The 56129-nt window shown below is 71.3% G+C and carries 54 protein-coding genes, 2 pseudogenes and 1 riboswitch (2 of these 57 cut by a window edge); of the genes and pseudogenes, 32 read left to right on the plus strand and 24 right to left on the minus strand.

Features of this window, described 5'->3' with window-relative positions; translation table 11 throughout:
* The 4 genes from ACIA5D_RS17280 to ACIA5D_RS17295 form a co-directional block, all read left to right on the plus strand.
* Positions 1-301, plus strand: partial view of a DEAD/DEAH box helicase gene (locus ACIA5D_RS17280; RefSeq protein ID WP_396030916.1) — the end only. It extends 2627 nt beyond the left edge of the window; the window shows 301 of its 2928 coding nt (coding positions 2628-2928); its start codon lies off the left edge, out of view; its stop codon occupies positions 299-301.
* A complete protein-coding gene (locus tag ACIA5D_RS17285; RefSeq protein ID WP_396030917.1) occupies positions 298-1494 on the plus strand; it encodes a hypothetical protein in 1197 nt (398 codons plus the stop codon). The genes ACIA5D_RS17280 and ACIA5D_RS17285 overlap by 4 nt, the downstream gene beginning before the upstream one ends.
* Before the next feature lie 159 nt (positions 1495-1653).
* Positions 1654-1893: a hypothetical protein gene (locus ACIA5D_RS17290; protein WP_396030918.1), complete on the plus strand. Its 240-nt coding sequence runs from the start codon at positions 1654-1656 to the stop codon at positions 1891-1893.
* Positions 1894-2067: 174 nt separating this feature from the next.
* The gene (locus ACIA5D_RS17295; protein WP_396030919.1) at positions 2068-2391 is read left to right on the plus strand and encodes a hypothetical protein; all 324 of its coding nucleotides are present in this window, start codon (positions 2068-2070) and stop codon (positions 2389-2391) included.
* A 66-nt stretch (positions 2392-2457) separates the two neighbouring features.
* On the opposite strand, the gene ACIA5D_RS17300 is transcribed toward ACIA5D_RS17295, so the two are convergent.
* Positions 2458-4608, minus strand: coding sequence for a glycoside hydrolase family 3 C-terminal domain-containing protein (locus ACIA5D_RS17300; RefSeq protein WP_396030920.1), 2151 nt, complete (start codon positions 4606-4608; stop codon positions 2458-2460).
* 147 nt (positions 4609-4755) lie between these two features.
* Between ACIA5D_RS17300 and ACIA5D_RS17305 the strand changes: the two genes are divergently transcribed.
* Both ACIA5D_RS17305 and ACIA5D_RS17310 read left to right on the plus strand, forming a co-directional pair.
* On the plus strand, positions 4756-5730 hold the full coding sequence (locus ACIA5D_RS17305; RefSeq protein ID WP_396030921.1) for an alpha/beta hydrolase: 975 nt from the start codon (positions 4756-4758) through the stop codon (positions 5728-5730).
* 15 nt (positions 5731-5745) lie between these two features.
* Positions 5746-6726, plus strand: coding sequence for a helix-turn-helix domain-containing protein (locus ACIA5D_RS17310; protein ID WP_396030922.1), 981 nt, complete (start codon positions 5746-5748; stop codon positions 6724-6726).
* A 31-nt stretch (positions 6727-6757) separates the two neighbouring features.
* On the opposite strand, the gene ACIA5D_RS17315 is transcribed toward ACIA5D_RS17310, so the two are convergent.
* The 10 genes from ACIA5D_RS17315 to ACIA5D_RS17360 form a co-directional block, all read right to left on the minus strand.
* On the minus strand, positions 6758-7180 hold the full coding sequence (locus tag ACIA5D_RS17315; protein ID WP_396030923.1) for a hypothetical protein: 423 nt from the start codon (positions 7178-7180) through the stop codon (positions 6758-6760).
* A 633-nt stretch (positions 7181-7813) separates the two neighbouring features.
* Positions 7814-8842, minus strand: a complete 1029-nt coding sequence (locus ACIA5D_RS17320; protein WP_396030924.1) for a patatin-like phospholipase family protein — start codon at positions 8840-8842, stop codon at positions 7814-7816.
* A 108-nt stretch (positions 8843-8950) separates the two neighbouring features.
* Positions 8951-9700: a methyltransferase gene (locus tag ACIA5D_RS17325; RefSeq protein WP_396030926.1), complete on the minus strand. Its 750-nt coding sequence runs from the start codon at positions 9698-9700 to the stop codon at positions 8951-8953.
* Between the two features lie 2 nt (positions 9701-9702).
* A complete protein-coding gene (locus ACIA5D_RS17330; protein WP_396030927.1) occupies positions 9703-10137 on the minus strand; it encodes a PPOX class F420-dependent oxidoreductase in 435 nt (144 codons plus the stop codon).
* 2 nt (positions 10138-10139) lie between these two features.
* Entirely contained in the window at positions 10140-10484 is a 345-nt protein-coding gene (locus tag ACIA5D_RS17335) for a hypothetical protein (RefSeq protein ID WP_396030929.1), read from the minus strand.
* On the minus strand, positions 10481-10756 hold the full coding sequence (locus ACIA5D_RS17340; RefSeq protein WP_396030930.1) for a hypothetical protein: 276 nt from the start codon (positions 10754-10756) through the stop codon (positions 10481-10483). Before ACIA5D_RS17340 ends, ACIA5D_RS17335 begins: the two co-directional genes overlap by 4 nt.
* 38 nt (positions 10757-10794) lie before the next feature.
* A complete protein-coding gene (locus ACIA5D_RS17345) occupies positions 10795-11382 on the minus strand; it encodes a LysE family translocator (protein ID WP_396030931.1) in 588 nt (195 codons plus the stop codon).
* Positions 11383-11404: 22 nt separating this feature from the next.
* Complete coding sequence (locus tag ACIA5D_RS17350; protein WP_396030932.1) at positions 11405-11857, minus strand: DUF5955 family protein; 453 nt, start codon at positions 11855-11857, stop codon at positions 11405-11407.
* On the minus strand, positions 11854-12138 hold the full coding sequence (locus ACIA5D_RS17355; protein WP_396030933.1) for a hypothetical protein: 285 nt from the start codon (positions 12136-12138) through the stop codon (positions 11854-11856). Before ACIA5D_RS17355 ends, ACIA5D_RS17350 begins: the two co-directional genes overlap by 4 nt.
* Positions 12072-13070, minus strand: a complete 999-nt coding sequence (locus ACIA5D_RS17360; protein ID WP_396030934.1) for a hypothetical protein — start codon at positions 13068-13070, stop codon at positions 12072-12074. The genes ACIA5D_RS17355 and ACIA5D_RS17360 overlap by 67 nt, the downstream gene beginning before the upstream one ends.
* Before the next feature lie 122 nt (positions 13071-13192).
* Here ACIA5D_RS17360 and ACIA5D_RS17365 point away from each other — a divergent pair, with 122 nt between their 5' ends.
* Positions 13193-13546 carry a PQQ-binding-like beta-propeller repeat protein gene (locus tag ACIA5D_RS17365; protein WP_396030935.1) on the plus strand — a complete coding sequence of 118 codons (354 nt, stop codon included), beginning with the start codon at positions 13193-13195 and terminating at the stop codon, positions 13544-13546.
* Complete coding sequence (locus tag ACIA5D_RS17370; protein WP_396031009.1) at positions 13543-14169, plus strand: PQQ-binding-like beta-propeller repeat protein; 627 nt, start codon at positions 13543-13545, stop codon at positions 14167-14169. The genes ACIA5D_RS17365 and ACIA5D_RS17370 overlap by 4 nt, the downstream gene beginning before the upstream one ends.
* 63 nt (positions 14170-14232) lie before the next feature.
* Here the strand turns inward: ACIA5D_RS17370 and ACIA5D_RS17375 are convergent, their stop codons facing one another.
* On the minus strand, positions 14233-15036 hold the full coding sequence (locus tag ACIA5D_RS17375) for an SDR family oxidoreductase (RefSeq protein WP_396030936.1): 804 nt from the start codon (positions 15034-15036) through the stop codon (positions 14233-14235).
* A gap of 186 nt (positions 15037-15222) precedes the next feature.
* Between ACIA5D_RS17375 and ACIA5D_RS17380 the strand changes: the two genes are divergently transcribed.
* Entirely contained in the window at positions 15223-15660 is a 438-nt protein-coding gene (locus tag ACIA5D_RS17380; protein WP_396030937.1) for a CBS domain-containing protein, read from the plus strand.
* On the opposite strand, the gene ACIA5D_RS17385 is transcribed toward ACIA5D_RS17380, so the two are convergent.
* The gene (locus ACIA5D_RS17385) at positions 15657-16427 is read right to left on the minus strand and encodes a DUF1684 domain-containing protein (protein WP_396030938.1); all 771 of its coding nucleotides are present in this window, start codon (positions 16425-16427) and stop codon (positions 15657-15659) included. The two genes, ACIA5D_RS17380 and ACIA5D_RS17385, sit on opposite strands and share 4 nt — an antisense overlap.
* A 31-nt stretch (positions 16428-16458) precedes the next feature.
* Positions 16459-16574: riboswitch (SAM riboswitch) on the plus strand.
* Between the two features lie 35 nt (positions 16575-16609).
* Between ACIA5D_RS17385 and ACIA5D_RS17390 the strand changes: the two genes are divergently transcribed.
* Positions 16610-17800: an aminotransferase class V-fold PLP-dependent enzyme gene (locus ACIA5D_RS17390; RefSeq protein WP_396030939.1), complete on the plus strand. Its 1191-nt coding sequence runs from the start codon at positions 16610-16612 to the stop codon at positions 17798-17800.
* 21 nt (positions 17801-17821) lie between these two features.
* Here the strand turns inward: ACIA5D_RS17390 and ACIA5D_RS17395 are convergent, their stop codons facing one another.
* Positions 17822-18877 carry a glutamate-cysteine ligase family protein gene (locus ACIA5D_RS17395; protein WP_396030940.1) on the minus strand — a complete coding sequence of 352 codons (1056 nt, stop codon included), beginning with the start codon at positions 18875-18877 and terminating at the stop codon, positions 17822-17824.
* A gap of 41 nt (positions 18878-18918) precedes the next feature.
* Here ACIA5D_RS17395 and ACIA5D_RS17400 point away from each other — a divergent pair.
* The 3 genes and pseudogenes from ACIA5D_RS17400 to ACIA5D_RS17410 form a co-directional block, all read left to right on the plus strand.
* Positions 18919-19427 (plus strand): annotated as a pseudogene (locus ACIA5D_RS17400) (serine dehydratase beta chain); the annotation flags it as partial.
* A 180-nt stretch (positions 19428-19607) separates the two neighbouring features.
* Complete coding sequence (locus ACIA5D_RS17405; protein WP_396031010.1) at positions 19608-24761, plus strand: diguanylate cyclase; 5154 nt, start codon at positions 19608-19610, stop codon at positions 24759-24761.
* Positions 24762-24766: 5 nt separating this feature from the next.
* Positions 24767-25186 (plus strand): VOC family protein, encoded by a 420-nt coding sequence (locus tag ACIA5D_RS17410; RefSeq protein WP_396030941.1) that lies wholly within the window; start codon positions 24767-24769, stop codon positions 25184-25186.
* Positions 25187-25207: 21 nt separating this feature from the next.
* On the opposite strand, the gene ACIA5D_RS17415 is transcribed toward ACIA5D_RS17410, so the two are convergent.
* Both ACIA5D_RS17415 and ACIA5D_RS17420 read right to left on the minus strand, forming a co-directional pair.
* Positions 25208-25975 carry an ACT domain-containing protein gene (locus tag ACIA5D_RS17415; protein ID WP_396030942.1) on the minus strand — a complete coding sequence of 256 codons (768 nt, stop codon included), beginning with the start codon at positions 25973-25975 and terminating at the stop codon, positions 25208-25210.
* 136 nt (positions 25976-26111) lie between these two features.
* The gene (locus tag ACIA5D_RS17420) at positions 26112-26723 is read right to left on the minus strand and encodes a TetR/AcrR family transcriptional regulator (RefSeq protein ID WP_396030943.1); all 612 of its coding nucleotides are present in this window, start codon (positions 26721-26723) and stop codon (positions 26112-26114) included.
* 103 nt (positions 26724-26826) lie between these two features.
* Between ACIA5D_RS17420 and ACIA5D_RS17425 the strand changes: the two genes are divergently transcribed.
* Positions 26827-27906 (plus strand): epoxide hydrolase family protein, encoded by a 1080-nt coding sequence (locus tag ACIA5D_RS17425; RefSeq protein ID WP_396030944.1) that lies wholly within the window; start codon positions 26827-26829, stop codon positions 27904-27906.
* A gap of 383 nt (positions 27907-28289) precedes the next feature.
* On the opposite strand, the gene ACIA5D_RS17430 is transcribed toward ACIA5D_RS17425, so the two are convergent.
* Positions 28290-29372 carry a hypothetical protein gene (locus tag ACIA5D_RS17430; protein WP_396030945.1) on the minus strand — a complete coding sequence of 361 codons (1083 nt, stop codon included), beginning with the start codon at positions 29370-29372 and terminating at the stop codon, positions 28290-28292.
* A 58-nt stretch (positions 29373-29430) separates the two neighbouring features.
* Here ACIA5D_RS17430 and ACIA5D_RS17435 point away from each other — a divergent pair, with 58 nt between their 5' ends.
* Entirely contained in the window at positions 29431-30087 is a 657-nt protein-coding gene (locus ACIA5D_RS17435; RefSeq protein ID WP_396030946.1) for a hypothetical protein, read from the plus strand.
* A 150-nt stretch (positions 30088-30237) separates the two neighbouring features.
* Here the strand turns inward: ACIA5D_RS17435 and ACIA5D_RS17440 are convergent.
* A pseudogene (locus tag ACIA5D_RS17440) lies at positions 30238-30456 on the minus strand (RNA polymerase sigma factor); the annotation flags it as partial.
* Between the two features lie 57 nt (positions 30457-30513).
* A complete protein-coding gene (locus ACIA5D_RS17445) occupies positions 30514-32001 on the minus strand; it encodes an MFS transporter (RefSeq protein WP_396030947.1) in 1488 nt (495 codons plus the stop codon).
* 206 nt (positions 32002-32207) lie between these two features.
* Here ACIA5D_RS17445 and ACIA5D_RS17450 point away from each other — a divergent pair, with 206 nt between their 5' ends.
* From ACIA5D_RS17450 to ACIA5D_RS17465, 4 genes are all read left to right on the plus strand, one after another.
* Positions 32208-33074, plus strand: a complete 867-nt coding sequence (locus tag ACIA5D_RS17450) for an MFS transporter (protein ID WP_396030948.1) — start codon at positions 32208-32210, stop codon at positions 33072-33074.
* A gap of 14 nt (positions 33075-33088) precedes the next feature.
* On the plus strand, positions 33089-34444 hold the full coding sequence (locus ACIA5D_RS17455; protein ID WP_396030950.1) for a dipeptidase: 1356 nt from the start codon (positions 33089-33091) through the stop codon (positions 34442-34444).
* Complete coding sequence (locus ACIA5D_RS17460; RefSeq protein ID WP_396030951.1) at positions 34425-35720, plus strand: threonine/serine exporter ThrE family protein; 1296 nt, start codon at positions 34425-34427, stop codon at positions 35718-35720. Before ACIA5D_RS17455 ends, ACIA5D_RS17460 begins: the two co-directional genes overlap by 20 nt.
* Positions 35721-35802: 82 nt before the next feature.
* Positions 35803-36315, plus strand: a complete 513-nt coding sequence (locus tag ACIA5D_RS17465; protein ID WP_396030952.1) for a GNAT family N-acetyltransferase — start codon at positions 35803-35805, stop codon at positions 36313-36315.
* A 102-nt stretch (positions 36316-36417) separates the two neighbouring features.
* Here ACIA5D_RS17465 and ACIA5D_RS17470 read toward each other — a convergent pair whose 3' ends face one another.
* Entirely contained in the window at positions 36418-36678 is a 261-nt protein-coding gene (locus ACIA5D_RS17470; protein ID WP_396030954.1) for a hypothetical protein, read from the minus strand.
* Positions 36679-36883: 205 nt separating this feature from the next.
* Here ACIA5D_RS17470 and ACIA5D_RS17475 point away from each other — a divergent pair, with 205 nt between their 5' ends.
* The 3 genes from ACIA5D_RS17475 (at position 36884) to pstS (ending at position 39656) form a co-directional block, all read left to right on the plus strand.
* Positions 36884-37210, plus strand: coding sequence for a hypothetical protein (locus ACIA5D_RS17475; RefSeq protein WP_396030955.1), 327 nt, complete (start codon positions 36884-36886; stop codon positions 37208-37210).
* Between the two features lie 89 nt (positions 37211-37299).
* Positions 37300-38613 carry a hypothetical protein gene (locus tag ACIA5D_RS17480; protein WP_396030956.1) on the plus strand — a complete coding sequence of 438 codons (1314 nt, stop codon included), beginning with the start codon at positions 37300-37302 and terminating at the stop codon, positions 38611-38613.
* Complete coding sequence (pstS, locus tag ACIA5D_RS17485; RefSeq protein WP_396030957.1) at positions 38610-39656, plus strand: phosphate ABC transporter substrate-binding protein PstS; 1047 nt, start codon at positions 38610-38612, stop codon at positions 39654-39656. The genes ACIA5D_RS17480 and pstS overlap by 4 nt, the downstream gene beginning before the upstream one ends.
* Before the next feature lie 76 nt (positions 39657-39732).
* Here pstS and ACIA5D_RS17490 read toward each other — a convergent pair whose 3' ends face one another.
* On the minus strand, positions 39733-40437 hold the full coding sequence (locus ACIA5D_RS17490) for a helix-hairpin-helix domain-containing protein (RefSeq protein WP_396030958.1): 705 nt from the start codon (positions 40435-40437) through the stop codon (positions 39733-39735).
* 269 nt (positions 40438-40706) lie between these two features.
* Here ACIA5D_RS17490 and ACIA5D_RS17495 point away from each other — a divergent pair, with 269 nt between their 5' ends.
* Complete coding sequence (locus ACIA5D_RS17495) at positions 40707-41639, plus strand: DUF4352 domain-containing protein (RefSeq protein ID WP_396030959.1); 933 nt, start codon at positions 40707-40709, stop codon at positions 41637-41639.
* A 26-nt stretch (positions 41640-41665) separates the two neighbouring features.
* Positions 41666-42133: a sulfotransferase gene (locus ACIA5D_RS17500; protein WP_396030960.1), complete on the plus strand. Its 468-nt coding sequence runs from the start codon at positions 41666-41668 to the stop codon at positions 42131-42133.
* A gap of 232 nt (positions 42134-42365) precedes the next feature.
* On the opposite strand, the gene ACIA5D_RS17505 is transcribed toward ACIA5D_RS17500, so the two are convergent.
* Positions 42366-42635 carry a GlsB/YeaQ/YmgE family stress response membrane protein gene (locus tag ACIA5D_RS17505; protein WP_396030961.1) on the minus strand — a complete coding sequence of 90 codons (270 nt, stop codon included), beginning with the start codon at positions 42633-42635 and terminating at the stop codon, positions 42366-42368.
* Positions 42636-42668: 33 nt separating this feature from the next.
* A complete protein-coding gene (locus tag ACIA5D_RS17510) occupies positions 42669-43046 on the minus strand; it encodes a YccF domain-containing protein (protein ID WP_396030962.1) in 378 nt (125 codons plus the stop codon).
* A 126-nt stretch (positions 43047-43172) separates the two neighbouring features.
* Here ACIA5D_RS17510 and ACIA5D_RS17515 point away from each other — a divergent pair, with 126 nt between their 5' ends.
* A complete protein-coding gene (locus ACIA5D_RS17515) occupies positions 43173-47315 on the plus strand; it encodes a molybdopterin-dependent oxidoreductase (RefSeq protein ID WP_396030963.1) in 4143 nt (1380 codons plus the stop codon).
* On the opposite strand, the gene ACIA5D_RS17520 is transcribed toward ACIA5D_RS17515, so the two are convergent.
* Positions 47294-48112, minus strand: a complete 819-nt coding sequence (locus ACIA5D_RS17520) for an alpha/beta fold hydrolase (protein ID WP_396030964.1) — start codon at positions 48110-48112, stop codon at positions 47294-47296. The genes ACIA5D_RS17515 and ACIA5D_RS17520 overlap by 22 nt on opposite strands.
* A gap of 127 nt (positions 48113-48239) precedes the next feature.
* On the opposite strand from ACIA5D_RS17520, the gene ACIA5D_RS17525 reads away from it, so the two are divergent.
* From ACIA5D_RS17525 to rox, 7 genes are all read left to right on the plus strand, one after another.
* On the plus strand, positions 48240-49262 hold the full coding sequence (locus ACIA5D_RS17525; protein ID WP_396030965.1) for a LacI family DNA-binding transcriptional regulator: 1023 nt from the start codon (positions 48240-48242) through the stop codon (positions 49260-49262).
* A 21-nt stretch (positions 49263-49283) separates the two neighbouring features.
* The gene (locus ACIA5D_RS17530) at positions 49284-50570 is read left to right on the plus strand and encodes an extracellular solute-binding protein (protein WP_396030966.1); all 1287 of its coding nucleotides are present in this window, start codon (positions 49284-49286) and stop codon (positions 50568-50570) included.
* Positions 50567-51442 (plus strand): carbohydrate ABC transporter permease, encoded by an 876-nt coding sequence (locus tag ACIA5D_RS17535; RefSeq protein ID WP_396030967.1) that lies wholly within the window; start codon positions 50567-50569, stop codon positions 51440-51442. The genes ACIA5D_RS17530 and ACIA5D_RS17535 overlap by 4 nt, the downstream gene beginning before the upstream one ends.
* 2 nt (positions 51443-51444) lie before the next feature.
* Entirely contained in the window at positions 51445-52275 is an 831-nt protein-coding gene (locus tag ACIA5D_RS17540) for a carbohydrate ABC transporter permease (protein ID WP_396030968.1), read from the plus strand.
* 1 nt (position 52276) lies between these two features.
* Positions 52277-53431, plus strand: a complete 1155-nt coding sequence (locus ACIA5D_RS17545) for a hypothetical protein (protein ID WP_396030969.1) — start codon at positions 52277-52279, stop codon at positions 53429-53431.
* Positions 53358-55310 (plus strand): hypothetical protein, encoded by a 1953-nt coding sequence (locus ACIA5D_RS17550; RefSeq protein WP_396030970.1) that lies wholly within the window; start codon positions 53358-53360, stop codon positions 55308-55310. The genes ACIA5D_RS17545 and ACIA5D_RS17550 overlap by 74 nt, the downstream gene beginning before the upstream one ends.
* Before the next feature lie 104 nt (positions 55311-55414).
* Positions 55415-56129: the 5' portion of a rifampin monooxygenase gene (rox, locus tag ACIA5D_RS17555; protein WP_396030971.1), read on the plus strand. Its footprint extends 704 nt past the window's final position; only the first 715 of its 1419 coding nucleotides appear in the window; the start codon lies at positions 55415-55417; its stop codon lies beyond the right edge, outside the window.

Below are 56129 nucleotides of genomic sequence, written 5' to 3' on the forward strand. Positions count from 1 at the left end.
CAACATCGGCAGCGTCGACTCGTTCCAAGGCGGCGAGCGCGACCTCATCGTCTTCGGTTTCACGCGCAGTAATTCCCGCGGTGGCGTCGGATTCCTGCGGGAGCTCCGCCGCTTCAACGTCGCGATCACCCGGGCCCGGCGCCAGCTCGTCCTCGTCGGCGACTTGCATACCCTGCTCGCCGGGGACGAGAGGTTCCACGACCTCATGCGGGACATGAAGGCGCACCTGGACCGGACCGGCGACCGCCGCCCGTCCGCCGAGGTGGCGGCGGCTCTCGCGGCGTGCCGGGAGCGCTCGTGAAGCGGCTGATCTACCCGGCGACCCGGGCCGTTGAGCACGCCGCCTCTCTGCCCGGCGTACGCCCGATCCGGCTGTTCCCGCTGCTGTGGCCGCTGTGGCAGGTGGAGACCAGCGCGGAGGTCCACGAGCGGCAGGACTTCGAGGTCATCGACCACTTCGTCATGCGAGCCATCGGCGAGTGCGACATCCGGGAGCGGGACGCGCTGGTCGCCTTCCTCAACCTTCCGGCCGGCCTCGTCGACCGGTGCCTCGCCTTTCTCGCCACCATCCGGCAGGTCTCGCGGAACGGGCCGGCGGTGGAGCTGACCCCGCTGGGCCGGCAGTCGCTGAGCGCCGGCGTCCGCCTCGTCCCCACCACCAGCCGGTTGACGATCTTGCTCGAGCGGCAGTCCGGGCGGCCTCTGCCCGCCGCGTACTACGGCGACCGGGTGACGGTGCTCGACACTGCCGAGATCGAGGACGGGCAGCTGGCGGACCGCTCCCGGTTCCTGCAGGTCTTCACCACCGCGCCGTATCGGCCGGACTTCGTGGGCGAGATCGAGCAGGATCCGGAGCGGGCGGACTTCAACCTGCCCGGCCGGCTGCAGAACCTGCGCGTCGTAGGGGTGCGGGAGGGCTACCTGCCGAGCTACCTGGTCGAGACGGCCGATCACCGGATCCTCGCGTATACCGGGCTGGCCGAGGCGCGCGACGAGTTCCTCGAGCAGGTCTGCACCGAGATGCAGCTCGAGCACCTGATCGAGGCGAAACGCATCCGCCCGCCGCGGGAGGTCTGGCAGGAGTGGCTCGCTGCCCCGACGCCCTACGCCGGTGGCAAACTGGTCGAATCCGCAGAGGGCTGGCACGTGGCGATGGCCGCGTCGGCCGTCGGCGACCCGCCCCGCATCCCGCCGGTACGCATCGGCTCATACCAGTTCCGCGACAACCTCGTCATCCGCGTGTGGTGCGACGACCGGGAGACCCGGCGGCGGGCTTTGCTCGAACGCTCGCTCGGCATCGCCACGCTGCCCGACGTCACGTCGGTACCGGAGCTCGAGGCCCGTACCAGCCGGCTGGCCGACAGCCTGGACGTGGCCACGGTCAGCGTGACAGAGATGCGCGATCATGCCGTGAAGATGAGCGACGACCGGCGCCTGCAGCGACTGAACCACCTGCTCGGCGATCGGCGAGCCATGCCCGGCGAGCCGTTCTAGTTTGTTGGCGGCCTCCTCGAGTTCGGCGGCGGTGCGCAAGTCGGCGGGTGGCGGCATAAACGCCGCAGGGCCAGGGCCAGCTGCAGGCGCAGCCGCCGTGGGGCTCGCGGATCGGCCAGCCCAGGAGGTGTTCGGCGGCGACAGGGTGCCCAGCTCCTCGTGGCGGACGACCAGCGGGCCGGGGTCCTCGGCGGTGCCGTCGGCGGCGAAACGCAGCGCCACCGGGGCGGCCGCGTAGGAAGCGTGCAGGTCGGCGGGGCCGAGGTCGTCGCCCGGCTGCTCGACGCCACCATGCCCGCGGCCGCGGACCGGCTGTTGCTGGCATGGCTGACGAACGACTCGTGGCGGCGCTGCGAGGCAGCGACCACCGGCGCGCTCTCCGGCCGACGAGCTTGCTGACTGGCTGATGGCGGCCCCGCCCACGACGGCGGCGCACGCCGTCATCGAACGCTACGTGTCGGATACGACTGACAGCACTCGACCATCCGCTCAGTTGAGAGGCGTCACCCGCGGGAAGGAGTTGACCGTGTCGGCTCGGGGCTGGGTGGCACCGAAGCGCCTACGTTTGGCCGCATGACCGAACGCGACGCTCGGGACGAACATCGCCGTCACCAGCAGCGGGTGCAGAGCGAAGTCTGGCACGTCAAGGGCTCCTGGCCTGAAGGCTGGTTCCGGGCGAGGGAAGACGACGACCACTCGTACGGCTTCGTGAATGTTCGCGCCGCCAACGCCATTCGGCTGGTTCCCGCTGACACCGACGCGGACCGCTACCGCATCAAGGTGTTCTTCGGCGGCCATTACGTCGATCTGGGCATGGGGCCGTACCTGCATAGCAATGCCATTGACGTGCTGGATGCGGTGCTACAAGAAGCCCGGGAGGGCCCGCCGGAATCGTGATCTCCGGCGGCCGCCTGACCGTCGCGGGCGGACGGCCCGGCGTTGCGCGACCGGCGCGAGCGGCCGTCAGTTGTTGGCGGCTTCGACCAGCTCGGCGAGGGCCTCGGAGGTGAACGGGCTGCCCGGGAACATGGCCATCCGAACCAGCGGGAAGCTCGCCGCCATCTGCATCATCGCCGGGTCCACGGTCAGCGCGCCGGCCATGCCGCCCCCGCCCTCCGCCATCATCTTCGCGAAGACGTCCATGAGGACCTCGGCGCCGCGGGGGTCGGAGAGCCATTCGCCGAGGGTGGAGTCGGCGGTCAGCGGGTAGCGGGCCTCGTCGCCGGCGACCTCGACCGAAACGGTGGTGCGGATGTCGCGGGACGAGGCGCCCACCGCGACGGTGTAGGCGCCGTTCTCGACGACCCAGCGGGAGAGCTTGACGTCCCAATAGGCGAGGTCGGCCCGGTCGATGTGGAGGGTCGCCTCGACCGTCGCGCCGGCGGCGATCGGGGCGTTGGCGAACGCCTTGAGCTCGCGCGGGGCGCGGCGGACCCGGGAGCCGGGGAGGCTGACGTACGCCTGGACCACCTCGCGGCCGTCGCGGGCGCCGGTGTTGGTGACCGGAAGGCGGATCTCGAGATCGCCGCCGGCCGAGAGGGTCGCGGTGGCCTCCCCGTACGCGAACGTGGTGTAGGAGAGGCCGAAGCCGAAGGGATAGGCCACTTCCTGCTCGCGGGCGTCGAAACCGCGGTAGCCGACGTGGATGCCCTCGCCATAGCGGACGTGGCCGGCCTCGCCGGGGAAGTCCAGGTACGACGGGTGGTCGGCGAGCTTCAGCGGGATGGTCTCGGCGAGGCGGCCGGAGGGATTCACCCGGCCGAAGAGGACGTCGGCGATCGCGCTGCCGCCGGCCTGGCCGAGCAGCCAGCCCTCGACCAGCGCGGGCACGGCGCTGTCCCAGGGCGAGGTGGCGACCACGGCGCCGTTGGAGAGAACGACAACCGTACGAGGGTTGGCCGCGGCGACGCGGGCGATCAGGTCGAGCTGCTCGCGGGGGAGGTCGAGGGATTCGCGGTCGGCGCCCTCGGTCTCCTGGTCGGTGCCGGCGAAGACGATCGCGACGTCCGACTGCGCGGCGAGAGCGGGGTCGGTGACGAAGCTGACCCGGCCGGGGGCGGACTCCGAGATCGCGGTGAGGGCGTCGTCGAGGCGGGTGGGGGTGATCTGGGAGCTGCCGCCGCCCTGGTAGCGCGGGGTGCGGGCCGTCTCGCCGAGCACCGCTACGGTCTGCGTGCCATCGAGCGGGAGCAGGTCGCCGTCGTTCTTGAGCAGGACGACGCCCCGGGCGGCGATCTCGCGGGCCAGCTCGTGGTGCGCGCCGGCGTCGTACCCGGAAGATCTTTCGTTTGTTGTCTTGGCGACCAGATCGTGGACGCGCGAAGCCGCCAGGGTGAGAGCGTCGGCCGGGAGACGGCCGTCGTCGACCGCGTCGATCAGCGCCTGGTCGCCCGCCGCGTCGGGGCCGGGCATGGTTAGGTCGAGGCCGGCGCGAACGGCCTCCACCCGGTCGACGACGGCGCCCCAGTCGGAGACGACGACGCCGCGGAAGCCCCATTCGTCGCGGAGCATCTCGGTGAGCAGGAAGTGGTTCTGGCTGGCGTAGATGCCGTTGATCCGGTTGTACGCGCACATGACGGTCCACGGCTGCGCGGTCGTGACCACCCGCTGGAAGGCGCGCAGGTAGAGCTCGCGCAGGGAGCGCTCGTCCACGTCGGCGCTGACCCGCATGCGGTCGGTCTCCTGGCTGTTCACGGCGAAGTGCTTGAGGGAGGCGCCGACGCCGCGGCTCTGGAGGCCCTCGACCCAGGCGGTCGCGAGGATTCCGGCGACGAGGGGGTCCTCGCTGAAGTACTCGAAGTTCCGGCCGCCCAGCGGCGTCCGCTTGAGGTTGATGCCGGGGCCGAGCAGCACCTGTACGCCCATGGCGCGGCACTCGTCGCCGAGGGCCTCGCCCATCCGCCGCAGCAGCGCGGGATCCCAGGTCGATCCGGAGGCCACGGCCGGCGGGAAACACGTGGCCGGCTGTCCCGCGAGGAGATCTTCGGCGTCGGCGACCTGCAGGCGTACGCCGTGCGGCCCGTCGGTCAGGGTGATCGCCGGGACGTCGCCGGCCGCCGTGCTGGACCAGAAATCGGCGCCACTCGTGATGGCGGCCTGCGCGTTGAGTTCCATGGTCATCCTCTCGGCGGAAAGCGACTGTCTGCCATCTTTCCCGACCCGCCATCCGGCGGGTAGTTTCCGCCGGATGGCGCTCGGTCGCGGTGGTTACTCGTTTCATGCTGGTGACAGCGGTCACACCCCGTTCACCAGGAGGTTCGCGTGACGACCACTCTTCCCCCGCCGCCGTTCGACCCCGAACTCGGTGCGGCGCTCAGCGCCCTCGCCGACATGATGCCGCCCACCCTGAACGTCGGCCTCCTGGAAACCATGCGCACCGGCTCGATCCTGGCCTTACCGACCCCCGAGGAGCTGGCCCGCGACGGCGCGTTCCGGGTCGAGGAGCGCGACGTGCCCGGTCTCGGCGACGATCCCGGCATCACCCTGCTGATCTGCACCCCCACCGCCCCCACCGGCACGCCCGGCTGCATCTACCACACCCACGGCGGCGGCATGGTCCTCGGCGATCGCCGCATCGGCGTCCCCGAGATGCTCGACTGGGCCGCCCAGTTCAACCTCGTTGTCGTCTCGGTCGAGTACCGCCTTGCCCCCGAGACCCCGCACCCCGGCCCGATCGACGACTGCTACGCGGGCCTGCTCTGGACCGCCGAGCACGCCGACGAGCTCGGCTTCGACCCCGCCCGGATGATCGTGGCCGGCGGCAGCGCCGGCGGTGGGCTCGCCGCGGCCCTGGCCCTGCGGGCTCGCGACCAGGACGGCCCCGGGCTGCTCGGCCAGATGCTCATCTACCCCATGCTCGACGACCGCAACGACACCCCGTCGTCGCTCCAGATGGCCGGGCTCGGGGTCTGGGACCACGGCGCCAACGAGTTCGGCTGGACCGCCCTGCTCGGCTCGGCCCGCGGCGGTCCCGACGTCTCGCCGTACGCCGCCCCCGCCCGCGCCGACGACCTCTCCGGCCTGCCGCCCGCCTTCATCGACGTCGGTTCGGCCGAAACTTTCCGCGACGAGGATGTGGCGTACGCGTCGCGCATCTGGCAGGCCGGCGGCCGTGCCGAGCTGCACGTCTGGCCCGGCGGCTTCCACGGTTTCGACGGCCTCGCACCCACCGCCCAGCTGAGCCAGGACGCCCGCGAAGCGCGGGTACGCTGGCTGAACCGCCTGTTCAACGGCTAGTTTCCGGGGGCCGACGTGAAAGATCTCGCAGTGCGGCTGGCGGCGCTCGACGCGGACGCCGGAGCCGCGCTGCGGGTCATCGCCTACTTCGACGGCCTGACGGAGAACAAGGCCGGCCTGCAGGCCATCGTCCGCGGCGCCGCCGTCCTGGCCGGTTGCGCCGCCCGCCTCGACGACCTCTCCCGCCGCGTCCACATCCGCGTGGATCCCGCCGGCAACGCCGCCCCCGCGTCTTCCCCTCCCGATGCCGCGTGGATGCATACCCTGATCGCCCCGGCCGCCACCCTGCATCTGGAGCGCTCCGGCGAGCCCGGCCCGGTGGAGGCGATGATCCTGGAGCGAGCGGCCGGTGCGGCCCGTGCGGTTCTCGACCGCACACGAGGCCGGGCTCCCGCGGAAGACCCGGCGTTGGCCGAGCTGATCGTCGACGCTGCGGCTTCTTCAGAGGTACGGCGTCAGGCGGCGGCCACGCTGAAGTTGCGGGAGTCCACGCGGTATCACGCCGCGGCGACTCCGGCCGGCCCGCTCCTGCTCCCCGCCGCCACGCCCACACCTTTGCCCGCCGGCCGCGTCGGACTGGGGCCCGCGGTCGCCCCGTCCGACCTGCCCGCCTCCTACGCCGCGGCGCGGATCGCGTTGCGGTTCGCGGCCGACGGCACCGCCGAAGACCCGGGCCCCGTGGTGGTGCGCCACGAGGAGCTCGGCGCCCTCGCCCTGCTGGCCGACCTTCCCCACACCGCCGACGTGCCCGACCTGCGCGCCCTCGAACACGCGACCGCCGCCGCCCCGTGGGCCTTGTCCACGCTGCACGCCTTCGCCGACGCGCCGAGCCTGCGGGCCGCCGCCACCGCGTTGCGCCTGCACCACTCCACGCTCCAGGACCGCATAACCGCCGCCGAGCACCTCTTGGGCTGGCCGATCCGCGAGCCGCACGGCCGGCTGCGCCTTCAGCTGGCCCTGGCCCTGCGGCGCGTGCGCCGCCACCCGCCGAGCTGAGCACGCTCGATCTCCACCGGCCAGTTTTCGTTCAGGCGCGTCGCCGGCGCAGGGAACGCAGGGTGGAGACGGCGCTCGTCACGGCGAGTGCCCAGACGACGAGCAGCGGCTGGAAGACCAACCGGATCGCGCGGGCCGCGTCGGTGTCGAGACCGAAGCCGTCCTGGTGCTCGGTGAACTGGGCGATGTTGCCGGGCAGGACCGCGACGAAGAACGCCGCCGTGACGGCGCCCACGATGCCGCGCGCGGGTTGCCTCCAGGCGGCGAGCAGAGCCACCGCGAGACACAGTTCGACCACGCCGGACGCGACGACCACGACGTTCTGGTCGATCGGCAGCCAGGACGGCACCTGCGCCCGGAACTCCACGCGGGCGAAGGTCAGGTGAGCGGTGCCGGTGAACAGCAGCAGCGCACCCAGGACGATCTGGCCGATCGTGCTGACCCCGCGCCGCATGGCCGCCTCCTCTCCTGACTGTCCATGATCTATCATCGCCTGCCCTCGTAGCCGCTACTGCGGGCATTGAGACTGACCTGCATGGACGCTGCGACTGCCGGCCTGCTCGGCACCTTCATCGGCGCCGCAGCTGAGCACCTATGAAGCCACAGCCTACGAACTGACAAGGCATATCGTGCAAACCGTACGTGCGACGCTGAGCCAGCTCGGGCGCCACGGATTTCTCCAAGCCGCATCCGGGACCTGAGTTACAGCTCTCCAGGCTGCGGCAGTGGGACCGGAGCCTCGGTGGTGGGCGTGGTTTGCGCGGGTTCCGGCGTGCCGGAGCCGGTGGGGTCCGGGCTGGGCCGGGACGGGGATTCCGTCACTGGCGACGGCCCGCTCATCCCAGCGATCGTCGGGTTGCTTGTCGTCCAAGAGCTTCTCCGCCGCCTCGCGCTGGTCCCGGAGGTACGTGAATCCGATTCCGGCCGTCCCTTCAAGCACGGCATTGGCGGACGGCCCCAGCGGCTTGAGCCAGGTCCCCACCTTTCCCGCCCTCCGGGCACCCGGCGGAGAAGGCGACGAGGGTCAGGGCAAGGACCCCTGCCCCGACCTTTTTGGTGGTCATGGTGGGTCTTCTTCCATCGATCGTTACGCCGCTTGGCTGCCGGGCTGGGTCCACCACGGCTGGCGGAAACGGCGCTTGTAGTTCTCGAAATTCCAGGCGGGGCGTTGGTCGTCGCCGTCCAGGAAGCGGGCCGCAGCGTCCCGGCCGTTCTCGAAGAGGCGCTCGGCGTCGGCGCGCGACAGGTCGAAGTCGGTGGCGCTGATGCCGTCGGTGGCGACCACGATCGTCCGGGCAATGACGTCCGGCCGGATCGTCTGCAGCCGGTCGTAGAAGCCGGTCATCGTCGAGAGCATCGCCTTGGACAGCGAGACCACGCCGTTGATGTCGTTGACGTTCGGGTCACCGGAGAGCTTGATGCCGAATGTCGGCCAGCGGGGCTCGACGTCGCTGCGGTCGAAGACGTCGATCGGAAAGTTCGACAGCATGCCGCCATCGACCAGCCACGCGTCGCGACCGGACTGCTTGTCGGGGCAGCGGGCCGGGCGGAAGTAGTACGGGATCGCGGTCGACGCGCGAACGGCGTCGGCCACCGAGGCCTCGCCCGGCTTCACGCCGAACCGCGACCGGTAGTCCCAGGGGAGGCGGATCAGACGGCCCTGGGACAGGTCCGACACCATCGCGACGAAGCGGAAGCGCCGGTCCTCGTCGTCCTTCAGCGTGGACGCCGCACCGGCGTCGTTCAGCGGCAGGTCCGCGAACGTCGAGACCCCCCGCTCTCGCAGGATGTCGGCCACCCACGTACGCAGGGCGTCGCCTTTGCACCAGCCCTTGTGCGCGACGACCGCGCCGACGGCGCCGATGGGCCCGAGCCTTCGGTAAAGACTCGGCGGGTCGCGGAACTTTGGGTACTCGATGCCCCGCATCAGGGTGTGCAGGTCGTCGCCGCGGACACCGGCGGCGACCAAGGCGCCAACCAGCGACCCCGCGGACGTGCCGGCCACCCGGCGGAACTGGAATCCGCGCTCCTCGAGCGTGGACACAGCGCCGGCCAACGCGATTCCCTTGACGCCGCCGCCCTCGAGGACGAGGTCCGCGTGCAGCCTTGTGTTCATGATTCCTCCTGACAGTTGCGGTCACGGAGGCAGAGAGCGGGAAAGTCGCACAAATACATGTCTCGTCGAAATACCAGCTCTCCGGGCCACGAAGGGGCAGGGAGAAAGTCAGATGAGGTAGGGAATCAGTGCGCGCCGCTCGGCCGGATATTCAGGGAACTGCTGGCGATACCACGCATGGTGGTCGACGGCCCGGGGCGCGAGATTTGCCACCGTGTAGAGCGCGAATGCGAGCCCTGCGGGCGACCAGGTGGCGAGTGCCCAGCCGGTCCATTCCACGATCTCGCCCAGGTAGTTCGGGCAGGACACCCATCGATACGCGCCGCCGTACGGGATCTGATAGCCGTCGCCGGTGGACGCCCGCAGGCGGCGGAGCTTGCGGTCGGACCACACGTGCAACGTCAGGCCGCCGGCGAAGAGCCCGGCGCCGATCAGGAACCGCGGGTCGGCCAGCCAACTGTCCGGGTACTGCCCGAGCGTGCCGATCCAGTAGGCGTTGATCGAGGCATTGAGGACGTTGAACGCGATGGCGAGCAGGACCACCACGACCGGCATACGTCTCCCACCGCGCAGCAGGAACGGGTAGACAAAGGCGCGGTACACATAGTGGCTCTGCCACATGGCGAACAGCACCAGCGGCACCAGGTCGGTCCGCCTCGGCCCGGACCAGAAGACGACCGCGAACAACAGCGACGAGACGCTCTCCATGACCAGCCAGCCGGCCCGGGCCGGCACGGTGACGCCCCATCCCTCGCGCAGGTGGCGACCATACGGCGCGGTCATGAAACGCAGCGCGACGAAGGTCACCGCGGCGAGCGCGAGCTCCAGGAACACCAGCATGCGGTACGAAGTCGGCACCTCTACGCGATTCCTGGCTCGGGCGCCGGATGGACCGTCCGCCGAGGTTCGTACCACGTGCTGCCGGCGGGCTCTCCCGCCATGTTCCAGCTCCACGAAATGGTGGGCGTAATGCGCAGGTAGTAGCCCGGTCCCACCATCCCGACCCGCTCGATGGGTCCCTCGGCCCGGCCGTAGACGCGAATCGCGCGGGTGATGAACGGGTCGAAGGACACCATGTCGTCGACCACCAGGGCCACCTGCTGGTTTCCGGACCCGACGTTGCGGAACTTGCGGGTGGCCAGGACGGGCTCGCCGGATCCGCCCACCCAGAAGAACGTCCCGTCGAACTCGAAAGCAAGCGGCACCACGTCAGGCTGGCCTGCGGGACCGACGCTCGCGAGCCGGGCGAGGGGCTGCGACCGCAGATAGGCGATTTCTTCGTCGGTGAACGACATGGTCAGGCCACGTGGCGGGCCGGGCGCAGGAGGGTCAGGGCCCGCAGCGCTTCGGCGCGGGAGATCGGCTGGTCGTCCTCGGCCTGAACTGCCAGCGCCATCTCGATCGCCTGCCGGATCCAGGTCGTCTTGGGCACCTCAGCCGCCTTGGCCGCAACGGCAACGGCTTCGTCGAGCTCGCTCGGCAGGCGAAGCGACCGCACCACCATCACGGCCGAGCCGGCCGGGGGCAGGGAGTCGAGCAGAGCCTGCTCCTCTCGCGGCCCGGGCGCCGGCTCGAACGAAAGCCCGTCCATGAACGCGGCGACCTCTTCGGGCGTCTGCGGCACGTCGCTGTCGTGGCTCATCGCGTCTCCTCCCACCGGCTGAACTCAATCAGCTCCTCATCGGCCATCTCGCGGGCGCCGATGACCTTCCAAGTCAACTCGGCGACGTGGTAGACCGCAACGATCAGCGGACGGCCCGTCGCCGTGCGACTCCAGACGGTCAGGACGGGAACGCCGTTGGCGCCGGCCGCTCGCCGGGGCCAGCGCCGTTTGGCGTCGAGCGCCTGCCGCACCTCGAACGGCTCGATGCCGATGAGAGCGGCCAGCGCCCAGTCATCCCACTCGTATGGCACCATCCCAGCGTACTACGCGCGTAATACGGCGGCAGAAGTCAGGCGGAGACCGCCGTGAACAGGCCGAGGCCGAGGTAGATGGAACCGACCACACGGCTGCCGCCGGACCGGACGCGCAGCCACCGGCCGATCGCGTTCGCGGCGAAACAGCAGGCGATGTCGGCGGCGAGCCCCAGCGCGATGAAGACCGCGCCGAAAGCCGGCAACTCGCCCTCCGAGCGGACGAACTGGGGCAGGAACGCCAGGAAGAACAGCGCCACCTTGGGGTTGAGCGCGCTGACCAGGACGCCGTCCAGGAACAACCGTCGCCGCGCGGCCGGCGGAGCGTCGGCCGCCGCCGGCTTCCGCGCGTTGTACAGGGCGCGCAAGCCGATGTACGCCAGGTACCCGACGCCCGCGTACTTGATGACCGAGAACGCGACCGGGGAGGCCGCGACCAGGGTGGCCAGGCCCGCACCGACCAGGGTGAGCTGCACCAGGGTGCCGGTCTCGACCCCGAACGCGGAGGCGAGGCCGGCACGCATCCCGTGCGCCGCCGAGCGGGTCACGATGAAGATCATGTTCGGGCCCGGGATCGCGATGAGGGTCAGCGAGGCGAGCATGAAAGCGAGCATCCGGCCGGTCATGGTGTCCTCCAGGTGGCGACTACTACTGGGATCGACCGCCGGCGGCGCCGGAACTCATCGCACGGGTTCGTGCCAGTTCTAGGCGGGATGCACCGCCGTCGAGGCGCGGGGCACGAGACGGCCGGGCAGGGCGCGACGGCCGTGCGCGGGCTCGCCGTTGATGGCGGACCGGCTCGACCATGCCGACCCGGCGGATGATCCGCAGGATGGTGTCGCGTATCGCCGGCGTGTCCGGGCTCTCCGCGCCAGCCTCGGTCGCGATCGAGTCCAGGTCCTTGCGGACTCGCTCCACTTCGGGAAGCAGCGCCGCATGCTGGTCGGTGACGAGCCGCAGGGTGGCGAGCGCTGCCAGCAGGGCGTCGCCGTCCTCGCCACCGATCCGGCTGATGGTGACGTCGCGCTGGACGGCGCGGGCGCGCGGGCCGTTCGCGATCGGGCCGTACGCCGAGCCGCCGATGTTGATCTCGTTGCTCATTTGCCGCTTCCCTTCTTGGTGATCGCCGAGGCCGACACGGTGACCCCGGACATGGTCGCCGTGGCGCCGCTGCCGGTGGCGATCGGGCCGTACGCGTTCCCGCTGATCTGGGTGTTGTTGTACTGGTGGACGCTCACCGCGTTGACGAACTCGGAGTCGTCGACGCCCTTCTCGACCAGGAACTCCTGGATCGCCTCGGTGGCCCGGCGGTCGATCAGCCGGGTGTACTTCTCCGCGTCCAGCCGCTGGAGGTAGTTGGCGAAGTCCAGCCGGCTCGCCAACTCCCGTACGTCCAGCCGGGAGCCGAAGTCGTAGACCGGCTCGCTGCGCACTTCCCGGTCGGCCCGGTGATCGCGCCGACCAGCGTGAGCCGCCGGTAGATCGAGCGCACCAGCCGGGCCGGCGCCACCGCCACGTCGCCGGACAGCCGCCGGATCGCCTCGCCGGCGGCGGCCGTGAGCTGGTCGTCGGCGGCGCTGTACCGGTCGATGTCCAGATACCGCTGCCGGATCGGCCCGAGCACGCTCGCCACCAGCTCCACGTAGAGCATCCCGCCCTCGACAGCGATGTGGATGAACGTCGAGGTGACCACGGACTGGTGCTCGGCCGGCATGATCGCGCGGCCGTCGGCGCCCACCGCCGCCCGGTCCGGGGCGCCCACGCCGGCCCGCAGGAAGTGCCGGGCGCTGGTCTGCGGCGCACGGATGATCGCGTCGACGGTGGCGGGCTCGGCGAACGAGTACGGCAGCCGTACCCGCTCGTCGATCAGCGGGTAGTCGTGCCAGCGTGTGCCGGATGAGGCGATCTGGTCGCGCAGCTGCAGCCCGACCACCCGGGTGGACTGCGGCAGGTCGCGGGAACGCATCTCGGCCAGCCGCCGGCGCACATGGGCGGTGAGCGCGACCGGATCGATGTCGACCCGCCGGGACGGCCCCTCGCCGTGCCGCCCGGGCGACTCGACAGACCGCAGCTCGGTCGCGATCGACCACGCGTTGACCCGCTCGCCGGCGCCGACGAACGGCTCGAAACCGGCATGCAGCAGGATGTTGCCGCCCTGCGCCGCCTCGATCACCTGGAGCCGCTGCTCGATCTCACGCGCCTCCGGCCGCCGCACAGCGGGCGGGCGCCCGCGGGCCAGGTCGCCGATGATGATCTCGACCATCCGGTATCGGGAGAACAGCAGCACCACGAAGAACGCGGTCCCCACGACCACCAGGCCGATGACGAACTTCGCCAGCTCGCCGTCCGACGATCGGATCGAATTGACGGGCGAGCGGTAAATACCGGCCGCCGAACCATTCTGGGACGGTGCCGAATACAGTCGGAGGAGTCAGCGTGGCGCATTCGCGGTTGTCGCTTGTGATGATCCTTCTTCTACTATCGGGATGCCAGATCGCGCATCATTCTGGGCAATCCGCCGCCCTGAGCGGGCCGGCCGGTCAAACGAATTTCGTGCCATCGGTTTATCGCGGCTCTGCTGGACTCGACGGCCGGTATCCTGGGCGGGCGCTGCGCCAGATGCCCGCGGTGAAGTGGAAGAGAACGGTCGGCGGCGAGTCCGCTTGGCAGAACGAGGTGGTGCTGACCGAGCGTGCCGTGTACGCGGCCGGGGATGACGGCAACGTGTACGCCCTGGACCGAAAGAGAGCGGCGGGCAAATATGGACGCGCACCCTCGGTGGCCGCCTGACGGGGCCGGGTCTCGTCGGAGATCTCTTGATCGTTCAGGGCGATCAGGGTGTCGTGGCGTTGAAAACGGCCGACGGCACCACGGCGTGGACCCAACCCCAAGCCCAGCCCGGCAACCTCAATGTCACCGCTGACTCCGTTTTCGGTACCACCGCCGAGGGCGAGATAATGCGGATCAACGCCGTGGACGGCGCGATTGCCTGGACCGCGAAGATGACCAACGGAAGCGGCGACGTCGTCGCCGTGGTCGGTGACACCGCGGCGCTCACCGACAATTGGGTTGTCGCCTCGGGCACGAACAGCGGCCTGTACGGCCTCGATGCTCACACGGGCGCGATCAAATGGCAGCTCACCGGGGTCGTACAGCCGCCATCGTTCTGCGCACGTAGGCCGCTACGAGGTTGTTGTCGAGCTCGATGCGTCGCAGCTGGTCGGCGGCTCGCGCGCTCGTCATCTTGCGGAGCTCCACAGCGATCCTGCGGGCCAACGGCCGCTGATCGGCTACCTGACGACCGGGCCCGAGGAGCGCAGGTCCGGTGGCCGGTGACCGGGAGTTCCGTTGCGTTGCCCACGGCGACCAATGGCCAGGTCAGCGCGGGCAGGACAAGGAACACGATCATGTGAAAAAATCTGGCTCCGACCTGCAAGCGGACGCGTCTCGCGCCCTACGGTCCCCACCGGGGACCGCTAGCGCCGGAGGTCGTGGCGGCGGTGGGTCAGCTTCTCGGCGAGGGACGTCGGCGCCACGCGGCGCAGGGCGAACACGAGCGGCGCGTTGCTGCCGACGGCGTACCTCTGCCTGGGTTTGGGCGCTTCTATCGCCTTGACGATGACGGCGGCGACCTGGTCGGCCCCGATGCCGGCTCGTTCGTTGCGGTTCAGGGCCGTCAGCATGGTCTCGAAGTCCTGGCGGTGCGGCGAGTCGGCGGCTATGTGCTTGGTGCGGCGCTCGCTGATGCCGGTGTTGATCGAACCAGGCTCGACCGTCGTGAGCCAAACGCCGAACGGTGACAGCTCGTGGCGGGCGCCGTTGCTGAAGCCCTTGAGCGCGGCCTTCGTGGCGACGTAGGAGGAGCGGTACGCCAGCGGAAACGACGCCAGCATCGAGCCGACCATGACCACCCGGCCGTAGCGGCGCTCGCGCATGCCGGGCAGCATCAGCTGGGTCAGGCGTACGGGGCCGAGGACGTTGACCTGGAAGAGCCGGCGCAGGTCGTCGGCGGGCAGCTCCTCGAACGGGCCGGAGTGGCTCTCGCCGGCGTTGTTGACGAGCACGTCCACGTCGCCCGCGACGCCGGCCAGGGCCTCGATCGACGCCTCGTCGGCCAGATCGAGCGGGAGGTAGTCGACGCCGGCCACCTGGCGGTCGGCGGCCAAGGCCGCCGGGGAGCGGCACGTGCCCAGGACGCGGTAACCGCCCGTGACGAGCGCGGCGGCGGTGGCCCGGCCGATGCCGGAGGACGCGCCGGTGACCAAGGCGGTGCGATTCATCGATGCACAATATCGGCACGCCTGCGCCGCGGACGCCACGCCGGGCGGAGTTGACATCTCGATGCTCTTGACATCAGGACGTGATTGACTGCATCTAGGCATATGCACGCAATGCGGCGTGGCCACCCCGTCATCGGACGGCCCGCCCGGCGGCTTCTGCGGACCGGCACGAGATGGGGAGCAACGATGCGTATCGGCGATATTCTCCGCGTCAAGGGCACCAACGTCGTAACCGTGACACCCGACTCCGATGTCACCCGGCTGGTCGCCCTCCTCGCCCAGCACAGAATCGGCGCGGTGGTCGTGTCGGCGGACGGGGTGCGGGTCGACGGCATCGTCAGCGAGCGCGACGTGGTGCGGGCGCTCGCCGCGCGCGGCGCCGCCGTGCTGAACGAGCCGGTGTCGGCCATCCACACGGCGCAGGTGCGCTCGGTCGCGCCCGACGCCGCCGTCGAAGAGGTCGAGCGGCTGATGACCGAGCACCGCTTCCGCCACGTCCCGGTGCTCGAGGGGGGCACCCTCGCGGGCGTCGTCAGCATCGGCGACGTGGTCAAACACCGCATCGACGAGCTGGAGACCGAGCGCAGCAGCCTCGAGGGCTACATCACCGGCGAGCGCATCTAGCGCGGCGTCTGCTCGCCGGCCTCGATGGCTACCGGGAGGCGGTTCTCGGGCGGGGCCAGCGAGCAGGTCGCGAACTCCGTGTAGGCGCACGGAAGGTTCGTGGCGCGGTTGAAGTCGAGGGTCAGCGTGTTGTCCGCGGCCGGGCGGGGGATCGGCAGGCGGCGGCTCGCGGGGTAGGTCGTCACGCCCGAGGTGGCGTCCGTGAACAACGTCGTCATGGCGCCGGGAGCGCCGGGGAAGACGATCAGGCTCATCGGTACGCCGTCGATCTCGAACTCGACCCGGCCCAGCGCTTCGTCCTCGTCGGTCAGGCCTTCGACGACCGTGGACAGCGTGATCTCGCGCGGGGCGGTGAACGGCACGAACCGGGCGGGGACGAGCCATCGCTCCCGGGGCGGGAACGTGGGCGTCCCCTCGTACGAGATGAGCCGTTGACTGGACGGATGGCGCGGGCGAAGCACGATGCCGGAGCCCCGCCTGGCTATCTCGGCGATCGCGTCGCCGAAGGCCGCGGTGACGCCCTCCTCGTCGACCTTGCCGAAGGCGTGCGTGCCGCTGATCTCGAGGTCGCCGACCGTGAGTGTCTCGCCCTCGCTCAGCGTGACGCCGACGCCGTCGGCCGTCACCGACCAGGAACCGGGCACGTCGTCGAAGCGTTGCGGCGTCGCGGTCAGCCAGTGCATCCCGGTGATCGCGAGCATGCCGTGCGGCGACGCCCGCCGGCGCTCGAGTCCGGCATGCCACTGCGCCCAGTCGTTCTTGTACATCGGCCCACCATATTTGCTAGCGTGTCGGACAGGTCATGAGTGTCAGCGCACAAGCCCCGGCTTGCTGACCGGCAACCCTTGCGTTCGCGATGGGGTGCCCCGGGTGAAGACCGGGCCGGCGTCGATCGACGCGGGCAAGCGCGGGCCCGTGCGGGTCCTCGACCCTTGCGGAGGTTTCCGTCATGTCTCTGGCTGTCCACACGTCTGACCTCGACATCATCGGCGCCGGGTTCGTTCCCCTCGACTACGCGGCCACCGCGCCGTGCGTGCGCGCGGCCGCCGACGCGGTGAACGCGCTGCTTCCCCGCTACGGCAGCGTGCACCGGGGGACCGGGCCGCGGTCGCAGACCTCCACCCTCGAGTACGAGCGCGCCCGCGACGTGATCGCCGACTTCCTCGGCTGTCGCCCCGGCGACCAGGTGATCTTCACCCGCAACACCACCGACGCCCTCAACCTGCTGGCCCGCGCGCTGCCGCCGGGCACGACCACGGTGGTCTTCGACGGCGAGCACCACGCGAACCTGCTGCCCTGGCCGAACGCGCTCCGTCTCCCGGCCCCGGCGTCGTGGGCTGATGCGGTGACGACGGCCGAGCGTGCGCTGCGTGAGCTGCGCGGGCCAGTGTTGCTGACGGTGACGGGGGCCAGCAATGTGACCGGTGAGCTGTGGCCGGTGCGGGAGCTCGCCGCCGTCGCGCACCGGCACGGCGCCCGGATCGCGGTCGACGCCGCCCAGCTGGCGCCGCACGTACCGGTCTCGCTCGCCGATCTCGACGCCGACTACGTGGCGCTGTCGGGGCACAAGCTGTACGCGCCGTTCGGGGCCGGGGTCCTGGCGGGGCGGGCCGACTGGCTCGACGCCGCGCCGCCGTACCTGGCCGGCGGGGGAGCGAGCGCGCACGTGGGCGATCGGGCCGGCGATGTGCGGTGGGCGGCCGGGCCGGCGCGGCACGAGGGTGGCACGCCCAATCTGCTCGGCGCGGTGTCGCTGGCGGCGGTCTGCTCGGCGCTCGGCGAGGCGGACCGTGCGGCGCTGCGCGCGCACGAGCAGGAGTTGCTTGCGCATCTGCGCGAAGGCTTGCGGCGGGTGCCGGGTGTCGCCGAGGTGAGCATTTTCGGTACGGGCAGCGAGCGCGTCGGCATCGTGTCGCTGACCTTGAACGGGCGGGATCCGTCGGTGGTGGCGGGCCGGCTCGCGGAGGGGTTCGGGATCGGGGTGCGTGCGGGGAAGTTCTGCGCGCATCCGCTGGTGCGCCGGCTCTCGGAGACGCCGGGCAACGCGGGGTGCGACGGTGGGTTGTTGCGGGTGAGCTTCGGCCTGGGCACGACGCCCGAGGACATCGACAGCCTGCTGGCGGCGCTCGCGTCTCTCTGAGCCTCGCCGGGGGTGTGTGGGTCAGGGGTGGGCGGCCAGGCGGTCGAGGATGCCGTCGGCGGGGGTGCGGCCGCGCAGCACGTACCGCTCGGTGTAGTCGGCCAGGGCGTCGCGCAGGTTGCGGGCCGCGCCCTGGCGGGCCAGCGCCGCATACGCCGCGAGGAAGCAGTCCCGGGCCGCGGCCGCGAGGACCGGGTCGGTCAGGGCGTCGCGGGCGGCGCGCTCCCAGAGGCGGGGCTCGGCGGGCAGATCGGCCGTGGCGGCCTCGGCGTCGAGGGCGGCCGCCGGGTCGTCGAGCAGGGTGGCGGCGACCGCGATCGGGAGGCGCCACCCGTCGCCGGGCTGGGTGTCGGCCACGTCCAGCTCGAGGTGGCCGCGGGCGGCCACCGGTGGGCGCAGCGACTCCAGGTGACGGGCGAGCTCGGCCGCGGCGGGGCGCTCGCCGGCCCGGAACCGCTCGCGGAGACTCGGGCCGTCGAGGGCCGGCGCTTCCAGCACGTACGCGGTCCAGGCCGGACGCGGATCGCCCGCCGGAACCACCGGCAGGTGCCGGTGGGCGGCCTGCCGGACGCTGCGCCAGCCGGCGGCCGGCGCGTTGGCGAAGGCCGCTGCCAGCACCGGCGCGAGCTTGTGCGCGAGAATCCACCGCCGGGGAAGGCCCAGAGGGCCGCCACCCTCCAGGCCGGCTTCCAGCCCCACCCGGATGCCGCCCGCCGCCTCGGGCCGGCCGGCGCGCATGCCCGCGCCGGTCGCCGAGGGGCCACCGATCCGGCCGTCGGGCACGGCGAAGGCGCCGAGGATGGGCCGTGCCGCGCGCAGATCGTCGGTCATGCGTGACAGCGAGACGGCCAGCCCCGGCGACGGCGGCCCGCTCACCACCGCCAGCCGCGGCGAGCGCGCCGTGAGGAAGCCGTGCCGCAGCGCCGGCCGCGTGGCGAGCCGCGCGACATCGCCGGCCGGCAGCCCGGGCGAGGCGAGCGGCAGGTCGACGGCGGCGCCGACGAAACCGGGCGGGGCGGGGTCGAAGGCACGGCCGGCGATGAGCAGCTCGGCGGCCTCTTCGGTCAAAGTCGTCACGTGGCGCCTCGCCTGGTCCGGGGAGAGGCGCCGAGCATAGCATTCCTATCTGCCGGATAGGAATACACGACGTGGGACCGATGCGGGCCGCCCGCCGTTTCGCCGCCGAAGTGCCCAAGGCCGCGCGTCTTCGCGCGGAACTTTTCGGCTCGCTGGGCGCAACTGGGCGCGGCCACCATTCGGACGCCGCCGTGCTGCTCGGGCTCGAGGGCGAGGATCCGGCGACCGTCGACACGTCCACGGTCGCGGCACGTTTCGCGGCCATCCAGGAAAGCGGGACGGTGCTGCCGGCCGGGGAGCGGGCGGTTCCGGTGGAGCTGACCCTGCATGGGCGGCGCAGTCTGCCTTTCCACCCGAACGACGATCCCTTGCACGTCATCGACCGGGTGAACCTGTACGCGCTGGCGGTCAACGAGGAGAACGCCGCCGGCGGCCGGGTGGTGACCGCCCCGACCAACGGCGCGGCCGGCATCATCCCGCGGTCCTGCACTACTACCGCCGTTTCGTGCCCGGCTCGGGCGACGACGGCGTGGTCCGCTTCCTGCTCAGCCTCGACACCGCGATCCGCACGATGCGCGAAACCGGCCGCGACATGTCGACCAAATACAAGGAGACGTCGCTCGGCGGCCTGGCCGTGAGGTGGTCGAATGCTGATATTTCGGATATGTCGGGTGCGAAGCGCCTGACATATCCGCCGCCCTCCGGGGTCAAGTCCCGGCCCGCCCTGCCGATGAAGAGCTACGAACCTTCAGTTGCGGAGTGGGTGCCAGTGAGTGACCAGGACCTGACCGGCCTGACCATCGAGGACGAGCTGGGCCGGGGCGCGTTCACCACCGTGCACCGGGTCCGGCGCGGCGACGACACGTACGCGCTCAAGCGCCCCAACGCCGAGGGCGCCGACGACCCGGGGGTGCTCACCGCGTTCCACCGCGAGGCCGCGCTGCTCGCCTGCGTCGACAACCCGGGCGTCCCGCGCATCCACGCCGCCGGCCGCCACGACGGCGTGCCCGCCCTGGTCCTCGAGTACATCCCCGGCGGCTCCCTCGCCGACCAGCTCGCCCACGGGCCGCTCGCCCCGGAACGGGTCGTCGAGCTCGCCAGCCAGCTCGGCCGCGGCCTGGCCGCCGCCCACCGCGTCGGCCTCGTGCACCGCGACGTCAAACCCGGCAACATCATGATGTCGCCGGGCCGGCCCGCCAAGCTCATCGACTTCGGCCTCGCCCTGCTGGGCGCCGCGCCCGAGGACGACGACCGCGCGGTCGGCACGTTCCTCTACACCTCGCCCGAGCAGTCCGGCATGCTCAAGCGCCCGGTCGACGGCCGCTCCGACCTCTACTCGCTCGGCGTCGTGCTGTTCGAGTGCCTCACGGGGCGGCTGCCGTTCGAGGCCCAGGACGTCGGGCAGCTGCTGCGGCTGCACCTGACCGCGCCCGTCCCCGAGATCCCCGGTGCCGATCCGGCTCTCGCCGCCGTCGTGACCCGGCTGCTCGCCAAGGACCCGGACGACCGCTACCCCGACGCCGCCGCCCTCATCACCGCCCTGCGCGCCTGCCCCGGCGGCGAGGCCGCGGCCGAGCCCGCCGCACGCGGCTGGCCACTCTGCGGCCGCGACGCCGAGCGCGAGGACCTCGCCAACCGCTGGCGTCGCGCGAGTCTCGGCCGCGGCGGCGTCGCCGTCATCCGCGGGCCGGGCGGCTCGGGCCGCACCCGGCTCGCCGAGGAGGCCGCCGCGCTCGTCACCGACGTGCCGGTGCTGCGGGCCGCCTGCCAGGAGGACGAGGCCCTGCCGCTCGCCGCCCTGCGCGCCGCGATCGAGGGGCACCTGCAGCGGATCGCGTTGCTCGACGGCCCGGCTCGCGCCGAGGCCGAGCAGCGCGTCCGCGCTGCCGCCACCGTCGCCGGCGCTCCGCTGGTGGCCCGGCTGAGCTCGCGGCTCGAGGCGCTCGTCGGCGAGGCGGGCGACGCCCGCGACGACCATCTGTTCGCCGCGGTCGCCACGTTCCTCGGCGAGCTCGCCAGGGCCCACAGTGGACTGATGCTGCTCTGCGACGACGCGCACTGGCTCGACGCCGGCAGCCGCGAGGTTCTTGCCCGGCTCGCCCCGGATCTGCCCAAGCTGCCGTTGCTGGTGCTGCTGACCGAGCGGTTCGGGGCCGGCGAGCCGACCGCGCTCGCGGTCGGCCTCGAGCTGGACTGCGTGCCGCTCGACCACGCCGCCGTCGCGGAGCTCGTCGCCTCCCGCCTGCCCGGCGCGGTCGCGCCGGCCGAGCTCACCGCGCACATCGCCGGCCGCACCAACGGCTCGCCGCTCGCGGTCGTCGCCTACCTCCTGCGGCTGCTCGACGCCGGGCTGCTCACCCCGCTCTGGGGCGCCTGGCACTTCGACGTGACCGGCGCCGACGCGCTGCCCGCCGCCGAGGACGTCCGCGCCCTGCTCGCCTCCCGGCTGGCGACCCTCACCGATGGCGACCGCGATTTCCTGGTCACCGCCGCCGTCGCCGGCCCGCGCTTCCGCACGGAGACCCTGGTGGCGGCCGGGGGAGAAGCCAACCGGGTGGTGGCCGCGGTCGGCGCCGCGGTCGAGCGTCGCGTCGTCGAGGCCCGGCCGGGCGGCTGGTTCGTCTTCCTGCACCCGCTGCTGCGCGAGACCCTGCTCGACGGGGTGGGGGAGCAGCGGCTGACGCGATTGCACGCGGCGATCGCCGACGCGCTCGAGAGCCTGCCCGAGGCGCTGCGCGACGCCGATCACGTGTACGCCGTGGCCCGCCACCACCGCCGCGCGGGCGACGCCGTCCCGGCCGCCAAGCGCCGCCGCAGCGCCCTGGCCGCGGGCCTGCGCGCCCTGGACGACATGGCCCCGGCCGAGGCCGTCGGCTACCTCGAGGACGCCCTCGCCGGCGATCCCGTCCCGGCCACGGCCGTGCTGCACCCGCTCGCGATGGCCTACCTGCGCGCGGCCCGGTTCGCCGAGGCCGGCGCCACCATCGAGCGGGCCCTCGCGGCCGAGGCCGACCGCCGCTCCCGCGCGCGGCTGCTCATCACCCGGATCGAGCTGCACCACACGCTCTGGGACGACGAGAAGGCCCTCGCGGCCACCGCCGCGGCCCTCACCGAGCTCGGCCGTCCGCTGCCCGCGAACACCCTCAGGCTGATCGCCTCCACGGTCGGCATCGCGGTGGCGGGCGGCGCGGTCCGCCGTACGGGATGGGGATTCGGAAAGGCCCGGCAACGCCGCCGCGACGATCTCGCCGCGCTCGCCGCCACCCTCGATGCCGGTGGCTATGCCGCCGGGCTCGGCCTGCGCCTGCGCGAGGCCGGCGTCCTCGCGATGCGCGCGATGTACGCGGTGAACCGCCTCGGACCCTGCCCCGAATACGTCCGCGTCTATGCGCTGACCGGCTACGTCGCCGCCGTGGTCAAGCTGCGCGGCACCGCCGGCCGCTGCCTCGACCGCGCCGCCGAGGTCGCGAGCCAGCTCGGCGATCCCGGGCTCACCGCCTACGTCGAATGGCTGCGCGGCTGCGCCTGGCTGATCGGCGGCGTCGACGACGGCAGCGCCTGGGAGGAGGCCATCACCCGCCACGAGCGCTGGTTCGGCCCCGCCCAGCTCATTCCGGGCTACGCGACCGTCGGGCTGCGGCTCCTGCTGCGCGGATACACAGTGGAGAGCCAGGCCGAGTACGACCGCGGCGTGAAGCGTCTGCACGACATGTCCCTCGTGCGCGGCACCTCGTTCAGCATGCTCTCGGTGATGATTCCGGCGATGCAGGGCCGGCACGGCGAGGCCGCGACCGCCCTGGCCGAACTGCGCGCCGCGCTGCCCGAGGGCGAGGGCACCACCGTGCAGCGGGCCAACATGCTCGTCGCCGCCGCGTGCGCCGCCGTCGAGCAGGGCGAGTTCGGCGAGCCGTTCGAGGCCATCGTCGCCGAGTTCCGCGGGCTTGGGCTGCGCCTGCGCGACATGATGACGCAGCACAAATGGTTCTTCGCCTATCAGTCCCACGGACGGATGGCGCAGCTGCGGATGGCGCCCGACGAGAACCGGCCGGCCCGGATCGCGGCGGCGCGCGGCGCGGTGGCCGACCTGCGCCGGGTGCGCAAGAGCTCGCCGCTGCTCGACGCCGCGTATCTCATCGGGGAGGCGGCGCTCGCGCAGATGCTCGGCGAGCCGCGCAAGTGCGTCGAGTGGAGCGACAAGGCCGAGCAGGTGGCGCGTTCGGCCGACGCGCCGCTCGTGCACTTCGAGGTGGCGCGGTTCCGGGCGCGGGCGTTCCGGGCACTGGGGCTGGTCAACGAATCGGACCGGCAGGCGCGGATCGCGCTCTCGCTGGCGACCGTGCACGGGTGGGAGTCGCGGCGGCGGCAGGCGCGCACCGAGTTCGGCGCCGAGGAAGGGGCGGCGACCAACCGGCGCACGGTCGTGGACCGGCGCGGCGACGCGGGGCGCAGCCGCAGGCTGGAAGCGTTGCAACAGGTCGGCGCGGCGGCCGCCACGGTGCTCGACCCGCAGGAGCTGGCCCGGGTCGCGCTCGACGAGATGCTGCGGATCCTCGGGGCCGAGCGGGCGCTGTTCTTCCTGCTCGACGAGGCGGGCGAGCCGATGCAGTTCGCCGGTCGCGGCGCGGACGGGACCGACCTCGCCGAGACTTCCGCCTACGGGGCGACGCTCGTGCGGCGGGTCGCGTCCAGCGGTGAGGCGCTCGTCCTGACCGGGACCGAGCAGGGGGCGGCCCTCGGGTCGCGCAGCGCGGTGGTGCACGGGCTGCGCAGCATCATGGTGGCTCCGGTGCAGTTCAAGGGAAACACCCTCGGGGTCGTGTATCTCGACAGCCGGATGGCGCGCGGGATCTTCACCGACGACGACGTCGAGGTGCTGATCGGGGTCACCAGCCATGTCGCGGTTTCGCTGGAGACGGCCCGGGCGGCGCAGCTGCACCTGTCGTTGCGGGCGGCTCAGCAGCAGCAGGCGTTCGCGGAGATGTTGCGGGCCTCGCTCGCCGAGCTGAGTGGGATCCACGACCCGTCCCGGCTGCTGTCCTCGTTGTTCGGAATGCTCGCCGCGCAGCTGGACGCGACCGCCGGATGTCTGCTCAGCGCCGATGGCGCCGTCGTCATCGAGGTGACCGGCAAGGCGGATCCGGCTGTGCTGGGCGGACCGCTGCCGGTTTCGCTGCCGCCGGTGCTGATGCCGACCGTGGTGCCGGCCGGCGACATGGCCGAAGCGTACGGACCGAAGCTCCTGATCATTCCGCTCGATCATCGCGACGGGCGCAGCGGGATTGTCGTGCTCGGTGCGGACAGTTTCGACGACAGCGCCGTCCAGGTCGCGGCGGCGCTCGCCACCCAGGGCCTGAGCGCCTACCTCAACGCCTGCCTGTTCAGCCGCGTCCAGGAGCTCGCCACCACCGACGAGCTCACCGGCCAGCACAACCGGCGGCACTTCTACGCGATCGCCACCGCCCTCGTCTCGTCCGCGGCCCGGGGGTCCCGCGATCTGGCCGCCGTCATGCTCGACATCGACAAGTTCAAGAGCGTCAATGACACGTACGGCCATGGCGTGGGCGACGAGGTCATCCGGGAGGTCGCGGCGCGGCTCCGGACCGGCATCCGCCATTCCGACGTGCTGGGCCGGTACGGCGGCGAGGAGTTCGCCGTGGTCCTTCCCGACCACGACGGCAGCGCCCCCGAGCTGGCCGAGCGCATGCGCGCCGCCGTCGCCGACACCCCCATCGCCACGGCCGCCGGCCCGCTGAACATCACCATCAGCGTCGGCCTCACCCAGCTCGACCCCGCCGACGCCACGCTCGACCAGATGCTGGCCCGCGCCGACCACGCCCTGTACCGCGCCAAGGAGAGCGGCCGGAACCGAGTCGTGGTTTGCTGAGGGATATGACGGGATTCCCGACGATACGACAGGTCGTCCTGGACGGAACCAACGCCCGCGAGCTGGCCGAGTTCTACCGCAAGCTGTTCGCCCTGGAATACCGGCCCGGCGACGAGCCCCCGCCGGCCGGGGAGCCCGACGAGCGCGGCCACGACTGGCTCGTCCTGCAGAACCCGAACGGCGGCCCGCAGCTCGCCTTCCAGCAGGTCGACTCGCTGACCCCGACGACGTGGCCCGACAACACGGTGCCGCAGCAACTGCACCTGGACACCACTGTCGCCTCCAAGCCGGAACTGGACACTCAGCACGAGCGGGCGCTCGCCTTGGGCGCGCGGCTTCTCTACGACCGCAGCGACGACCCCGACGAGCCGTTGCGCGTCTACGCCGACCCCGCCGGCCATCCGCTCTGCATTTTCGTGGCCTGAGATTTCTTGCTGCGCAGCTTCTTACCGGCGCGACAGCGCCTCGCACAGGTCGATCAGGGACTGGGCGCGGGAAACCTCCGTCGGCGTGAAGGCCGGGCGGCGGCGGGCCAGGAAATACGGCTCGCCCGAGGCGGCGTGCACGGCCGCCACGTGGGCGCCGGCTGGCGGGGGAGTCGTGGTCACATCGGCGTCGAGGAGCCGGTGGACGGCCTCGTCCAGGGTGGTGTGGCCGGCGGCGGCGTGGCGGGCGATGGTCAGGGCCCGGGTAGCCGGATCGACCAGGTCATGGGCGTCGGCGGGGATCGCCTCGGTGAGCTCGCCGCCGCCGGCCGCCACCGCGGCGAGCAGGTCGTCGGTGGACACCTCGCGCGGGACGGCGACCAGCAGTTCGTCGACGGCGCCGTGCTCGGCGGGGTGGATCTGGATCGCCAGGATGTTGACGCCCTGGGCCGCCAGGCGCCCGCTCAGCGCGGCCAGCGTGCCGGGGCGGTCGGGCAGAGTGGTGCGTAGCCGCATCAGCGTGCATTCGCGGGCCGGGATGGCCAGCAGGTCGGGCAGCGTGGCGTGCCGGCGCGGGACGGTGGCCCGGCGTCTGCGGGCCCAGCGTTTCCGGAGCAGCGCGCCCGCGATGAGAATGGCGCCGCTCACGGTGAGCATCGCGGCGCCGTGGGCGTGCTCGCCCAGCAGCGTGACGAACAGGTGAGCGGTGCCGACCGCGAAGAACACAGCGGCCACGTCGATCAGGTCGGTGGCCCAGTGGGCCGTCCGGGATCGGTCGATGGTCCTCATGCCGATCATCCTGGCGGTGGCAGATGTCGCCGCCGATTGCTGTCCGTGTCAGGCTGGAGAACGCTCCGCCGTCATGTGAAATCGCCATTAATGCCGGGAGTTTTCCGCCACATCGTTCGGGACTTCCGTGTACGGGTCATCGTTGTCGCCATCGCCAGCCCAACTCCTCGGCGGTGGGTGGTGGTCCCGGCAGTTCTTCGCCCTCGCGCATGCCGTCCAGCAGGGCCGCGACGTAGCGGCGGCGCAGCTCCCTGGTGCGGTCGGGGTCGGGGATGCGGACGGCGGCGCACATCTCCAGCAGCATCGTGATGTCGTCGGGGACGGCGCCGGGCCGCAAGTGTCGCCGCGCGCGCTCGAAAAGTGTCGTGGCGAGGTCGTTCGCGCGGATGGCGTCGGCCCTCATCTGGTCGGTCGGGAGGAACGTGCCGGCCAGGTGCACGGTCAGCGAGTGCACGTCGGCGTCGACGACACCGCGGAGGAAAGTTTCGAAGGCCGTCCAGTCGTCCTCCTCCTGCGACGCCCGCTCGGCCTCGGCGATGAACTGCTTCAGACCGTCGTGGCAGAGGGTGCGCAGCAGATCTTCCTTTCCGGCGTAGCGGCGGTACAGCGCGCTGATGCCCACGCCCGCCCGCTCGGCCACCGCGGAGATCGGGGCGCGATGGTCCTCCAGGAAGACCTCGCGGGCCGCCGCCAGGATCGTCTCGTCGTTGCGCGCTGCCTCGCGTGCGCGTCCCGCTGTGCTCGCCATGTTTCTCAGACTAGCACTGGAACGGATCGTTCCGCTCTGCTAGAATCAGAGCAGAACAAAGCATTCCGTTCCGCGAGTATCCCGAACGCCGGAGGCGAGCACGATGATCAGCGAATTCCGCATCGACGTCCCGCAGAGCGACGTCGACGACCTGCGCGACCGCCTGGCCCGCACCCGCTGGACCCCCGAGGTCCCCGGCCAGGGCTGGCGCCGCGGCGTCCCGGTCGACTACATGCGCGACCTCGCCACCTACTGGGAGCGCGAGTTCGACTGGCGCGCCGCCGAGGCCCGGCTCAACGCCCTGCCGCAGTTCCGCACCGAGGTCGACGGGCAGCCGATTCACTTCGCGCATGTCCGCTCGGCCAACCCCGCCGCCGTCCCGCTGCTGATCAGCCACGACTGGCCCGGGTCGTTCGCGTTGTACCTGCCGGTCGTCGAGGCCCTGCGCAACGACTTCCACCTGGTTCTGGTCAGCAACCCCGGCGTCGCCTTCTCCGGCCCGCTGCTCAGCGCCGGCTGGAACGGGTCCCGCAGCGCCGCCGCCTTCAACGAGATCATGGCGAGGCTCGGCTACGACCGTTACGGCGTCCAGGGCACCGGCGGTGGCGCGGCGATCGCCGTCGAGATGGGCCGTCAGCGCCCGTCCAACGTGATCGGTGTGCATGTGAACGGCCACATCACCTTCCCGTCCGACGACCTCGTCGGCCTCACCGAGGCCGAGCAGGACCGCCTGCGCCGCCTCCAGGAATTCCGCGACGACAAGATGGGCTTCAACGTCATCCAGTCCACGCGCCCGCAGACCCTCGCCTACGCCCTGCACGACTCGCCGGTCGGCCAGCTCGCCTGGATCGCCGAGAAATTCGTCGAGTGGACCGACTCCGAGATCGACCGCGATCTGCTGCTGACGAATGTGAGCCTCTACTGGTTCACCGGCACCGCCGGCTCGTCGGCCAACCTCTACTGGGAGGCGGCGCACGACCCGTCCGCGTGGGCGCCGAAGGAGAAGTCGCCGGTCCCGCTGGGCGTCGCGCTCGGCGTCACCGACATCACGATCCGCCGCTACGCGGAGAAGGAGTCGCCGGTCGCGCGTTGGACGGAGCTGCCGGCCGGCGGAAACTTCCTCTCCGCCGAGGAGCCCAAGCTCTTCGCGGACGACGTCCGGGCCTTCTTCGGCGAGCTCTGAGCGATTCGGTGCGCGCCGCCTCTCAGGGCGATCTGAGCGGCGGCGCGCCGGCGTTGCTCGCACCATTCCCCGAACCCCGAAACGGATCTCCTGCTTGAGTATCGGCCCGGAGTGGCGGAGTCGCCCTTCTGCGGCGAATGTTTCGCGACGTGCGCGAGCGATTTCCTGAGTTTCGTGATTCCGGCGAAACCGAGAAAGTCCGTGGCGTTGTCCCCGATTTTCCGGGAAGTCAGGCAGCGAGCTCGCACCGCCATAGCGTGGGTAAACAGCGCCGTCCGATCGGCGCGTCGCGTGACGGCCGACACGGGTGGGGAATTCGGAATGCACTGGGGTGTGAGCAACCGCGGCGGAAAGCACCGGAATGCGGAACGGCGGCATTTCGTCTACGCGGCGCTTCTCGTGTGCTTGCTGGTGACGATGCTCGTGACGATCGGGCGGGCACGCTCGCACGGACCGAATTCGTTCGCCCTGCGCGCCGACGACCCGTGCCCGTCGAGTTCGGTGTCAACCGGCGCATCGACGGCCTCCGCCACGACGCCGACGCCATCGTCCGCGCCGGCCACCTCGGAGGCGTCGTCCGCGTCGGCCACGTCCGAGGCGTCGTCCGCGTCGGCCACGTCCGAGGCGTCGTCCGCGTCGGCCACGTCCGAGCCGTCGTCCGCGCCCGCCACCTCCGAGCCGTCGTCCGCGCCCGCCACCTCCGAGCCGTCCTCGGCGCCGACCACCTCCGAGCCGTCCTCGGCGTTGTCCTCGGAGACGGAGACCTCGACCCCATCGAGCGAGCCGACTGCGTCGCCGTCGGAGTCCACGACGGCGACGCCCGAGCCGACACCGTCGGAATCCACGACGTCGCCGACACCGACTTCGGAGCCGGTGAGTTCCGCGGCGAGTGAGCCGAGTTCGGAGCCCGCGAGTTCCGCGACGAGTGAACCCAGTTCGGAGCCGACGAGCCCGCCCACGACCGAGCCCACCACTGAGACGCCTGCACCGACCGAGACCCCGACATCGACCGACTCGGCAACGGTGAACGGTGCCGAGGCGGCGGCGGAGGAGTCCGAGTGCCCGTCGGCGTCGGCATCGTCCTCGGTAGCGGCCGAGGGATCGACGTCCGGCTCCGCATCCCCGTCCGAATCCGGATCCGCGTCCGTTTCCGGATCGGCGACGGCTTCTTCGTCGGCTTCTGGATCCGCGTCCGCTTCCGCCTCTGCTTCCGGATCCGCCTCTGTTTCCGGATCCGCTTCGGCATCCGGATCCGCGTCCGCTTCTCCGTCGGTATCCGGATCCGGGTCCGCTTCGCCGTCCGTTTCTGGGTCCGCCTCGGTCTCTGTCAGTCCGTCGGCGTCGAGGATCAGCACGCCGTCGGCCTCGGCCTCCACGTCGGTGAGCGCTTCGCCCAGCGCGTCCGCGTCCAGCTCCGCGACGCCCTCGGCCAGCTCGTCGGCGACTCCCAGCCCGTCCGCGTCCACGGGCGCGCCGCTCGCGCCTACCGGTGTCTCGGCGACGGCGGGCTACTCCTCGATCAAGGTGTCGTGGAGCGCGCCGGTCGCCAACGGTGTCGAGATCACCGGCTATCGCGCCACCGCCAGCCCCGGGCCCGCCGGCTGCACCACCGACGGCGTGACCAGTTGTGTCATCGGTGCCGAGGCCGGCACGTCGTACACCGTGACCGTGGTGGCTCTCTCGGCCGGCGGCGCCTCCCCGGCGTCGGCCGCCTCCGGAAGCGTCACGCCGACTGCGCCGGTCGTGGCCACGGAGCCTCCGGACACCGACCTGCCGCTCGACACGGGTGACGGCGCCATCTCCTCCGCCGCCCCGGGCCAGGCGCTGGTCATGATCGGTGACGGCTACGCCCCGTACTCCACCGTCACGATCACCATCTACTCGAGCCCGATCGTTCTGGCGACCGTCACGGCCGACCAGGGCGGCGCCTTCGAGGAGACCGTGACCGTCCCCGGGAGCCTGCCCACCGGCAGCCACTCGTTCGTGGCCGCCGGTGTGGATTCCGACGGCAACCTGCGGGCCTTGCGCCTCGACCTGACCATCGCCGGCACCAGCGACGACGGCGGCCTGCCCGTGACCGGCCCGGCGGTGATCCTGCTCATCATCACCGGTTTCACGGTCACCATGCTCGGCGCGGCAATGCGGTCGGTCCGTCACCACCGTCCGCGCCACCGCCGCTGACCCCGGAGGAAGCCCAGCCGCGCGATGCCAGACGATGACCCGGGAGGGACCCTGGCGTGCCCGGACCGGCTGGACCGGCTACGAGGGCTGGGCGGGCCGGAGGGCGGGCGGCGGGCTAGGAGGGTCGGACGGGCCAGGAGGCTGGGCGGGCTAGGAGGCTGGGCGGGCTAGGAGGGCGATCGGCTGCCGACCGGCTGCTCGCCCCTCGTGTTCGAGCCTCGCGGCCAGCGCGGTCCGGGCCCGGTGCAGCCAGGACTTGACCGTCCCGTCGGCGACGCCCTCCCGTTCGGCGATCTCGGGCACGGTGAAATCGCCGATGTAGCGCAGCACCACGACCCGTCGTTGCCGCTCGGGCAGGGCGGCGAGCGCGGCATCCCGGAAGCGTTGCACAGAACGCCGAAGGAAAGCGTGGCCGGCGAAAGAACCTCAGCTCTCGGCGGAGACGATCGGAACCGTGTGCGAGTGGGCCGCCGCGCTGATCCCGATGTCCACCTTGCGCGGCCGGTGCCGGCCGAGCAGCACCACCAGCAGCACGCCGCAACCGGCCATGATGGCCATCAGGATCGCGGAGCGCGACAGACCCGCCGCCAAGGCGTCCGCCTCGCTCGCGCCCGACGCCTTGTGGCTGGCGATCGCCGCCGCGTAGACAGTGGCCGTCGCCGCGGTGGCCAACGAGCCGCCCACGTACCGGGCCATGTTGGAGATTCCCGACGCCTGGCCGACCTGGGCGGGCTCGACCGACGAGGTGGACGCCGACGACGCGGGACCGTTCGCGAGGCCCAGGCCGATCGCCATGATGACCAGCGGAATCACGAAGTAGCCGTAGGTCCAGGACGACTTGGCGAAGCCCAGCGCGGCGAACCCCGCCGCCGACAGCACGAACCCCAGCGCCACCGCCTGACGCGAACCGATCTTCACGGCGACCGGGGTGATCAGCGGGGTGATCGCGATCATCACCGCCACCGCGGGCAGGGTGGCCAGGCCGGCCTGCAGCGCGCTCATCGCGAAGCCGGCCGGGTCCTGGAAGTACAGGCTCAGCACGTACATCAGGCCGTTGATGGTGCCGGCCACGATCAGGATCGCCAGGGTGGAGCCGACCAGGACCATGTTGCGGAACAGCGCCAGGTCGACCAGCGGGGCGGAGACCCGCTTCTCGGCGAAGATGAAACCGACGACGCCGAGCGCCCCGATCACGAAGCACGAGAGGGTGGCCAGCGACGCCCAGCCCCAGTCGCTGCCCTCGCTCAGGGCCAGGACCAGCGGCACGAGGATGACGGCGATCAGCACGGTGCCGGCCCAGTCGATCGAGCGGGACCGGTTCGGGTCGCTCGACTCCTTGACCATGAGCAGCGTGATCGGGATGCAGGCGGCCGCGATCGCCGCGTCGATCCAGAACAGGCCCTGCCAGCCGGTGGCGCCCACCAGGACGCCGCCGATCAGCGGGCCGGCCGCGCCGCCGGCCGCCGACGCCGCGCCCCACAGGGTGATCGCCTTCATCTGCCCGGCGCCCGACGAGTCGACCGACAGCAGGCTCATGCCGCAGGCCAGGATCGTGGAGCCGGCCGCGCCCTGGATCATCCGGCCCGCGATCACACCGGCGCCTTCCGTGGAGAGCGCGATCAGCACGCACGAGGCCACGAACAGCAGCAGGCCGCCGAGGAAGATCCTCCGCCGGCCGAAGACGTCGCCGAGCGCGCCGGAGGTCACGATCACGGCGGCGCCGACCAGCATGTAGCCGGTCACCGCCCACTGCAGCGTGTCCACCGGCGTTCCGGTGTCCTGGCTGATCGCCGGGAGCAGGATGGTGACGGCCGAAGTGTTCGCGTTCACGACCAGCGTCGACACGCACGCGGCGAGCAGCACCCCGAGACCGGCGGCCTTGCCGGTCGACGCCTTCGCGTCCAGGTCAGACATGTCGGCCCTCCAAGGTCGGACGATCGCCAGTCTCGGCACCGACGCCCGCCGACACATCGCCCGGCAAGGATGAGACCGGCACCGACGGAGCAGGCGCGGGCGAGGCGGGCGCGGGCGAGGCGGGCGCAGGCGAGGCGGGCGCAGGCGAGGCGGGCGCGACCGGTGGGGTGGGGCGAACGGCGATTAACAAAGCCCATCCGTCGCGAATGAAGACCACCCGAGGCCGCCGACCCGAGACTGACCGCGTGAGTGACGCCAAGACCGCCCGGGAGCCTCTAGTGGATCTGGGCCTGTTCAAGCTGCGCGCCTACGACGGCGCCCTCACCGCCAACCTCATGATGAACCTGGCGTTCGGCGGACTCAGCTACCTGCTCGTGCTCTGGTTGCAGAACGTCCGTGGGTACGGCGCCGTCGAGGCCGGACTGCTGATGCTCCCGTCCACGCTGGGCATCTTCCTGTTCATCCCGCAGGGCTCGAGACTCGATTCGCGGCGGGGCGGGCGGATACCCGTACTCGTCGGCCTTTTCGTTCTTGCGGTGGGTCTGGCCGTGCTCGGTTTTCTTTCCGCGGACTCCACGCTGTGGCTGCTCGCCGCGGGCCTGCTGGTGATCGGGATCGGGCTGGGGGTGCTGTCCACCCCGATCTCCAACACCGCGGTGGGCGACGTGCCGATCGATTTCGCGGGAGCGGCAGCCGGCGTCTTCAAGATGTCCAGCATGGTCGGCGGCGCCCTCGGGGTGGCCGTGCTGAGCGCGCTGACCCGCGGCTTCTCGGCCGGCGCCACCGAGGACGCGTTGCGCAACGCGGGCCTGTCCGCCGCCGACGTCGACACCGCCAGGAACGCGCTGGTCGGCTCGGCGTCGTTCCAGGACGCCATCGCGCAACTGCCGCCCGACCTGGGCCGTTCGGTGACCACGGCGGTTGCCGACGGATTCAGCGACGGCATCGCCGACGCCCTGCTGGTCACGGGCGGGATCGTCCTCGCCGCGCTGATCGTGGTCCGGTTCCTGTGGCCGGGGCGTACCGAACGTGGTGCGGCTGCGGTGGCCGAGAACCCGGTGGCCAAAAACTAGAAAGGGAGACGAACGTGGTAGATGACGAGGTGCTCCGCGGCCGGATCAAGTCGCTGATGCCGCGGGCGAAGGACGACCTGGCCGCCATGGTGGCCTTCAAATCGGTCCACGACGCCGCCCAGTTCCCGCGCAGCGAGTGCGACGGCATGGTCGACTGGCTGCTCGGCACGTTCCGCGACCTCGGGTTCGCCGACGTCGCCGCGTACGAGACACCGGACGGCAGCCAGGCCGTCTGCGGTGAGCGCAAGGGCCCGGAGGGCGCGCCGACCGTGCTGCTCTACTTCCACCACGACGTGCAGCCGCCGCTCGACGCCGCCGCCTGGAACACCCCGGTCTGGGAGCTCACCGAGGTCGGCGGCCGCTGGTACGGCCGCGGCGCCGCCGACTGCAAGGGCAACATCGTCGCCCACCTCGTCGCGCTGCGCGCGCTCGGCGACAACCTGCCGGTCACCGTGAAGATCGTCGGGGAGGGCTCGGAGGAGCAGGGCACCGGCGGCCTCGAGGCGTTCGTGCCCACCCACGCCGACCTGCTGCGCGCCGACGCGATCCTGGTCTGCGACGCCGGCAACTTCGCGGTCGGCGTGCCCGCGGTGACCAGCACGCTGCGCGGCCTCGCCAACGTCGTCGTCACTGTCGAGACGATGGCCGGCCCGATGCATTCCGGCATGTTCGGCGGTGCCGCGCCGGACGCGCTCGCCGCGCTGGTCCACATGCTCGCGACGCTGCGCGACGAGCAGGGCAACACCACCGTCGACGGCCTCGACGCGACGCAGGTCTGGCCCGGCGCCGACTACCCGCCCGACCAGTTCCGCGAGGACGCCAGCGTGCTCAACGGCGTCGGCCTGCTGGGCAGCGGCCGGGTCGCCGACATGGTCTGGGCGCGGCCGGCGGTCACCGTGCTCGGCATCGACTGCCCGCCCGTGGTCGGCTCGTCGGCCGCTATCCAGCCGCATGCCCGCGCGCGGATCAACCTTCGCGTTCCGCCCGGCATGGACGCCAAGCGGGCGCAGGACGCGCTCATCCAGCACCTCGAGCGGGCCGCGCCCTGGGGCGCCAAGGTCACCGTCGAGCGCGAGGCCGACGGGGAGCCGTTCAGCGGTTCGACCAGCGGCCCGGCCTACGACACGCTGACCAGGGCCATGCATGACTCGTACGGGCGGCAGGCGCTGGTCGAGGGCCAGGGCGGTTCGATCCCGCTGTGCAACGTCTTCCAGGACACCTTCCCCGACGCCGAGATCATGCTGATGGGGGTGGAGGAGCCGCGCTGCCTGATCCACGCCCCCAACGAAAGTGTCGACCCGTCGGAGATCGAGCACATGGCGCTGGTGGAGGCGCTGTTCCTGAAGAACTATGCGGGAATCCGGCGCTGACGACGCCGGCCTCCGCTCGTCCGGGGAGGATCGGGCGCTGCTGCGGTTCCTGCTGTTCATCGGCAGTGGGCTGACCGCGGCGGGGGAGGCGGTCAACGAGATCCAGGACCACCTTCTCGAGGTGTCGGCCGCCTACGGGGCCCCGCACGCGCGGGTCGCCGTGCTCCCGACGTACGTCGAGATCTCGCTCGAACCGGGACGCGCGGCAACGCTGGAACCCACCCGCCAGCTTCGCGGCATTTTGCGCCTGGACCAGACCGCCGCGTTGTTCGATCTGCTTCGCGAGGCGAAGCTCGGGAAACTTTCGCCGGAGGACGGCAGCAGGCGGGTGCTCGAGATCGTCGAGATGCGGCCGCGGTTCGGCCGCCTGCTGACGATCTTCGGGCACTCGGTGCTGACCGTGGGCATCTGCCTGGTGCTCCAGCCGACCTGGGGCGATCTCGTCCTGGCCGGGCTGTTCGGGCTGCTGGTGGGCGCGCTCAAGCTGGTTGGCGGGCGCTTCCCGAGTGTGCAGTTGATCATGCCGGTGACGGTGTCGTTCATCGTCGCCTCGATCACGTTCCTGCTGGCCGCGCCGGGCTGGGCGGACGCCGATCTGCGCGCCATGATCGCGCCGTTGGTGACGTTCCTGCCCGGCGCGGCGCTGACCATGTCGGTGGTCGAGCTCTCCGCCGGTGAGATGATCACGGGGGCGAGCCGGTTGGTCTCCGGAACGCTTCAGCTCCTGCTGCTGGCCTTCGGGATCACGGCGGCGACCCAGGTGGTGAAGCTGCCGGCCGCGGACGTGCTGATCGACAGCCCGCAGAACCTGATCGGCTGGTGGGCGCCGTGGGTGGGCGTGCTCGTGGTCGGCCTCGGCACGTATCTGTACTACTCGGCGCCTCATCGCTCGCTGCCGTGGCTGCTGGTGGTGCTGGGCGCCGCCTGGATCGGGCAATTCCTCGGCAATCAGCTGTTCGGCGGATACCTATCGGGATTCTTCGGCGCGCTCGCGATGACGCCGGTCGCCTATTTCGTCGAGCGACGCCCTTCCGGGCCGCCCGCATTGGTTTCGTTCCTGCCGGCATTCTGGCTGTTGGTGCCGGGCGCATTGGGATTGATCGGCGTCACCGAATATCTGGACAAGGACACCATCGCCGCGGCGGAAGACCTTTTCGGTACGATCTGGTCGATGATCGCCATCGCTCTCGGTGTGCTGTGCGGATACCCGTTGTATCGCTCGCTGGCACGGTCGCTGGGGTGGATCCGCCTGCCGCTGTTCGGCCCGCCCACCTGAGGCCCGCCCACCTGAGGCCCGCCCACCTGAGGCCCGCCCACCTGAGGCCCGCCCGGCGCCGTCCGTGCGGAAAGATCGGCTCATGGACGACGTGCGGCTGCGGCCCTTGAAGTTCGACGACTGGCCGGCCGTGCACGACTGGGCGAAGCTGCTCGACTCCTGCCGGTACCAGGCGTGGGGGCCGAACACCGAGGCCGAGACGCAGTCGTACGTGCGGGAGGCGTCGCGGCTGTGGCGCCAGCGCCCGCAGATAAGCTTCCCGCGTGTCGTCCTCGCCGGGGGTGAGGTCATCGGGCTGGCCGATCTGCACCTGCGGGGGAGCGGTCAGGGCGAGATCGGGTACGGGATCCACCCGCGCGCCTGGGGGCGGGGCCTCGCCACGGCCGCGGCCCGGGAGCTGCTGCGGATCGCCTTTCATGAGCACGGGCTGCACCGGGTGTACGCCACCTGCGACCCGCGCAACGCCGGGTCGGTGCGGGTCCTCACCAAGATCGGCATGACGCACGAGGGCCGGCTGCGCGAGACAACGCTGATCCGCGACGGCTGGCGCGACTCCGACCTCTACGCGATCCTCGACCGCGAGTGGCGGGATTGACGCGCCGCGGCCGTCCGGCCCGCCGGCTCGGCGTGATCTGCGGCCGGGATTGACGCGCCGCGGCCGTTCGGCTCGGCACGATCTGCGGCCGCCGCGCGAGTCTCAGAGCCGCGGCTCGTGCTCCGCGTACGGGTGGCGCAGCGTGAGCTGCGCGGCGTCCAGCGCGCGCGTCAGCCGATCGGCGTAACGTGCCGCGACCGTGATGCTGTCCAGGGCGATCGTCCGGCGGGTGCCCGGCGTGATCGTGCCGCCCGGGCGGAGTCGCTCCCGAATGTCCCGCATGGCTGCCAGATGGTCGTCCAGCAGGTTCAACACGAAGGCGGAGAGGTCGGCCTCCGCTACGGGTTCGGCTTCGAGCGTCATGATCGGCGGCTCCTGGATCGTTGCGTGGTACGGCGCCATTCTCGTCAACCACGAGCGGCGCCTCACCCATCTTCGTGCAAGACTGCCCCTGGAGGGGGACGTCTCAAGTTTCCCGGGCAATCCGCGACACACCTCCTTCACGGGGGATGAATCTGCGTCGTAAGGTGGTCCAGCGGCTGAACGCACGGTAGCGAAGGGTGACCCGATGCGCGGCACTGTGCTGGAAGTGCGGACGAATGCCGACGGCAGCGTGGTGATCGCTCCGCACGGCGTCGTCGGTCCGGACAAGGCGGTCGAGCTTCGCCAGGTGCTGGTGCACACCGTGCGCCGCGTGCGGCCATTGCGCCTGATCCTCGACCTCGCCGATGTCCCCGAGCTGGATCCCATCAATGTCGGCTCGGTGGCCGCCGCGTGCGACCTCGGCGACGATCTTCAGGTGGCGGTGTTCGTCCACAACCCCCTTCCTCTTCTCGCCGAGCAGTTGACCGCGGCCGGTGTTCCGCGGCAAAGACTGCGCCATTCCATGTCCTGATTCTGAATAACAAGTGGCGTCCAGGTTAACGGCCGGGAATTCGATCTCCCGTTGATTCCGGAATTGCCGCGGTGCATTACCGTGACGCCGTGCCCGCAGTTATCGAGGCGACGCGAACCATGGCTCGCCGGGCCGTGCGGCCCGAAACTCCCGCCCGTCTACGCCTCTGGGTCGCGGTCACGGTCGCCACCGCCGCCGCCCTGCTCCTCGCCCTGAGTCTGCTGATGGCCCGGATTCAGGGACAGGTCCGGATCATCGGGGACGAGGCCGCGCCGCAGGCCGCCACCGCCGCCGACCTCTACTTCGCGCTCAGCGACATGGACGCCCAGGTCGCCCGGATGGTGCTGACCGGCGGCGACGACGCCCTCGCCGGGACGCAGATCGACGCCCTGGGGACGTATCAGCAGCGCAGCCGCCAGGTCGACGCCGACCTGCAGAAGTCGCTGACCACCTCGAGCAGCGCCGCCGACCGGGCCGCGGTGCTGACCCTCCTCGATCACCTGGCCGTCTATCGCGAGCGGGTGTGGCAGACGCTCACCGCCGGCGATGCCGCGGCCGGGTTCTACACGCAGGCGACGAACGTGCTGCACCTCGACCTGCTGCCGGCGGCCCAGGGGCTCAAGGACACGAGCGAGGAACGGCTGGACGACGCGTACGCCGGAAAGAAAGTGACCCAGGTCCTGGCCGTGACCTGCGCGCTCGTGCTCGAGATCGCCCTGCTGATCCTGCTGCTGACCCTGCAGGTGTGGCTGGCGCGGCGGTTCCGGCGCGTCTTCAGCCCGGCGCTGCTGGCCGCGACGGTGCTGACGGTGCTGTTGATCGTGCCGGCCGTCGCGGTGCTGGTGCTGCAGGGGCAGCGGCTCGGCGAGGCGCGCGACGACAGCCTCACGCCGTTCCTGGCGCTGTCGCAGGCCCGCGCGATCAGCTACGACGCGGCGGCCGACACCAGTCGCTACCTGATCAGCGAAAACCTGGCGTACTACGACGACGACTTCACGGCGAAAGCCGCCTGCCTCGATCGCGGCGAGTCCTGCGATGTCTCGCTGCCGGCGGTGGCCGGCGGGCGGGACGTGAGCCCGTTCGACGCCGAGCAGGTGGCCTCGCGGTGGCAGGCCTACCAGAAGGACCACCGGGCGATCATCGCGCTGGCCAAGGCCGGGAAAAAAGACGAGGCGATCGGGGCGCTCACCGGCATCCGGCGCGGCGACGCGGCGTTCGACTTCACCTACTTCGACGCCGCGGTCGCGGAGATCGCGGACGCGCGGAAGGCGGATTTCGATCAGGCGATGGACAACACGTCGACGCTGCTGACAGGGTGGGCGGTCATCCCGCTCGTGGTGATGGGGCTGGTGATCGTGCTCGTGCCGGTGGCGGTCCGTCAGCGGTTTGCGGAGTACCGATGAGGGCCGGGCGTCTGTTCGGTGCGGCGCTCCTGATGCTGGCGGCGGGGTGTGACAGCGTTTCGCCGGCGGCGGCCGCGCCGATTTCGTGCGCGTCGGGAGAAGTGGCGGGGCAGGGGTCGTCGGCGCAGGCCAACGCCGTCAGCGCGTGGATCAAGAACTATCAGGTCAGCTGCGCCGACGCGACGGTGTCGTATGCGAGCGTCGGGTCGGGAGCGGGCGTCGCGGCGTTCGTCGGCGGGACCGGGGACTTCGCGGGAAGTGACTCATCGTTGTCCGCTGCCGATCAGCCTCGGGCGGCGGTCCGGTGCGGTAGCGCGCCCCTTCACCTGCCGATGGTGGTGGGGCCGATCGCGCTCGCCTACAACGTCGCGGGCATCGACTCGCTGCAGTTGCGGCCGGACACGATCGCGCGGATCTTCAACGGCCGGATCACGGCCTGGAACGATCCGGAGATCCGCCGGGACAATCCGGGTGTTTCGCTGCCGGCCACTCCGATCCGGACGGTGCACCGCGCGGATAATTCGGGCACCACCGATAACTTCACGAAATTTTTGGCGGCGACGGCCGGTGGGGACTGGTCCTTCGGGAGCGGCAGCGGCTGGAAGGCGCCCGGCGGCATCGCCGAGAAGGGCAGCAACCGGGTGGTGTCCACGATCGAGCGCTCCGACGGCGCGATCGGCTACGTCGAGGCGTCGTACGCGCGTTTCCACAACCTGCCGACCGCCGCGGTGGGCAACCAGGCGGGCTCGTTCGCGCAGCTCACCGACGAGGCGGCGGGGCGGATGATCGGCAGCGCGCAGGTGGCCGGCGCCGGCGGCGACCTCAAGCTCCAGATCGACTACCAGGCCGCCGCGGCCGACGCCTACCCGCTGGTGCTGGTCACCTACGAGATCGTGTGCAAGACGGGCACGTCGCCTCTGACCAAGAGCTTTTTCGCGTACGCCTCGAGCCCGGCCGGCCAGGAGGCGGCGACGCGGCTGGGGTACGCGCCGCTGCCGGAGGCCCTGCGGGAGAAGGTGGCGGGGGCGGTGGCTGCCCTGTGAGGGGTGCCGTTTCCGCCCGAATCACTCGTGGGAGATCCGCCGAAACACGAAAGTGCGCGTAGGTCGGTTCGGCGGGTCAGCTGGCCGGGTCGACCAGCTGCTTGGCGCGCTCGGGCCAGGTCGAGATGGCCGCGGTGGCGCGGACGCCGCCGGCGGCGAGGGCCGCGCGGATGGCGGTCTCGTCGGAGTCGGCGAGCTGGCGGTACGTCGTGATGCCGGCGGTGGTGAGGGCCGCGGCGGCCTTCGGGCCGATACCGGCGATCTTGGTGAGGTTGTCGACCTGGGCGGTGCCAGCGGGCTCGGCCACGGCGATCGGCTCGGTGATGACGGGCTCGGTCACTACCGGAGCGGCGACTACGGGCTCGCTGGTGGCTGCGGCCGTGACGAGCTCGGGCTCCGCGGCGGGGGCGACAGGCTCCGGCTCCGCTGCCGGCTCGGTGGCCGCGACGGGCTCGGGCTCGGCGGCGGGCGTGGCCTCAGCGACGGGCTCGGCCGTCTCGGCGACGGCGGCCGGCTCCTCGGCCTCCTTCTCGGACGCCGGGGCCGACTTCTCGTCGGCTTCCGGCTTCGGGTCCGCGACCTCGGCCGCGACCACAACGGCAGCCGACGCCTCCGTCTCGGCCTCGGCGGCGGGCTCGGCCTTGGTGGCCGGCGCCGTGGCGGGAGCGATCGGGGCGGACTCGGTCGGGGCAGGCTGCGAGCCGGCGCGGAGTCCCCGCAGGAACCAGCCGCCGACCAGGCCGACCACCACCCCGAGGACAAGGAAAAGGAACGAAGCCATAGGGGGCCTCCGGACAATGAGAGCTGCGGATGTAGCGCGCAGCTTTGCACATCACTTTCCGTGCTCACCACGAGGGTGCCGTCCGAGCCGAACCCTGCCCAATGGACGGTCACCCCATCGGTGACCTTAGGTGCAGACCCGCTGACTGAACGTCGGTGACCCCGGCCCGTCCGGTCGACTCCGCGTGCACGGCGAACGTCGTTGGGTGGGGTTGCGCGGCTTTTACCGGGTCGCGCCGCTCACCACCGGCCTGCATGGAGTTCACTCGCATGTCCTACGACGCGAACCAGCCCGGCCCTCACGGCCGGCAGCCCCGACAGCAGCCGTTCGACCAGCCGGCCTACGGCCAGCGGCAGCCGCCTGCCGAGCCATACGCGCCGCCCCAGCCCTACGGCCAGCCGCAGCCGCCTGACCAGCGCTACAGCGAGCCGCGGCCGCCTGACCAGCCGTCGCAGCCGTTCGTCGCCCCGGCCGACCCGTACGCACCGCAGCAGCCCTACGCTTCCGGCCCGCCGCAAACACCGGCCCAGCCCCACACCTCGGCCCAGCCCCACACCTCGGCTCAGCCCGGCGCTTCGGCTCAGCCCTACACGCCCGCCCAGCCCTACACGCCCGCCCAGCCCTACGGTCAGCCGTACTCGCAGCCGCCCGCGCCCCGCAAGAAGCCGAAGTGGCCCTGGATCCTCGGCGGCGTCATCCTGGCCGGGATCCTCGGCTGCGCCGGCCTGTTCGCGTTCGTCCTCGGCGGCACCGGCGCCGCTCTGAACCAGCTCGACGGCAACACCAAGGGCGAGAACGCCGCCGAGGGAAAGATGAACGCCCCTATCACCGACGGAAAGTTCGAGTTCACCGTCACCGGGATGAAATGCGGCGTGACCGAAGTCGGCGACGCGGTGCTCAACCAGCGCGCGCAGGGCCAGTACTGCCTGATCGACGTCTCGGTGAAGAACGTCGGCAAGTCCGCCGAGATGTTCACCGACATCTCGCAGACCGCCTTCGACGCTTCCGGCAACCAGTACTCGGCCGACTCGGGCGCCGGCGTCTACGCCAACCAGAAGCAGTCGACCTTCCTTCAACAGATCAACCCCGGCAACACGGTGAAGGGCAGGCTGGTCTTCGACGTTCCGCGCGGCGCGAAGCTGACATCGATAGTCCTGCACGAGTCGATGTTCTCGGCCGGCGCCAAGATCCCGCTCAAGTAAGATCCAGCGCCGCGCTGCTGACCCGGATGCCGGACGTCGAGCCGTACCTGCTGCACATGATCCGTGATCCCCGGGCCGTGACCCATTCCTGGATGCGTGCCGCTCCGCCGCCCGAGAAACGCAAGAGCTCCGCCAAGATCTACCAGCGTCCCGCCGCCAGCACCGTCCACTGGCTGGCCCGCAACGTCCTCACCGAGCGCCTGGCGAGTTGCTACCCCGGGCGCCACGTGCGCCTGCGCTACGAGGACTTCGCCGCGAACCCGCGGGAGGTGATCGAGCGCATCCTGACCATGACCGGCACCCCCGCCACGGATGGCCCGTTCATCGACGACAACACCGTCGAGCTGGACCCCAATCACACCATCGCCGGCAACCCGAGCCGCTTCCGCAACGGCAAGATCGCCCTAACGAACGACGACCGCTGGCGCGCCGAACAACGGTCCGGACCGCGCCTGACCTCGACCGCCCTGGCCCTGCCGCTGGCTGCCGCATGAATCGCAAATGTCTGGTTGTTGTCTTCGTATCCCTTGCTGCCGGACGCGCCGAGCCTGCGCTTCGCCAGGGTCGACCTGAGCGGCGACACCCAGAAGGGCGACCCGGTCACCGACCGGGCCGCCGCCTTCTGGGCCAAGACCAGCCTCGTACCCATCGGCCGGGGCCGCCTGGTTCCGCGAGATGGTCGAGGCGGCGTCGGCCGCCACCGGCCACCCATGACGGCGTCTCCTGTCAGGAGCGACGCCTGCTACCGATGCCCTCCACCAGCGCCACGCCGCCGGCCGCCAGCGCGATCTGCAGGATCAGCTCGATCCAGTCGATGCCGCTGGTGTCGTCGACGCCGATCAGCGCCGCCAGGAACGTGCCGATCAGGGCGGCGACGACGCCGATCAGCAGGGTCAGCCAGAAGCCGATCTTCTGCTTGCCGGGGAGCGCCAGGCGCCCCAGCGCGCCGATGACCAGACCGACGATGATGGCCGTGAAGATGCCGGAGATTTCCATGACGCCTCCCGCGAGTCGAGCGTTGGTCGAGCGTTAGTCGAGATCGACGATTTCCCTGCCCAGCGGCCAGAACGCTACCGGTACCAGCTTGAAGTTGGCGATGCCGAACGGGATGCCGATGATCGTCAGGCACTGGGCGACGCCGGTGACCAGGTGGGTGAGGGCGAGCCACCAGCCGGCCACGATCACCCAGATGACGTTGCCGATGCCGGAGGCCACGCCGGCGCCGGGGCGGCTGACCACAGTGCGACCGAACGGCCACAAAGAGTAGACCGCCAGCCGCAGCGAGGCGATGCCGAACGGGATGGTCACGATGAGCACGAAACAGATCAGGGCAGCCAGGCCGTACGCGATGGCCAGCAGGAAGCCGCTGCCGAAGATGAACCACAGAACGTTCAGAATCAACCTCACGTAGTAATCATGACGCCTCCGCGCCAGGGCGATCACAATCGGCGTCCGCGAAAGGTGAGAGGCGGGTAACGCCTCCCGCACAGAGGATTGACCGCCGCGAAACGGCCCCCGCCTAGTTTCGTTCGTGTGGGAAACAGCGTGGCCACGCAGGTCAGGACCGTCTGTGGGTACTGCGGCGTCGGCTGCGGACTGATACTCGACATCGAGCGGAACCCCGAGGGGCGCCGCGTCGCGGTGAAGGCGCGCGGTGACCGGGATCATCCGGCCAACGCCGGACGCCTGTGCACGAAGGGCGCGACGAGCGCCGAGATGCTTGCCTCGCCGGGGCGTCTGTCGACGGCGTTGTTTCGCGCGGAGCGCGAAAGCACCCCGATGCCGATGGGCCTGCGCGAGGCGATCACGGTCACGGCCGCGAAACTTCGCAAGATCATTGACACGTACGGGCCGGACGCGCTCGCGCTCTACGTGTCGGGACAGATGACGCTCGAGGCGCAGTACCTGGCCAACAAGCTGGCGAAAGGGTTCATTCGCACCAACCAGATCGAGTCGAACTCGCGTCTGTGCATGGCGAGCGCCGGCACCGGATACAAGCTGTCGCTGGGCGCCGACGGGCCGCCGGGCTCCTACGACGACCTGGACCACGCGGACGTCTTCTTCGTCATCGGCGCGAACATGGCCGACTGCCACCCCATCTTGTTCCTGCGAATGATGGATCGGGTCAAGGCGGGCGCGAAGCTGATCGTCGTCGACCCCCGGCGCAGCGCCACCGCCGACAAGGCCGGCCTGTTCCTGCAGATCCGGCCGGGGACCGACCTGGCGCTGCTCAACGGGCTGCTGCACCTGCTGGTCGCGAACGGCGACATCGACGAGGAGTTCATCGCCGCGTACACGTCGGGCTGGGAGGCGATGCCCGATTTACTTTCCGACTACCCGCCGGATCGCGTCGCCGAGCTGACCGGCCTGCCGGAGGAGGGCATCCGGCAGGCGGCCGAGTGGATCGGGGCGGCCGGCAACTGGGTGACGCTCTGGACGATGGGGCTCAACCAGAGCACGCACGGCACGTGGAACACGAACGCCGTGTGCAATCTCCATCTCGCGACGGGCGCGATCTGCCGTAGGGGCAGCGGGCCGCTCTCGCTGACCGGGCAGCCGAACGCGATGGGTGGCCGGGAGATGGGCTACATGGGCCCGGGGCTGCCCGGCCAGCGGTCGGTGCTGGTGCCGGCCGACCGGGATTTCGTCGAGAACGCCTGGGGGCTCGAGGCCGGCACGCTGCGCACCGACGTGGGCAAGGGCACGGTCGAATTGTTCGAGCGGATGGCGGCCGGCGAGATCAAGGCGTGCTGGATCATCTGCACCAACCCGGTGGCGTCGGTGGGCAACCGGCGCACGGTCATCGCCGGCCTGGAGGCCGCCGAGCTGGTCATCACGCAGGACGCGTACGCGGAGACCGAGACCAACGCGTACGCCGACATCGCGCTTCCCGCGGCGATGTGGTCCGAGGCCGCCGGCGTCATGATCAACTCGGAGCGGAACCTGACTCTCGTGCCCGCGGCGGTGGATCCGCCGGGCGAGGCCCTGCCGGACTGGCGGCTCATCGCGATGGTCGCGCAGGAGATGGGGTACGGCGAGGCTTTCGCGTACGAGTCGGCGGAGGAGATCCTCGAGGAGATCAAGCAGTTCTGGAATCCGCAGACCGGTTACGACCTGCGCGGGGTGAGCTATTCGCGACTCGCCGAGGGGCCGGTGCAGTGGCCCTTTCCGCCGGACGCGGCTGACCGGAACCCGGTCCGTTACCGCAACGACGGGGTCAGCCAGGCGTTGCGCGTGAACGACGACGGCACCCGCCCGGCGCTGACTTTCGCGACCGCATCGGGCCGGGCGGCGTTCCACGCGCGACCTTTCCTGCCCGCGGCCGAGCTCCCGGACGACGATTTCCCTTTTGTGCTCAACACCGGGCGGGTGCAGCACCAGTGGCACACGCTCACCAAGACCGGCAAGGTCGGCAAGCTGACGAAACTCAACCCGGGCCCGTTCGTCGAGGTCAACCCGGCGGACGCGGAGGCGTTGGGCATCACCGGGGGCGCCTCGGTCGAGGTGGCGTCGCGGCGGGGGCGGGCGGTCCTGCCGGCGGTGGTGACCGACCGGGTGATGCCGGGGAACTGCTTCGCGCCGTTCCACTGGAACGACCTGTTCGGCGAGTACGTGTCGGTGAACGCCGTCACCAACGACGCCGTGGATCCGCTGTCTTTCCAGCCGGAGCTGAAAGTCTGCGCTGTATCACTGACGCCCGCGCCGGTTCCGGCCGCGCCAGCGGCCCAGATTCCGTCGGCGGCGGGAAATTCGGCCGGAGCGGGGAGTCAGGCCGGGGCGGGAAATTCGGCTGGCGCGGGAAGTCCGACCGGGGCGGGAAGTCTGGCCGGCGCGGGAAATTCGGGCGGGGCGGTGAATCCGGCCGGGGCCGAGCTGCTGCGCGGGGTGCTCGGGCTTCCGGTGTCGCCGGTGCTCGACGAGGCGCAGCGGCACTACCTTTCCGGGTTTCTCAGCGCTGTCGGGGCACTTTCCGCCGGCACCGCGCCGCCGGTGCTGCCGCTCAACGCGCCGTTCGACCCCGCCGCCGCGGCATGGGTCAACGGGCTGCTCGCCGGCGCTTTCCACCCCGTACCCGAAAAATTCTTGGAAAGCTCGGCGCCGGCGGCACCCACCAGGAGTTTGCAGGTGCTCTGGGCGTCTCAGACGGGCAACGCCGAGGACTTCGCGCAGGCGGTGGGGCGACGGCTGGCCGAGGCGGGAAAGTCGGCGACGCTGCGCGGAATGGACGCCTCGGCGGTCGAGCTGCTGGACGCCGACGCCGACCTGCTCATCGTCACGAGCACCTTTGGGGACGGGGAGGCGCCCGACAACGGCGCCGGTTTCTGGGATTCGCTTGCCGGGGCGGAGGCGCCACGACTCGACGGCCGGCGTTATGCGGTGCTCGCCCTCGGCGACTCCAGCTACGACGACTTCTGCGGGCACGGCCGGCGCCTCGACGAACGGCTCGCCGAGCTCGGCGCGGTCCGGCTCGCGCCGCGGGTCGACTGCGAACCCGATTTCGAGGAGGACGCGAACGGCTGGCTCGAACAGGTCGTCGTCGCGCTCACCGCGCCGGTCGTCGCGCCCGCGCCGCAACCCACCCGGGCCGCGCCGCTGACCGCCGTGCTCTGCGGGAACGAGCTGCTGAGCCGGCCCGGCTCGGCCAAGGAGGTGCGGCAGTTCACCTTCGACACCGGCGGGCGCCTCGAGTACGCCGCCGGGGACGCGCTGGGTATCTGGCCCTCGAACCCACCCGACCTGGTAAGTGAATGGCTCGCCGTCACCGGTCTGCGCGCCGACCAGACCGTGTCGGTCGGCAAGCAGGGCGAGCGCGAGCTCACCGCCGCGCTGCAGGGCGACCTCGACATCACCCGGATCACGCCGGACCTGCTGCGGTTCCTCGCCGAGCGGACCGCGGACCCGTTCCTCAAGACGCTGCTGCGCCCCGACAACAAGGGCGAGCTCGCCAAGTGGATGTGGGGGCGGCAGGCCGCCGACCTGATCGCCGAGTATCCCGTGCGCGCCGCCGCCCAGGAGTGGGTCGATGTGCTGAAGCGGCTGCAGCCGCGGCTGTACTCCATCTCCTCGACGCCGCTGACCGACCCGCACCGGGTGAGCCTCACGGTTTCGGTGGTGCGTTTCGACAACCACCGTGGCGTCTCCCGCAAGGGCGTCTGCTCGTCCTTCCTGGCCGACACCGCCGACGAGGTCCCCGTTTTCGTGCAGCGGTCGCCGCATTTCCGCCCGCCGGCCGACCCCTCGACTCCCATGATCATGGTCGGGCCCGGCACCGGCGTGGCCCCGTTCGTCGGCTTCCTGCGCGAGCGCGCGGCCCGCGGCGCGACCGGCCCGAACTGGCTGTTCTTCGGCGAGCAGCGCCGCGACACCGACTTCTACTACGGCGACGAGCTCGCGGCGCTCCAGACGTCCGGCGTGCTCAGCCGCCTCGATCTGGCCTTCTCCCGCGACCAGCGCCGCAAGATCTACGTCCAGGACCGGATGCGCGAGCACGGCGCTCAGCTGTGGTCATGGCTGCAGGACGGCGCGCACCTCTACGTCTGCGGCGACGCGAGCCGCATGGCCCGCGACGTCGATCAGGCGTTGCGCGATATCGCCGCGACGCACGGCCACGTCGATCCGGACGCGTACGTGAAACAGCTGTCCGCCGAGAAGCGCTACGCCCGCGACGTGTACTGAGCCGCTGTTCCCCGGCCCGGGAGCGCGTCCAGGAAGTCGACCAGGAAAGGCAGCGTCCGTGCGAGCGGGCCCGGATCGCCCGCCGCGGCCAGCTCGCCCAGGTAGTCGCCATGGTTGCCCGGCACGATCAGCAGACGGGCGTCCGGGATCAGGCTCGCCAGCTCCACCAGGTGCTCGCGACGCACCACATCGCGGTCGGCCCCGATCACCAGCGTCGGCGCGGCGATCGAGGCGAGCAGGCCGTCGGGAAAGTCTTCGAAGCCGGTCAGCATCTGCTCGCGGTCGAGGTGGAACATGCGCTCGGCGTGCGCCGGGTCGCCGCTGACCGCGATGTCCGCCTCGCGGTAGGGCGCCGGCAAATCGGCGTACGTCCCCGCCGCCATCATGTCCCAGAACCCGTCGATCATCCCGTCCCGCCGGAACGGTGCCGACGCCGTGACCAGCCGGCGAACCGCTTGCGGATGCCGCGCGGCGAGCTGAATCGACACCTGGCCACCGTTGCTGAACCCCAGCACGTCGACCGGCCCGGCGGTCACCTCGTCGAGCAGCGCCGCGACGCCGTCCGCCGACCCTTCGAACGAGGCCGGCCCGTCGCCCGAGCCGGTACGGCCGTGCCCCTGAAGCTCGACGGCGAGGATGCGCCGCGTCCCGTCGAGGGCCGGGATCAGCCGCCCCCAGTTGGACTCGATCGTCGAGCCGCCACCGTGGATCAGCAGCAGCGGATGCCGGTCGCCCTTGCCGTGCCATTCGTAGTACAGCGGAAGGCCGGCCGAGGAGTAGCCACGCTCGTCAGTCACGACCGAGAGCATAGGCAGGCGACGCCGGCCGGAGCGCGCCGGAACCAATGTGGCTCCTCCGTTTGCGGGGGTGTTCAAACCGGTTTAACGTCGCGTTCAAACCGGTTTAGTGGCGCCGGAGGTGGCGATGAGCAGGTCGGATCGGCCGACGATCCGGGACGTGGCGCGGGCCGCGGGGGTGTCGAAGGGGACGGTCTCCTTTGCCCTCAACGGGCGCCCCGGGGTCGCCGAGGAGACCCGGCGGCGGATCCTCGACGCCGCCCGGACGCTCGGGTGGACGCCCAGCCACCAGGGTCGGGCGCTGTCCGTCTCGCGGGCGTTCGCGGTGGGGCTCGTGCTCGCGCGGCCGCCCGAGCTGCTCGGGGCCGACCCGTTCTTTCCGGCCTTCATCGCGGGGGTGGAGCGCACGCTCTCCGAGCGTGGTCAGGCCCTCGTGCTGCAGGTCGTGCCGGACGGCGAGGAGGAGGCCGGCTACCGGCGGCTGGCCGGCGCCAAGCGGGTCGACGGGGTGTTCCTGCTCGACCTGCTCGTCGACGACCCGCGGATCGCGCTGCTCGAGGAGCTGCGGATGCCGGCGGTGACCATCGCCCGGCCCGCGGTGCCGAGCGGCTTTCCGGCATTGCTGGTGGATGACCGGCCGGGGATAGCGGCCGCCGTGCGGCACCTGGCGGAGCTCGGGCACCGCCGTATCGCTCACGTCGCCGGGCCGGCCCGGTTTCTGCACGCGACGGTGCGGCGGCGGGCGTGGGAGCAGGCCCTGACGGAGGCCGGACTGAGCGCCGACACGGTGGTCGAGGCCGACTTCTCGGCGGCCGGCGGCGCCCGGGCCACGCGCGACCTGCTGGATTTCGCGGAAAGACCCACGGCGATCGTCTACGCCAACGACCTGATGGCCATCGCGGGGCTGAGCGTCGCGCTGGAGCGCGGCATCGCCGTGCCCGCCGGGCTCTCCGTCACCGGGTTCGACAACACCGAGCTGGCGGGGTACGTCGCGCCGCCGTTGACCACCGTTCGCACCGACCCGTACCGCTGGGGCCGCGAAGCCGCCGAGGCCCTGCTCGACCTCATCTCCGGCGTCACCGGAGGCGACATTCCCGTTCCGCCTGCCGAGCTCGTCGTCCGGGCCTCGACGGCGCCACCGCCGTCCTGAGAGAAGAAGCGAGGAGACACCATGAAACGCACCCTCCCGGCAGCCCTGCTGTCTCTCACCGTCCCCCTTGCCCTCGTCGCCGGCTGTGACGGTGGCGGCGGTGGCGATGCCGCGAAGGCCAACGCCGCATCCGGGCCGATCACGGTCTGGCTCTCCAACAACCAGGAGGAGCTGGCCTGGGGCAAGGCCATGGTCGAGGCGTGGAACGCCCAGCACGCCGACCAGAAGATCACCGCGCAGGAGATCCCGGCCGGCAAGAGCTCCGAGGAGGTCATCGGGGCCGCCATCACGGCCGGCAACGCGCCCTGCCTGATCTTCAACACGTCGCCGGCCGCGGTGCCGCAGTTCCAGAAGCAGGGCGGCCTGGTCGCGCTGGACACCTTCGACGGGGCGGCGCAGTACATCGCGGACCGCACCGGAGAAACGGCGCAGCAGTACAAGTCGCCGGACGGCAAGTTCTACCAGCTGCCGTGGAAGTCCAACCCGGTCATGATCTTCTACAACAAGGACCTGTTCGCGAAGGCGGGACTCGACCCGGAGAAGCCGGCGCTGTCCACGTACGACGAGTTCCTCGCGGCCGCGCGGAAGATCAAGGCGGCCAAGGCCGCGCCGTTCGCCATCTACCCGGCGCCGACCAGCGAGTTCTTCCAGTCCTGGTTCGACTTCTACCCGCTGTTCGCGGCCGAGACCGGCGGCAAGCAACTGGTCGAGGACAACAAGGCGCAGTTCAACTCGCCCGAGGGGCAGAAGGTCGCGGCGTTCTGGAAGACGCTGTACGACGAGGGTCTGGCTGCCAAGGAGCGGTACAACGGCGACTCGTTCGCCGACAAGAAGGCCGCCATGGCGATCGTCGGGCCGTGGGCGATCGCGGTCTACGGCGACAAGGTGAAGTGGGGCGCGGTTCCGGTGCCGACGTCGACCAAGAAGGACCAGGTCGAGACGTTCAGCGACGCCAAGAACGTCGCCATGTACAGCGCCTGCCAGAACCGGGCCACCGCCTGGGAGGTGATGAAGTTCGCCACGAGCAAGGACCAGGACGGCGCGCTGCTCACCAAGACCGGCCAGATGCCGCTGCGCACCGACCTCAAGGCCGCCTTCCCGGACTACTTCGCGAAGAACCCGGCCTACACCCAGTTCGCCGACCAGGCGGCGCGGACCGTCGAGGTGCCCAACGTCCCCAACTCCGTCGCGATCTGGCAGACCTTCCGCGACGCGTACTCCCAATCGGTGATTTTCGGAAAGCAGCCGGTCGCCGACGCGTTCAGCGGCGCCGCGCAGAAGGTCGACCAACTCGCCAGCGGCTCATGAACAAGGTGCTGGGCCGCCATCCGGTCGGCATGATCCTGGCGGCCCCGTACGCCGTCTACGTCGCCATCATTTTCGCGTACCCGTTCGGTTTCGCGGTCTGGATGAGTTTCCACGACTACTTCTTCGCGGCGCCCGGCGCCATCGTGGACCACCCGTTCGTCGGCCTCGACAACTACCGCGCGGCCGTGACCGATCCGGCGGTGCGGCGAGCGTTCCGCAACATCCTGGTTTTCCTGGTCATCAACGTGCCGCTCACCACGGCGCTGGCGCTGGTTCTGGCGGTCGCGCTGAACCGGATCGTCCATGCGCGCACGTTCCTGCGGGTAGCTTTCTACGTCCCGTACGTGACGGCCAGCGTCGCCGTGGTCGGCGTCTGGCTGTTCCTGTTCAACTCGGACGGCCTGGTCAACCAGGTGCTCGGCCCGCTCGCCCCGGACCCGTCGTGGCTGGTCAACGAAAATCTCGCCATGCCGGTCATCGCGATTTTCGTGACCTGGAAACAGCTGGGCTTCTTCATCCTGTTGTACCTGGCCGCGCTGCAGAACGTGCCGAAGGAGCTCTACGAGTCGGCCGCGGTGGACGGCGCATCCGCATGGAACCGGTTCTGGTCGGTGACGGTTCCCGCGGTACGCCCGGCGACGGCGCTCGTCGTCATCGTGTCGCTGATCACCGGCGCCAACCTGTTCACCGAGCCGTACCTGCTGACCGGGGGCGGCGGGCCGAACGGCGCGTCCGCCTCGCCGGTCCTGGTGATGTACCAGCGCGGCATCCAGCAGGGGGAGCCCGACTTCGCCGCGGCCGTCGGGGTGCTCCTGATCATCGGGGTGCTCGTTGTCGCGTACGTGAATCGCCGTCTCATCGAAAGGGACTGAGCATGTCTCGATGGCCCACGGTGGTGCGCTACGTGCTTCTGTTCGCCGGTGCGCTGCTGTTCCTGTTCCCGTTCTACTACATGCTGATCGGCTCGCTGCAGGCCTCGCCGGACACGTCGGTGAAGGGCGCGTTCGACCTGTCCGACCTCACGTTCCAGAACTATGCCGACATCAATTCGCGGGTCGACCTGGTCGGCTCGCTGGTGAACTCCGGCATCTTCACGGGTGGCGTGCTGCTCGGCACCGTCGTGTTCGGCGTTCTCGCCGGCTATGCGCTGGCGCGCTTGCGGTTCCGCGGTCGCGGCACGCTCTTCGCCCTCGTGCTCCTGGTGCAGGTGATCCCGTTCCAGCTGCTGCTGATCCCGCTCTACGTGCTGATCGTCCGGGGATACGGCCTGGCCGACTCGTACCTAGGGATGATCCTTCCGTTCGCCATCAACACGACCGCGGTTTTCGTCTTCCGGCAGTTCTTCCTGCAACTGCCGGATGACCTGTTCGCCGCAGCGCGGCTCGACGGCGCGAGCGAGGTGCGGATTCTCTGGTCGGTCGCGCTGCCGCTGGTGCGGCCGGCGCTGCTGACCGCGGTGCTGCTGACGTTCATCGGGCCGTGGAACGAATTCCTCTGGCCTTTCCTCGTGACGAAACAGGCCGACATGCAGCCCCTGGCGGTCACGCTGGCCAGCTACATCAGCAACGTTTCGTCCCGTGCGGCCAACCCGTTCGGCGCCATCCTGGCCGGCGCGTGCGTGCTGGCCGCCCCCGCGGTGGCCCTGTTCATCGCCTTCCAGCGCCATTTCGTCTCCACCGACCTCGGCTCCGGGGTGAAAGGCTGACATGACGATCAAAACCACTGTTCCGTACGCGATGACGCGGCTGGGCGTGGTGATGACGCCCGATCCCGCGAACCCTCTCGAGGCCGAGGGCGTCCTCAACCCGGCCAGCGGCCGCACCCCGGACGGGCGGTTGCACCTGCTGCCGCGGCTGGTTGCCACCGGCAACGTGTCACGGGTCGGGCTGGCCGAGGTTCAGATGCGCGACGGTGTGCCCGTGGGCGTGCGACGCGAGGGCGTGGTGCTGGCGCCCGACGAGGGCTGGGAACGCGGCCTCACCAATGCCGGCGTGGAGGACCCGCGGACGACGTGGGTTCCCAGCCTCGGGCGCCACCTCATGACGTACGTGGCCTACGGCCCGCTCGGGCCACGACTCGCGCTGGCGGTCTCCCCGGATCTGCTGACGTGGCAACGGCTCGGGCCGGTGCAGTTCGCGTACCAGCCCGGCCTGGACACCGATCTCAACCTCTTCCCCAACAAGGACGCGGTCTTCTTCCCCACGCCCGTTCCGGGGCCGGACGGTGAACCCAGCTACGCGATGCTCCACCGTCCTATGTGGGATCTGGGCTGGCTGCGGCCCGGCGAAGGGGTGCACCTGCCGGCCGGCGTCACCGACGAGCGGGCCGGCATCTGGATCTCCTACGTCCCGGCCGGCGAGGCGCAGGCCGACCTCGCCGCGCTGGTCCGGCCCCGCCACCACCGATGCGTGGCGCTGTCGCAGTTCCCGTTCGAGGAGCTGAAGATCGGCGCCGGGCCGCCGCCGCTGCGGGTGCCCGAGGGCTGGCTGCTCATCCACCATGGCGTCACCGGATACATCCCGCCCGGCTGGGATCCCACCGGGCAGGACGTCACCTACGCCGCCGGGGCCATGCTGCTCGATCCCGCCGATCCGGGCCGCGTCCTGGCCCGCACCGCCGAACCGATCTTCGTGCCGGAGACCGAGGACGAGCAATCCGGCACCGTGCCCAACGTCGTCTTTCCCACCGCCATCGAGCAGGTCGACGGGGTCCACTACGTCTTCTACGGCATGGCGGACTCGAAGATCGGCGTCGCCCGGCTGGACCGACTTTCCGAAGGAGTGCGACATGAAGCGCCGTTCCGTCCTGTTGAGCAGCGGCCTCGCCCTGACAGCTCCGATACTCACAGCGACGCCAAGTGAGGCGGCGCCGGCGCCGCTCACCAACCTGGCCCACCTGAACTTCCTGCGGGACAGCGTCAGCCCGCCCGCGCAGGCGGGACACACGACCTACGGGCCGGCGTCGATCGGAGTGCTCTGGACCTACGCCGAGCCCAACCCCGACGGGACGTTCCGCCGGATCGGGGGCGGCGCCTACGATCCCGCGAGCAACACGTACGGGCAGGGCGCGTTCAACGCCGACGACATCGCCCGCGCCGCGGTGGTCTACCTGCGGCACTGGCGGCTGACCGGCTCGCCGAGCAGTCGGGCCGCTTCGTACGAGTTGCTGCGCGGCCTTGCCTACTTCCAGACCGTTACCGGACCGCGGTCCGGTAACGTCGTGCTCTGGATGCAGCCCGACGGCGCGCTCCGGCCGAGCGCCGAGCCGCTGGACTCACCCGACCCGAGCGACAGCGGGCCGTCGTACTGGCTGGCCCGCGCGGTGTGGGCGCTGGGGGAGGGGTACGCCGCCTGGCGCACCGCCGATCCCGTGTTCGCCGCCTTCCTGAAGCAGCGGCTGGATCTGGCGATCGGCGCGCTCGACCGCCAGGTGCTCAACCGATACGGCACGTGGCAGGTCGTCGACGGCGACCGGGCGCCCGCGTGGCTCATCGTCGACGGCGCCGACGCGACGGCCGAGGCGGTGCTGGGCCTGGCCGCGTACGTGTCGTCGGGCGCCGGCGAGGTCGCGCGGCGTGCGTTGCGGCAGTTCGCCGAGGGCATCGCGGCGCTGTCCGACGGCAGCGTAAGGGAATGGCCGTTCGGCGCGGTACGCCCGTGGGCGCTCTCCCTCTCGGACTGGCACGCCTGGGCCTCGCAGATGCCGGCGGCGCTGGCCCGCGCCGGTCAGGTCCTCGGCGACGCCGATCTGGTGCGCCCGGCGGTGACCGACGCCGCGGTCTTCACGCCGTGGCTGCTCACCTCGGGCGGCCCCGACAACGGACGGCTGCCCGCCCGGATCGATCGCAACCAGATCGCGTACGGCGTGGACTCCCGCCTGCAATCGCTGCTCGCTGTCGCCGACGCGACCGGCCGTGCCGGGTTCCGCCGGCTCGCCGGGATCCTGGCCGCCTGGTACTTCGGCGCCAACGCCGCCGGGGTCGCCGCCTACGACCCGGCGACCGGCCGGACGGTCGACGGCATCGCCGGCGACGGCGCCGTCAACCGCAACGCCGGCGCCGAATCCACCATTCACGGGCTGCTGAGCATGCTGGTCCTCGACGCCCACCAGGACGTGGCCGAGCTGGCCCGCCAGGGCCACATCGCCGATCGGATAGGTTCGACCACTGTGGAGGCCGAGGCCGGCAGCGGCGGCACGGTTGTCACGCCGCCCTCGCCCTGGACCGGCGAATCCCAGTTCAGCAGCGGCAGCTACCTCCGGATGGCGGCCGGCGCCACGGTCCGCTGGCAGCTGCCGGCCTCGGCCCAGCCGCAGTTGGTGCTCCCGATCGCCGACCTGCGGCCCGGCAGCGCCGCGGTCACCCGCTGGTCGTCCGGGGGCCGCGGGCTCGGCGCCGTGCGGCACTGGCGGATCGGCGCGCAGGGCGCCTCACTCGCGCCCGGGGCGTTGCTGCCGGTGACCCTGGCCGGCGAGATCCCACCCGGTAGCACCGAGCTGGTTGCCGCCACGACCGGGGGCGAGGCCGTGCTGGACGCGATCATGCTGGAGCCGCTGGTGTCCCGTTACGCGATCGAGGGGAACGGACACACGACAACGCTGTTGCGCAGCGCCGCTCGGTCGCCGCAAACCGTGGCCGCCCCGGGCCGGGCGGTGATCGAGACCTACGACGCGCAGGGCGTGCGCCGGGCGACGGGGCGGGCCGTGGTCTTGCCCGGGGGCTTCACCGTGATCCGGACGTAACGGGACCTCCCGCCACCCCTACCGTAGCGCCGGAGGGGGGACTTGCGGCAAGGCCGGGTGAAAGGCGCAGAATCGCCGGTCGGGACTGGAATCGGGGGGTTCTCATGATCGACGTGATCGTGGCCGGTGGTGGACCGACCGGCCTGATGCTGGCGAGCGAGCTCCGGCTGCACGGCGTCGAGACGGTCGTGCTCGAGCGGCGGACGGAGGTGACGCGGCCGGCCGGGGCGCTCGGGCTGCACGTGCGCAGCATCGAGGTGATGGACCAGCGCGGCCTGCTCGAGCCGTTCCTCGCGGAGGGCACGCGGCACCCGATCGGCAGCTACTTCGCGGGCATCAGCAAGCCTTGGGACGGGCGGCTCGACACGGCGCACGACTACATGCTCGCCATCCCGCAGACCGTGACCGAGCGGCTGCTCGCCGAGCACGCCGCCGCGGTCGGCGCCGACATCCGGCGGGGCGCCGAGCTGGCGCGACTGGACCAGGACGACGAAGGCGTGACGGCCGAGCTGGCCGGCGGCACGTCGCTGCGGGCCCGGTACCTCGTCGGCTGCGACGGCGGGCGCAGCATCGTGCGCAAGCTCGCCGGCATCGGCTTCCCGGGCGAGGCCGGCCGGGTCGAGACGCTGCTGGGCGAGGTGCGGATCGGGGTGCCGGTCGAGCAGCTGATGGCCGCGGTGGCCGAGGTGCGCAAGACGCAGCTGCGGTTCGGCGCGGTGCCGCTCGGGGACGGCGTGTTCCGCATCGTCGCGCCGGCCGAGGGGGTGGCGGAAGACGCGCGGGCGCCGGTGCCGCTCGACGAGCTCAAGCGGCAGGTGA

This window comes from Actinoplanes sp. NPDC051513 (assembly GCF_044454685.1).
Taxonomy (GTDB): Bacteria; Actinomycetota; Actinomycetes; order Mycobacteriales; family Micromonosporaceae; genus Actinoplanes.

Bases quoted from the DNA above. Each gene is read 5' to 3' on its own strand.
- ACIA5D_RS17295 (WP_396030919.1), top strand. From the start codon at position 2,068: ATGACCGAACGCGACGCTCGGGACGAACATCGCCGTCACCAGCAGCGG.
- ACIA5D_RS17300 (WP_396030920.1), bottom strand. From the start codon at position 4,608: ATGGAACTCAACGCGCAGGCCGCCATCACGAGTGGCGCCGATTTCTGG.
- ACIA5D_RS17315 (WP_396030923.1), bottom strand. From the start codon at position 7,180: ATGCGGCGCGGGGTCAGCACGATCGGCCAGATCGTCCTGGGTGCGCTG.
- ACIA5D_RS17320 (WP_396030924.1), bottom strand. From the start codon at position 8,842: ATGAACACAAGGCTGCACGCGGACCTCGTCCTCGAGGGCGGCGGCGTC.
- ACIA5D_RS17330 (WP_396030927.1), bottom strand. From the start codon at position 10,137: ATGTCGTTCACCGACGAAGAAATCGCCTATCTGCGGTCGCAGCCCCTC.
- ACIA5D_RS17335 (WP_396030929.1), bottom strand. From the start codon at position 10,484: ATGAGCCACGACAGCGACGTGCCGCAGACGCCCGAAGAGGTCGCCGCG.
- ACIA5D_RS17345 (WP_396030931.1), bottom strand. From the start codon at position 11,382: ATGACCGGCCGGATGCTCGCTTTCATGCTCGCCTCGCTGACCCTCATC.
- ACIA5D_RS17350 (WP_396030932.1), bottom strand. From the start codon at position 11,857: ATGAGCAACGAGATCAACATCGGCGGCTCGGCGTACGGCCCGATCGCG.
- ACIA5D_RS17375 (WP_396030936.1), bottom strand. From the start codon at position 15,036: ATGAATCGCACCGCCTTGGTCACCGGCGCGTCCTCCGGCATCGGCCGG.
- ACIA5D_RS17380 (WP_396030937.1), top strand. From the start codon at position 15,223: ATGCGTATCGGCGATATTCTCCGCGTCAAGGGCACCAACGTCGTAACC.
- ACIA5D_RS17385 (WP_396030938.1), bottom strand. From the start codon at position 16,427: ATGTACAAGAACGACTGGGCGCAGTGGCATGCCGGACTCGAGCGCCGG.
- ACIA5D_RS17390 (WP_396030939.1), top strand. From the start codon at position 16,610: ATGTCTCTGGCTGTCCACACGTCTGACCTCGACATCATCGGCGCCGGG.
- ACIA5D_RS17405 (WP_396031010.1), top strand. From the start codon at position 19,608: ATGAAGAGCTACGAACCTTCAGTTGCGGAGTGGGTGCCAGTGAGTGAC.
- ACIA5D_RS17410 (WP_396030941.1), top strand. From the start codon at position 24,767: ATGACGGGATTCCCGACGATACGACAGGTCGTCCTGGACGGAACCAAC.
- ACIA5D_RS17415 (WP_396030942.1), bottom strand. From the start codon at position 25,975: ATGAGGACCATCGACCGATCCCGGACGGCCCACTGGGCCACCGACCTG.
- ACIA5D_RS17420 (WP_396030943.1), bottom strand. From the start codon at position 26,723: ATGGCGAGCACAGCGGGACGCGCACGCGAGGCAGCGCGCAACGACGAG.
- ACIA5D_RS17425 (WP_396030944.1), top strand. From the start codon at position 26,827: ATGATCAGCGAATTCCGCATCGACGTCCCGCAGAGCGACGTCGACGAC.
- ACIA5D_RS17445 (WP_396030947.1), bottom strand. From the start codon at position 32,001: ATGTCTGACCTGGACGCGAAGGCGTCGACCGGCAAGGCCGCCGGTCTC.
- ACIA5D_RS17450 (WP_396030948.1), top strand. From the start codon at position 32,208: ATGAAGACCACCCGAGGCCGCCGACCCGAGACTGACCGCGTGAGTGAC.
- ACIA5D_RS17460 (WP_396030951.1), top strand. From the start codon at position 34,425: ATGCGGGAATCCGGCGCTGACGACGCCGGCCTCCGCTCGTCCGGGGAG.
- ACIA5D_RS17465 (WP_396030952.1), top strand. From the start codon at position 35,803: ATGGACGACGTGCGGCTGCGGCCCTTGAAGTTCGACGACTGGCCGGCC.
- ACIA5D_RS17470 (WP_396030954.1), bottom strand. From the start codon at position 36,678: ATGACGCTCGAAGCCGAACCCGTAGCGGAGGCCGACCTCTCCGCCTTC.
- ACIA5D_RS17475 (WP_396030955.1), top strand. From the start codon at position 36,884: ATGCGCGGCACTGTGCTGGAAGTGCGGACGAATGCCGACGGCAGCGTG.
- pstS (WP_396030957.1), top strand. From the start codon at position 38,610: ATGAGGGCCGGGCGTCTGTTCGGTGCGGCGCTCCTGATGCTGGCGGCG.
- ACIA5D_RS17490 (WP_396030958.1), bottom strand. From the start codon at position 40,437: ATGGCTTCGTTCCTTTTCCTTGTCCTCGGGGTGGTGGTCGGCCTGGTC.
- ACIA5D_RS17495 (WP_396030959.1), top strand. From the start codon at position 40,707: ATGTCCTACGACGCGAACCAGCCCGGCCCTCACGGCCGGCAGCCCCGA.
- ACIA5D_RS17500 (WP_396030960.1), top strand. From the start codon at position 41,666: ATGCCGGACGTCGAGCCGTACCTGCTGCACATGATCCGTGATCCCCGG.
- ACIA5D_RS17505 (WP_396030961.1), bottom strand. From the start codon at position 42,635: ATGGAAATCTCCGGCATCTTCACGGCCATCATCGTCGGTCTGGTCATC.
- ACIA5D_RS17525 (WP_396030965.1), top strand. From the start codon at position 48,240: ATGAGCAGGTCGGATCGGCCGACGATCCGGGACGTGGCGCGGGCCGCG.
- ACIA5D_RS17530 (WP_396030966.1), top strand. From the start codon at position 49,284: ATGAAACGCACCCTCCCGGCAGCCCTGCTGTCTCTCACCGTCCCCCTT.
- ACIA5D_RS17535 (WP_396030967.1), top strand. From the start codon at position 50,567: ATGAACAAGGTGCTGGGCCGCCATCCGGTCGGCATGATCCTGGCGGCC.
- ACIA5D_RS17540 (WP_396030968.1), top strand. From the start codon at position 51,445: ATGTCTCGATGGCCCACGGTGGTGCGCTACGTGCTTCTGTTCGCCGGT.
- ACIA5D_RS17545 (WP_396030969.1), top strand. From the start codon at position 52,277: ATGACGATCAAAACCACTGTTCCGTACGCGATGACGCGGCTGGGCGTG.
- ACIA5D_RS17550 (WP_396030970.1), top strand. From the start codon at position 53,358: ATGAAGCGCCGTTCCGTCCTGTTGAGCAGCGGCCTCGCCCTGACAGCT.